Origin of the sequence: Kutzneria sp. 744 (assembly GCF_000568255.1) — a bacterium.
GTDB lineage: Bacteria > Actinomycetota > Actinomycetes > Mycobacteriales > Pseudonocardiaceae > Kutzneria.
The window spans coordinates 4,454,171-4,511,841 of sequence record NZ_KK037166.1 but is presented as its reverse complement, the minus strand read 5'-3'; the positions used below and the strand labels follow the sequence as shown (position 1 = coordinate 4,511,841).

Here is a 57,671-nt window from a genome sequence, read left to right as displayed (position 1 = left end):
CGAACACCTCCAGCGCCTGGTCGAACACGAGCTCCTGCTCGCCGGTGGCCACCATCAGGCAGCCCATTCGGCCCCGAGCGCGGATCGCCTCGGCGACCGGCGCGAGCTTGACGGCCTCCGCTCGGGTGCCACCGACGAGGTGCACCTCGGGAAGGTAGACACCACGGGGCAACAGCGCCGTGCTTGGCACCCAGCCGTTGTTGGATCCGTTGCTCCGGCTGGACTGATCCATGTACTGCCCCCACTGGGTGGTAAACGTTGGTTGAGCCGAATCGGCTTGCCGGTGGACGACTACGAGTGATGGCGAACGTGCTTCATGCGCCGTCGGTGCACCGAACCGGCGCCTTCGGGATGAGCCAGATCCAGCCGCCCGGCGGCGGGCGCACCCGCCGGGAGGCTCACGGTGCGCGCGCCTGCCGACCGTGTGGACCGCCCGGGCCAGTCCCGCACCGCCATCACGATGTCGGGGAACACGCTCAGCACGGTGAGCACCAGCTCGACCGCACATATGCAGTGAGCGCTACAGGCGCACGTCACGGTGCGCCGCCATCGGCGGCGACCGAGCGTATCGCCCCGATCACGCTGATCCAGGAGGGCAGTGGACGCCCCAGGATGGGACTGGTGGACCAGCGGACCTCGCCGCCGGGCAGCCGCGACGGCGGCAGCGGGACGAACTCGTCATGCGGCCAGAGCCGGACGCCGACGCGTCCGATGTCCGCCACCGCCTGCCGGGACAGGTTCTGCGCCGGACCGGTGAGGAACACCCAGTCCGGGAGCTGCTCCGGATCCTTCTTCGGCAGCAGCAGCACCGGTCCGGCGAGCAGACGGGTGCACAGCAGGCGCTGGGCCTGGACACCGAGCTCACCGCGGACGGTGATGGCGTCGACGCCCGCGCGCACGGCGAGCACGAGATCGCCTGTCTCCGGGGACACGCACACCGGCCAGTCGTAGAGCTGCTGGAATGCCTGCGCCCTTGCCGCCATCTGTTCGGGTGGGCGGTCCGCGGGCGCGACGACGTTCGGCACGATCGATCACCTGATTCGTTCTGCCACCGGAAATCGCGGTGGACGGATGGAGGCGCGGTGGGGCCGGGTGGAGAGGGGCGTACGGTTTCCGGCCCCACCGCGGTGTGCCGTGCGACGAGTAGGCGGCCTACCAGCCATGGGGCGGGCCCTGCGGCGCACGGCGTCTTGCGGGCGCCGACCGGGTCGGGCCGGCGCCGGTGGGGTGCGGTGAGGACGGGCACGGGGACGATCCGCCCCCACCGCAGCAGAGGGCCGGGTGGCGGTGGGCGCCGCGGCGGAGAACTGCCGCACCGCCACCCGGCGGGGCTGGCACTGAGTGAGGGCACGACAACGTGTTCCCAGTGCCAGTGACAGGAGCCGACAGCGCATACGGCGCGGAGGGCGTGACCGGTGATCCGCGGCGTCGCCCGGTTGCTTCCTCGAGCAGCCCATCCCGCTGACGGTCGACTCCTGAAATGATGCCCAGTGAATGAACACGGTTCACGTTCGGTCATCTCCTGGGCTGTACGTCTTGTATGGCTAGAGCCTGCCGTGTACGTACAGGCTTGTACATCGGCCATCGAGGTTTTCCGGCCGTTACGCCGAACGGCCTCTCCGCAAGAGAACACCTTCGGCGGAACCCGAGAGTTCGATCCAGCTTGTGTACTGGCCCCGCTCCAGCCCCATACTCCTGATAAGCGGGAGTCCTTGGGGGTCGTGTCGGCAATCTGAGGAGTGTCGATGGCCCTTGACTACAGTCCGACAGTCCGCCGCAGGCGTCTGGCGGCCGAGTTGCGGCGACTACGAGAGTTTTCCGGCATGAAGCTCGAGGACGTCGCCGCGTACCTCGACTGTCGGCATCCGAAAATTTCTCGCATTGAGAAGGGGAGGGGTGCGGTCAGCGTCGGTGACGTGCGTCTTATGCTGGATTTCTACGGTGTCACCGGGGTTGAGGCGGACCGCCTCATCCAGCTCGCCAGAGATTCCGGGAAGAAGAGCTGGTGGCATAGTTACAGTGACGTGCTCCCCGACTGGTTGGCCACCTACGTCGGGTTGGAGGCCGAGGCGGCGGAATGCCGAACATACGAAGGTGAGGTGGTCAACGGGCTGCTGCAAACACATGACTACGCGACCGCTGTCACACTGGCCACAGTGGACACGCCGTCCGCCGACGAGGTCGACAGGCGAGTGGAGCTTCGGCTGAAGCGGCAGCGCCGGCTGCATGACGAGCAGCCGCTCGAGCTGCATGTCGTGCACAGCGAGGCCGCTCTGCGCCGTCCCGTGGGCGGGCGGGCGGTGATGTCCGAGCAGTTGCGTCACCTCGCGCAGCTCGCCGAGTTGCCGAACGTGACGGTGCGGGCGCTGCCGATTTCCGCCGGAGCGCATCCGGCCATGCTCGGCCCTTTCGTCATGCTCCGGTTCCCGGAGGCGAGCGACCGAGATGTCGTCTATCTTGAAACCCAGGTCGGCAGTCTCTACCTGGAGAAGTTCGATGAGATCGCCGACTACTCGCGGGTGTTCGACCATCTGTGCCGCAAGGCGGTCGATCCGCGGGGAACGATCCACCTCATCCACCGAATCGCTAAGGAGCTGTAGTTGCACGATCTCGATCTGGCGGACCTGACCTGGCGCAAGAGCAGCCGGAGCGTCGGGCAAGGCGCGTGCGTTGAGATGGCGATATGCGTGGACCGCACCCTGGTGCGCGACTCCAAGAATCCGAGTGGACCGGTCCTGGTGTTCCGCCAGGGATCGGTGACGACGTTTCTTCGGGCGCTGAAGCAAGTCTGCCCCGAACGCGAGTGACGGTATGCGGCCACGTCGGTGGTTGGCCGCTAGCCGAATGGTCGACGCCCATTCGAGTGACGTGGCCCCGGTCACGTCCTCGTCGACCTAGTGTGAATTGTGCTCGCTGAAAATCTACGTCGCGACATGGATTTATTGGTTCCGATACGGCTGCGCTACCCCGCTGCGATGATCGCGCTGTTGTGCGTCATCATCGTGGCCGGGCTCGGTGCGTGGTTTCACCAAAGAAGTTCGCCCGCCGGCGTGGACAGGTTCGTCGCCCACTGGGTGCATCAGCTCGCCGGACAGCACGTCGGCCTGATGGAACAGGTGATCAGGATCGGTGATCCGCTGTCCGTCGCCGCGCTGGTCGTCGGCCTGGCACTGGGGACCGCCGCGCTGGGCCGTTGGCGGATGGTGCTGTTGGCCGTCGTCGGCCCGACCGCGGCGGTGCTCGTCACCGAACTTCTGCTCAAGCCGATGGTCGGGCGGACCCGTTACGGACAGCTGGCGTTCCCCAGCGGCCACACCACGGGCCCGGCCGCCGTGGCCACGGTCGTCCTCGTGCTGTTTCTCGGCGGCGCATGGCTGACCTCGCCCATGGTCAAGGCGATGCTTACCCTGCTCGGGTTCGGCGTGTCCGTGGCGGTCTCCGTCGCACTCGTGGGTCGGAACTGGCACTACGCCACGGACACGCTGGGCGGGATCTGTGTCGCCGTGGCGTCGGTGCTCGTCGTCGCGCTCGTGATCGACAAGTTCGGGGGCGGACCGTGCGGTCCGCTGGAGCGTGGCGGTCGCGGGTTGTCCCACGCGGCGGCCGTCCGGCCGGTGCGGGGTCTTGTGCCGGCCGAGCGACACGACCTCGGCCAGCACGAGATCGCCCGTGAGGGGCGCCGGGACCGGTGTGAGCCATCTCGCCGGTGACCGGGGTGACGTGTCCGAAACGGTGGCGCACGGGTGGCGTGAAAATTTCCTGCCCGGAGCCGGCTGTCGGCCGGATTAGTTCTCCCTTTTTAAGTTCATCGTTTCGGGGGCCAGCGATATGGCCCCTCCCGTGATGTTGGGGTCGTTGTTACCGTGTTGACCGCAATCTCTTGATAGATACAGACGTGGCGGCGCAACGCCGGGACGCGCAGATTTCGTCGATGTCTTTTAGTGCCCGCGGTCGCGGAGATTCACGAGGGAGTTGGTTCCGTTCATGCTCACACTGTCGCGAACTTCGCTCGTCGCCACCTCGCCGTTTCGGCGCGTCGACGAGCGTGGGAGGAGGCCGCGCCGAGCTGGGGCCGGATGCGCGGATGACCCGCCGGACGAGGTGAACCGTCGCTGCATGGTGTGGTCGTCCGCGTGCGCCCGAGGATCATGGCGGTGATTGCCGTCTGCGTCATCGGCGCCGCTTCGGGGCCAGCGAGGCGCGATTTCCGCGGCGGTGGTCTCCTCGATTCGCGCGGCCGCCGCCACTGTCTCACCCCCGCAACAAACGTTAGAATCTGACGCTGTCGAGGGACAATGCGATTTCCCATCCTGATGCCCGGGATACCGTGGTTCGTCGTTTTGCCGGACGCGCCCACGCGAGCCGAGGCCATTCTCGCACTGCTTCATCACGCGACCCGCTCGGTGGCCTATCCGTCGGGAAGACCGTGGCTGGTGGGCAGCTGGCCGGACGACCAGATCATGCTCCACGTGGCGGGCCGTTCGCGCGTCGCGCTGATCGGGCACACCGCGGTCTCGACGGACCACCTGGCCCGGCTGGTGGAACGGACCAGGGATGTGTCCGCGCTCGACACCGCGTTGGCGGACATGACGGGCAGCTGTCACGTGATCGCCGACCTGGGCGGCCGGCAGCGGGTGCAGGGCACGGCATCCGGCGTTCGGCGGGTGTTCCACGCAGAGCTGGACGGCCAACTGGTCGCGGCCGACCGCGCCGATGTTCTCGGCTGGCTCATCGACGCCGAGCTGAACCAGCACGCGGTTGCGTTGTCGCTGCTCGATCCGACGCGCCCGCACCCACTGGACGACGTGCCGATGTGGCAGGGCGTGACGGCGCTGCCCGCCGACCGTTTCCTGCTCGTCGAGGCCAGTGGACGCGCCAGCACGATCCGGTGGTGGCAGCCGCCGGCCCCGGTGCTGCCGTTGCGCGAGGGCGCCCGGCGCCTGGCGACGGCGCTGTCGGACGCCGTGCGATGCAGGCTCGGGGGCGCGGAAACGGTCAGCTGCGATCTGTCCGGCGGCCTGGACTCGACGGCGGTGACATTCCTGGCCGCACGTGGCCAGGGCAAGCTCATCGCCTACACCGCGAGCGCGCTCGACTCGTCGGACGACGACCTGGTCTGGGCCGACCGGACGATCGTCGAACTGCCGGGCGTGGTGCACGACGTGTTGCCACGCGACCAACTTCCCCTCGTCTACGACGGCGTCGCCGGTGCCGAGGACACGTTGGACGAGCCCTCCGTCGGCGTGATCGACCGGGCGAAGCTGTTGACCGGCTACCGGCGGATGGCCGCCGCTGGATCGCAGATGCACCTGACCGGTCACGGCGGCGACGAGGTTCTCGGAGGCGCGCCCAACCACCTGCACACAATGCTGCGCACCCACCCGCTGCGCGCGGTCGACATGTTCCGTGGATTTCGCGCCCGGACCCGCTGGCCCCTGCTGCCGAGCATGGTCACCGCGCTGCGCGCGCAGCCGTACGCGTCCTGGCTGAGCTCCTCGGGCTCCCAACTGACCGGCAGCGGCTCCCGGCTGCGCCTGATCGATCTGGAGTGGGACATCCCGCCGAGGCTGCCGCCGTGGGTGACGCCGGACGCCCGGGCGCTGATCCGGGAGAGCTTCGCCGCCCTCACGGGCTCGGCCGCTCCGCTGGCAAGCACTCGCGGGCGACACGCGGACCTTTCGGCGATCCGCGGCCGCGCCCGGCTCGTCCGTTCGCTCGCCCAGATGGTCGCTCCCACCGGGATGTCCATGGCCGCTCCGTTCCTCGACGACCGGGTGGTCGAGGCGTGCCAGTCGGTGAGGCCGCACGAGCGGGCCACGCCCTGGCGGCACAAGCCGCTGATCACGGAGGCGATGCGGGGCATCGTCCCGGCGCGGTTACAGGTCAGAAACGCCAAGGTGGACCGCTCCGCGGACGAGGAGGCCGGCATCCGGGCCAACCGCGGCCACCTGCTCGTGCTGTGCGAGGGCTCTCGCCTGGCCGACCTCGGGTTCGTCGACACCGGCCAACTGCGGGCCGCGTGCCGGTATTCGATCCCGCCGGACCGGTTGCACGAGCCGCTGCAGCAGACCGTGGCGTGCGAACTGTGGCTGCGGGCGTCGATCGCGGGCTGACCACGCTTGCCGGTCACCCGAGATCGACGTGAGCGGTGGGGGATCGGCCCGTTCGCGCGGCGTGGCCGATTCGCGTCGCTGGCCAGAGGTCGTCTGGGCGACCGGCCCGCTCAGGTCTGAGATGGCCTGAGGCGGGAGGTCCCGGGCATCCGTCGGGGGATGCCCGGGACCTCCCGGAGCGGGCGATACGCGGATGGACTCTCTGTCGTTGACGTCTTTCGATCGAACTAGGGGACGCAGTGTGCGCAACCAGGGACGTGTCACCGGACCGGCGCCTGCCCGTGGCGTGGCCCGGTGAGGGATGGTTCGTCGTGCTGCCTGACACCGAACGCGCCACCGTCGCGGCGGCCGCGGCCCCGACCCCGGCCACGCGGATCGACCACGTCTCGGGACGGCCGTGGCTGGTGGGTCGGTGGCCGGCCGGCGAGTTCCAGTTCGCTGAGGTCGGCACGACGCGGCTGGCCGTCGTGGGACACTGCCCGGTCGGTGGCGCCGAGCTTTCCCAGTGGGTCTCGCGGATCCGCGATGTCGCCGACGTCGACGCGGTCGCGGCCTCGCTTCCCGGCAGTTTCCACCTCATCGCGTCGGTGCGCGGCCGATTGCGTTTCCAGGGCAGCGTTTCCGGCCTGCGGCGAGTGTTCCACGCCCTGGTCGACGGCGTCACGGTGGCCACGGACCGGGGCGACGTGATGGCCCGGATGACCGGCGCCGCGGTGGACCGCAGGCGTCTGGCCGCGCGGTTGCTCGTGCCGAACGCGCCGTACCCGTTGGCGGACGGCGCGCTGTGGCAGGGAGTTTTCGCAGTCCCGGGGGACAGCTATCTGTGCGTGTCGGACACCGGCGCCGGCGAGGTGGTGCGATGGTGGGAGCCGCCGGAACCGAACCTCGGACTGCAATCGGGTGCGAGCGCGGTGCGGGTGGCGCTGGAGACCGCAGTGTGGGGCCGCGCCTACACGAAGCCAACGCTGAGTTGCGATCTCACCGGCGGCATCGACTCGGCCGCGATCTGCTACCTGGCCGCCGGCAGCGGCAGGCAACTCGCCGTCCTGATCGCCACCGGCGACAATGGTTCGCCCGCGGTGGAGCGCGCGGTGCGGGGACTTCCGCACGCTCGGCGGTTGGCGGTGTCGCCCGGGGAGGTACGGCCGCCATACGCGGACGTGGCCGTGCCCGGACCCACCTGGGACGAGCCGCTCACCGGTATCGAGAACCGGGCGAACATGCTTGCCGCAGCCCGCAAACTGGCGGCGGCGGGCTGCCAGACGCACCTTACCGACAGCGGCGCGTCCGAAGTGCTGCAAGGTGGTTCGGCCTACCTCTACGACCTCGCGCTGACCCGACCGCTGCTGGCGCTTTCCCATGCCCGCGGTCATCGGCAGGCGCAGCGCTGGTCGCGGAGGTCGGTCGCGCGGATCTGGACCGACCGGCGCGACTACGGTGGCTGGCTCGTCGACACGGGGCGTGCCCTCACCGCGTGCCCACCGGAGGGCGATCCCGCGCCGGCAGGCTGGGGATCCCCGTTCCGACTTCCCACATGGGCGACCGCTGACGCCGCGGACGCGGTGCGTGAGCTGATCGGGGAAGTGGCTGCGGACGTGCGTCCGCTGGCACGGACACGCGGCCAGCACGACGCGCTGTGGGCCGTCCGGCAGGTGGCCTACCGCGTGCGAGGCCTCGCCGGCCTGGTCGCGTCGGCCGACGTCGCGATCGCGGCCCCGTTCCTCGACGATCGAGTGGTGGAGGCGTGCCTGGCCGTCCGTCCGCACGAGCGCACGAGCCCCGGACGGGACAGGGCGCTGCTGGTCGAGGCGATGCGAGGCGTCGTCCCGGACGCAATCGTGCGCCGCCCGGTCGAGCCGCCGGCGTCGGCCCCGGAACCCGCCGCACCCGACCAGCGCCGTTCCGACCTCCTCGCGCTGTGCGAGGACTCCGCGCTGGCGCGGCTGGGGCTCGTCGACACCGATCAGCTGCGGTCGGCGTGCGCCCGGTTGCCGGAGTCCGACCCCGAGCGCGTCGCGCTGTCTCGAACGTTCGGCTGCGAACGGTGGCTGCGCGATCTGGCCAAGGCGGATCTGGGCAGCGCGGCGGATGCCGTCGAACCATCGGAAGCGAAGGAATGACCACATCGTGTCGCACCTGAACCTGCTCGCCCCATCGGACCGGCACCGCGCTGACCACGGCGACGATGACGAGCAGGAATCGCAGCCCGAGCGCGAGCCGGTCGACCCGGGCACGCCGGCGCCCTCAGTCATCGGCCGCGACCTGTCCGAGGCTTCCCGCGGTTGCGGTGGACGAGCTGCCGCGGCACCGGCGTCGGGCGTGCGCCGGCAGTGGGTCGCCGCCGGAGGCGCGCCGCTGGCCCGTGCCGCCACGCCGCTCGTCGACGAGCGGACCGCTTGTCTGGACGAATTCGGCGAAATGGTGCTGATGGACGCCATGCGGAAGGTCGCGCGGGAGTGTGCGCTTCTTGTCGCGGCCCACCACATGGCCGCGGTCCGGGCCGCTGACCGCGTCGTGGTGCTTGACGTCCGAAACATACTCGCCGATAGCCGGCGCGAGGATCTGGTGCACACGAATTCTTCCCCACCGGCGTTCACCATGGGTCGGCTCCATTCGCGCGCTGAGCTGCGAGAAACGGAACTCGGATCGAATGACTGTCACGCGATGTACGTCATCAACTACTTTGAGTAGCGATATGGGTTCGTTGTGTCCGTGATGTCCGGTTTATCGAACGCCTGCCGGCAAGAGGCGATGAGCGACTACCTGCCGTCACGTTGAGATGTGCAACTTGCGGCACTCGGGTGATGGTGGCTGCGCGACAGGTTGAACGGTGCCGGGCCACTCGGCGCGATCGACCGGCCGCTGTTATCGGACGGGTGAAGAATACCGTTCTTTGTAGGACACATAACGACTTGTGGCCATAATCGACCAGCGGTGGCGGGCCTGATCATCTTCGGTTACCCGATCCGGCCATCGTCAACGGTTCCGGATCGATGTCGAACGGGGCACGTAGGGGATCGAGGCCGTCCTCCCGCGCTTGGTGGTGGTCGTGGATCGCGCCAGGGGCGACTTGCCCGGTGGCGCCGATCCGAATAGCGAAAGAGGTGCAGAACGGCATGCGACGTGTTCTGGTTCTTGGCGCCGCAGGGTTCCTTGGCCGCCATGTTTTTCGCAGACTTGCGCACGACCGCGACCTCACCGTGATCACCTCGGGCCGGTCGCCGCTGGTCACGTCCCCCTGGCACATCGCGCTCGACCTCGGCGTGTGCGGGCCGGACGCGGTCGCCTCGATGCTCCAGGCGGTGATGCCGGACGTCGTGGTCAACTGCGCCGGCGTCACCAACGGGGATCCGGCGGCGATGGTCGCCGGCAACGTCACGGCAACGTCGTCACTGGTGGAGGCGTTATTAGACAGCCACCTGCCGATTCGCCTGGTGCACCTGGGATGCTCGGCCGAGTACGGCGTGGTCGACGTGGAAAGGCCGATCAACGAGGACGCGCCGGTCCGCCCGGAAGGCACCTACGGCGTCACCAAGCTCGCCGCGACCAGACTGGTCGTGACGGCGCGGACCGCGGGTCTCGAGGCGACGGTGCTCAGGGTGTTCAGTGCCATCGGACCGGGGATGTCGGTGGACAGCGTCGTGGGACCGGTCGTGGCGGAGGTCAGGCGGGCGGCCGGGGCGGACTGCGATGTCGTGCTCGGACCGCTGGACATCGTTCGGGACTTCGTCGACGCCCGCGATGTCGCGGGCGCGGTCGAGGCGGCGGTCACGGCGGTCTCGCTGGACTGGCCGGTGGTGAACGTGGGCAGCGGGCACGGCGTCCCGCTGCGCACGCTCGCCGACACCATGACACGCATAGTCGGACTCCGCGGCGAGATAAGGGAAAGCGAAGCCATCCCCGGCCCGGCTCCGGAGATTCCCTGGCAACAGGCGGATGTCGCCATCGCGGAGCGGTCGCTGGGCTGGCGCCCCCGTATCGGGCTGGCGACCTCCCTGGCCGATTTATGGTGCTCCACCATGTGACCCCGCCACGGGAGACCACTGCGGTCCCGCCTGCGACGCCGTCCTCACCCGCCGCCCCCGGCCAGCCGTTGCGCGCGGGCCACCGACTCGATCCTGCGGCGCAGCAGATCCAGCCGCGTGCTCGAACCGAAGTCCAGGTGCGACATCATCGCCGCGTCGTCGATCGGGGTGTCCGGCCGCGTCGCGAAGTCCTGGATCCAGCACAGGCGCGTCGCCACACCGCCGATCCCGGCACAGCTCCATCGGACCGACAGTTGCTCGAGCGGCCCCGGCCCGATGCGCCGGGCGTGCACCGTCCGGCGCGCGGGGTCGCTCAGCTGCTCGAGGATCCAGGTGAGCACCCTGCCCCGGGCGTCGGGCGGTGCGGTGAGCTGGAATCGGGACGCGGCGCCGTCGCGGTGCAGCAGCCGCACCGACGCGTACTCGCCGAACAGGTCGGGCCAGTGCCCGATGTCGTTGGCAAGCCGCCAGGTGAGGTCCACCGGCGCGCCGATGAGCACCTCGTTCGTGATGTGCACCGCCACCGGTCACACCTCGCCGTCGCAGGCTTCGCACAGACGCGACATGAGCTGGTGGGGTGTCCGGCAGTCCTGCGCCGCCGTCGCACCCAGGTCGACCCGGCGGCGGTGCTCCAGCTCGCGGACGACCGCGAGCATGCCGAGGGAATCCACCCCGATGTCCGCGAACGTCGTCCCACGGTGACTCAACCGGTGGATGCTCACCGTGATGCCGCCGCACTGGAGAATGACCGACGCGAGTTCCTGGTAGGTCTGCTCGGAGATCGAGGACATGGTTCAACGCCTTCGCAGGTGGTTGCGGGCACTGCGGGTGGAGGCGACCCGGTGGTCCGGACGATGTCAGTGATCCGGGCGGCGTAAGACAAGTGCGGAGTTCATGCCGCCGTACCCCCGGGCGAGCACGAGCGCGGTGCGCAGCTCGGCCCGGCGCGGGGCGCCGACGACGAAGTCGAGTTCGTCGATCGGCTCGGCGAGCGCCGGGATCGGCGGAATGATCCCGTGATCGAGGCTGAGGACGGCGGCCGCGGCGTCCAACGCGGAGGAGCTGGCGTACGCCCGACCGAACCCGGCCTTGGGCGCGGTCACCGGAACCTTCGTGCCGAACAGCGACTTGATCACGGTGACCTCGGCGCGGTCGGCCGTGGGGATGGCAGTCGCGTCGGCGAAGACGACGTCGATGTCCTCCGGCCGGCAGCCGGCCGCCGTGATGGCCTTGCGGCACGCCATTGCCAGCCCCTCGCCCGACGGGTCGAAGGCGGCGACCGCGCTGAAGGTCGCGCCGTGCCCGGAGATCACGGCCTTGGGCCGACTGCCCCTCTCGGCGGCGTCGGCCGCCGACTCCACCACGAACATGGCGGCTCCCTCGGCCGGCACGTATCCGCGTGCGTCGTGGGAGAACGGGAGATAGGCGGTGCGGGGATCGGCCGACTCGCTGAGCATTCGGGCGGAGTACTGCGGTGCCAACGCGTAGGGGCACAGTGGCGCCTCGGCCGCGCCCGCGATCATGATCCGGGCGCCGCGTCGGATGGCGCGTCGGGCGTGCGCCAGCGTGTCGAGCCCGCCGGCCTCGTCGGTGACGAGGACCCCGCACGGCCCCTTCATGGTGTCACGGATCGACACCTGCCCGGTCGTCGCCGCGTGGCTCGACGCGAACGACTGGTACGGGCTGACGTGGTCCGGGCCGCAGCGCCACAGCTTGCCGAGCCCTCGCTGCAGGGACTCGGCGCCGCCGACACAGCTGGTGGTGATCACGCCCGCGGCGAAGGGATTGAGCGCGGGTGGCGAGAACATCGCGTCGGCCATGGCGAGGTCGGCGGCAGCGAGACCGAACTGGGTGGCCCGGTCGGTCTGCACCAGGTAGCGGTGCTCGATCAGCTCGTCGGCGTCGAAGCTGACCTCGCCGGCGATGGTGACCGGGTTGTCCTCGGGGTCGAACCGGGTGATCCGCGCCAACAGGTTCCTGCCCGCGGAGATGGCCTGCCAGAACTCCGTGGCGCCGACGCCGCCCGGTGCGACCGGGCCGACTCCGGTGATCACGGCCGCAACGGTCACAGCCGGCTCGTTTCCACGCCGCGCGAATCGGGGCGGCGCAAGGCCATCACGGACTGGAACCCGCCGAACCCGCTGCCCAGCGACAGCGCGACGTTGACGCGGTGCTCGCGGGCGGTGTCGGGAACGTAGTCCAGATCGCACTCGGGGTCCGCCGCCATGAGGTTGGCCGTCGGTGGCACGGCGCCACGTTCGATGGCCAGCGCGGACGCGACCAGCTCGATCGCCCCGCTGGCGCCGAGCGCGTGCCCGATCATCGACTTGATCGAGCTCATGGGCACCGAGTACGCGTACTGCCCGAGAGCCAACTTGACCGCGTTGGTCTCGTGCCGGTCGTTTTGGCGGGTTCCGGTGCCGTTCGCGCTAATGTAGTCGATCTCGGTGGGGCCCAGGCGCGCCTGGTTGAGCACCTGGGTGATGGCCACCGCGAGCACCCTGCCGTCGGTGGTCAACCCGGTCATGTGGTGCGCGCTGCTCAGCGTGGCGTAGCCGGCGACCTCGCACAGCACGGTCGCGCCTCGCCGGATCGCGTGCCGGCGCTCCTCGAGGACCAGGACGGCGGCTCCCTCACCGAGCACGAAGCCGTCGCGGTCCCGGTCGAACGGACGGCAGGAGTGCTCGGGATCGTCGTTGCGCGACGACGTCACCCTGATCGCGTCGAAGCTGCCGACGGTCACGGGCGATATCGGCGCCTCGGCGCCGCCGGCCACCACCACGTCGGCGTCGCCGTCCAGGATGAGCTGGGCGGCGTAGCCGACCGCGTCGATCCCGGCCGTGCAGCCGCTCGACACCGTGTGCACCGGGCCGCGGGCGCCGCACAGTCGGGCGATCTCCGCGCCGAGCATGCTCGGCGTCCACGCCAGATGCAGATGGGGAGAGCCGTACTGGTGGTCCAGTTCCCATTTCGCGCCGCTGTCGCTCATCACCACGTAGTTCTGCTCCAGCAAGGCCGCCGAACCCAGGGCGGTGCCCATCACCACGCCGACCCGCCACTCGTCCTCCTCGACCGCATTCAGCCCGGAATCGCGCAGCGCCTCGGTGGCGGCGGCGGTCGCGAACTGGAGATAGCGGTCGAGCCAGCGGGTATCCCGGGTGGTCGTGCCATGCACGGCCGGGTGCAGGTCGCACTCCGCCGCCATGCGTGACCGGAACGGCGTGGCGTCGAACCGGGTGATCAACCGGGTCATCGGCCGCCCGGCGGTCAACAGTTCCCAGAACGCGGAAACCCCGACGCCACCGGGAGCGGTCACACCCATGCCGGTGATCACCACTCGCCTCATCACGCCGCATCACCTCGTGCGGTGTCCGTAGCGCGCACGGTCAACTCGTCGTCCTGACTCATGTCGGCGTCCGGCTGGTTTCCAGTGCCTGGACCGGCCGGACGAGTTCTCCTGAGGAAGCGACCGCATCCCGGTCGTGATGGCCCAAGTCTGCCTCGGCGCGCCGGCCGGCACAGGTGGCCATCTGGGTGGCCCCCCGGGCCCGCGGCCAGTCATGAGTGAGGCTCGTTATCGCTGCCCTCGTTGCGGTCAGGGCAAGTCCTCGGGTGTCGGCTTCTGGTCGGGGTGCTCGTCCGGTGGTGGGACCAGCCCGCGGAAGGACGCCTGTAGACCGGCCTGGAAACGGGTGCGAACCCCCAGTCGCTCCAGCAGACCGCCGATCCGGCGCTGGAAGGTCCGGTAGGACAGGCCCAGTTGACGGGCGATGATCCGATCCGGCAGGCCCGCGGTCAGCAGGGCGACGAGGCGGGCGTCCTCCTGCGGCAGCCCATTGGCCTCGTCGGCGTTCTTGCCGCCGACCGGAGGAAGCGGCAGGGCAGTGCGCCAGAGGGTCTCGAACAGCGCGTCCAGCGCCTCCAGTAGCGCGGACGGGTGCACGACCAGGACCGACTCGACCGCGTGCGGATCGGATCGCAGCGGCAGCAGCGCGAGCCGCCGGTCGGCCAGGATCAACTTGATGGGCGCCTCCGCCAGCATCCTCGCCTGCTCCCCCTGGGCGATCGCGGGTTCGATCTCGCCCTGGATGTCGCGAGTGGACAGTCCGACCGGATCGTAGAGACCGCGGTAGGGAACGCCCCGACGCAGCATCTCCGCCTCGACGGGAGCCAGCGTCTCCGGGGCAATCACGTAGGGATGCTTGTCGATGAAGCGGACCTCGGTGCTCGTGCTGCGCAGGATCTGCTCGACGCGCTGGGCGACCGCGTGCCGGCCGGAGATCACCTCGATCATGTCGGCGGGGCTGCGGCCGGCGGCGGCGCGGCGGTACCGGGCGGCCAGTTGTTCCATGAACAACCGGGTGCGCTTGATCCTTTCCTGTTGTTCCAGCAGGAGCACCTCGAGCGCGACGTCGGGGGGCGTCGCGGTGAACACCGTTGAGCCCCCCTCGGTGCACATGACCAGTCCATTGGCCTCCAACGTGTTCAACGCGTCCTGGACGCGCGTTCGGTCCAGGGTGGTAGTGCTGCTCATCTCTTCGACCGTCAGCGGTGGGTTGTCGACGAGTGCTTCGTACACCGCCTCGGCGATGGCATCGAGGCCAAGAATCTCGAGCATGCATTGATCCTCGGGGTATGGGTGGCTCGGCAGGGCAGTCACTGGGGGCGAGAATTCGCATCTGTCGTCCTTGCGCCACGGCCTGCTGTTCCCAACTGGTGGGTCATCCGACAAGGTGGGACGTGCCGCACCCCCGGTAGGACGGGCGGCACCGTCCAGGCGGGAGTCGACTCTCCCTGTCGACTCCCGCTGGTGTGGTGATCCCCGGGCAGGACGCGCCCGGTCAGGTCGCGGATGTCTTCGTCAAAGGGCTGTAGACCATGTCGACCCAAGGCAGGTGGATGTTCAGCATGTTAGTCGTGATCCGGTCAAGGTGCCGCTGGACATGCGGACTCGAGTGTTCGGCCGGAGGCTGGATTCGCAGCTTTTGTTCGAAGTAGGAGCCCTTGACGCCGGTCGATGCCGTGATGGCGTACAGCACAGAGTCCGCGGCCGCCGCGACGGGCCCGGTCAGCCAGCCGAACGCCCGGCGGTGCAGCTTCGTGTCCGCGGTTCCGGGATCGACGGCCACGGCGCTGCACGAGCTGTCGGCCAGGATGTCGGCCAGACCGGCGGTGTGCAGTGTGAGCGCCAGCTTGGACTGCGTGTAGGCCGTCACCGGGTGGTAGCGCTGTTCCAGCGACATGTCGTGCCAGCGCAGCTTGACGTTATTCTGCGGACTGCAGACCACGTTGACGATTCGGCTCTGCGCGGGGGTGGTGAGCAGTGGGAACAGGCCGGCGGTGAGCATCACCGGGGCGAGGTAGTTCACCTGGAGCGTCATCTCGTGCCCGTCGCCGGACAGCGTTCTCGGGTAGATGCCGGCGGTGGCCGCGTTGTTCACGAGGATGTCGAGTCTGTCCAGGGTGCCGCACACTCGATTGATCATGTAGCGGATCTCGGCGAAACTGGCGAGGTCGGCCTTGAGCGGGATGATCGTCGTCCCCGGGTTGGCGGGCGCGAGCGACGCCGCCAACTCCATCAGGCTGGTCGGGTGCCGGCCATGTATCAGGAGGGTGTCGACCAGGCCCGCCAGTCGGTGCGCCACGGCGCAGCCGATGCCGTCGGTGGCGCCGGTGACCAGGGCCGCCGCCCATTTTTTGTTCATGTGTCGTTGCCACCTCGGCCTTCCTGTTGGCACCTCCTCGATGGTGATGTCGTGGATTGAATGGTGTGTGCCTCGGGTGTTGTTTCGCTCATGTATCCACTTCGCCTGATCGTGTTTCCGCATGCGCGGGGTTCGCGGCTCGTTGTTCGGCGGGGAGCGGGTTGATCCCCGCTGCGCCCGATAGAAAGACGGTGCTGTGCCGGTAGACCTTGGGGGCCTCGGCGCGGCGAATTCCGGTTCGAAGGTCATCCGATCCCGGAAACGCGAGGCCGCGGGTAGGGGCCGGATGGCGTCAGCCGGTTGCTCCGTCTGGTCGATCAAATCGAGCCTCGTTCATGTTGGCGGTACCCAGGGTGCGGGGCAACGTCCGCGAGGGTGATTGGTCAACTGCTGTTCGGGTCAATTTCCGCGCCAGATCGGCCGGCAAATGCGAAGATTATTCATGTTAATCGTGAAAACTCTTCATGTAGCTGTCGAACTGCGCCGGCCCGTGATGCGTTTGCGGTGCTCCGAGCGTTTCCTGTGTGTCGCCGTCGGGTGGCGGTCTTGCCGGGTTTTACCGCGAGCGGGTGTCCCCCGTGTGGCCGAGGCCGCCGGTTCACCCGCATGGCAGGCGTGTGAAACGAATTCTATCTGCGAGAGTTGCACCCGTTGTGCTTCGTAGAGAAACGAAGGACGCGGTGGGTCGCGGGGGCATGTCCTCGCCTGTCGAGGTCGGGTTGCGGCACAAGTTCCAGTGGAATTGCTCGCGCGGTGGCGCCCGGGTCCTTGTCGGGGAATTCACCGTTGAAGAGAAGGTTCTTGGATGGATATGCGCTACGAGGCTTTCTGCCTTGAGGATCCGCAGTTCTACGAAACCCCGGCGAACTGGGGGGGTGACACCGGCTCGTTCGATGTGCCGGCGCGTTCGTGTCCGCCTGGATGGGAGCGTTCTCAATCCGGTGTCTGGTCCGTCCTGCGCCCCGCCGAGTACGACGGGCCCGAGCAGGGATGGAAGGTGCACGTCTCGGCCGTGCCGAAGAACGCGGCAAGAGTGCTCGCGACGGTGGCCGACTACTGCCTGTCGCGTGGCGTGCCGTTCAAGTTCATCACCAGCGAGAAGGCTCTGGTGGCGCGGAACTCGAAGTACGCGCCGCGCGAGTCGAGCGGCAAGTTCGTCACCATCTACCCGGTCGACGAGCCGGAGCTGGGCCGGATCCTCGTCGATCTCTCGCTGGCGCTCGTCGGGGAACGCGGGCCCTACATCCTGTCCGACCTGCGTTACGGTGAGGGGCCGCTGTACGTGCGTTACGGAGCCTTCGTCGAGCTGTGGACGTCCGACGAGTCGGGTCGGCCGACGCCGGCCCTGCGCAGACCCGATGGAAGGCTGGTCCCCGACCGGCGCGAACCCGTGTTCCGCCCCCCTGACTGGGTGTCCCTGCCCGCGATCCTGTTACCCCAGCTCGATGTGCGCAGGGCAGCGGCGACGGTCGACCACCCGTACCACGTGGAGCAGGCGCTGCACTTCTCCAACGCCGGCGGCGTCTACCTGGCCCGGCCGGCCGACGGCGGCGACCTGGTCGTGCTGAAGGAGGCGCGGCCACTGGCCGCCGTGGAGTGGGACGGCACGGACGCGGTGCACCGGCTCTACCACGAGGGCCGGATGCTCGACCGCCTCGCGGGCGTCGGCGGTGTGCCGGAACTCCGTGACTACCTGGCGATGTGGGAACACGACTTCCTCGTGATGCAGCACATACCGGGGCGGAGCCTGGCACAGTGGCTGGCCGACGAGTATCCGTGCAACCAACGCGAGGCGTCGTCGCACGAGCTGCACTCGTTCACCCGTCGGGCACTGCACGTGTTGGCCAACGTCGAGAGCCTGCTGTCCGACATCCATGACAGGGGCATCGTCTTCGCTGATCTGCATCCGGGCAACGTCCTGGTCAACGTCGACGACTCCGTCTCGCTGGTGGACTTCGAGCTCGCCTTCGATGTCGGCGTCCGGCGGCGCCGGCCGGCGTTCGGGGCGCCCGGGTTCGGCGCCCCGGCCGACCGCACGGGTTTCGCGGTCGACGACTACGCGCTCGCGGCGTTGCGGCTGTGGATGTTCCTGCCGATGACCACCTTGACCGCGCTGGCTCCCGCGAAGCTGCGAGCACACGGCGACTTCGTCCGGGCGACGGGTTTCCGCTGCCCGCGGGATACGTCGAGGACATACTCGCCGAAACTCGACCCGACCAGGCCGCGCTGCTGCCCCCGGGACCGGTCGCGGAACACGTGCGAACCGGACGAACCCGACTGCGCGGTGGCCGAGGCCGTGCACGGCGGCGGCGCACTGCCCGAAATTCTGCTGGGTGGCACTGCGCGACTCCGTCGTCGAGGCGATCAGGGCGAGTGAAAAAACCGGAGCGACAGGACCGGCTGTTCCCCGGCGACATCGAGCAGTTCTCGCTCGGCGGCACGTGCTTCGCGTACGGCGCGGCCGGCGTGTTGCACACGATTGCGGTCAGCGGCGGCGGCCGTCATCCCCAGTACGAGCAGTGGTTGCTGGATGCGGTGCACCGTGAACCGCTTCGGCGTCCGGGCTTCTACGACGGGGCGCACGGTGTTGCCTACGTGCTGGACTTCCTCGGCCACCGGAAGGAGGCGGCGGCACTGGTGGAGGCGGCGGTGCCGCTGGTCCTGGCCAGCCGCGACCACGGACTCGACGGTGGCCTCGCCGGCATCGGCCTCAACCTTCTGCACCTGGGCCGGACCTGGCGGGACGCGGGGCTTGCCGCGGACGCGATGGCCATCGGCGAGCGGCTGGCGGAGCAGCTCACCGAGACGAGGCCCCGCTCGAACGCCGCCGTCGGGCTGCTGCGCGGCTGGACCGGACCGGCGTTGTTCTTCCTACGCCTGTACGAGTACACGCTGGACAGGTCCTGGCTACGACTGGCGGAACAGGCGCTGTGCCGTGATCTCGGCAACTGCGGGTACGGATCCGACGGATCGTCACCTGTGCCGGCGGGCCGGCGCCTGTCGTCGAGCCTCGCCGCCGGCTCGGCCGGGTTCGCGCTCGTCGGCGACATGATCGTGGGTTACCTGCCCGAGGCGGCATGCGCGCCGGACCTGCCGGTGCTGGAACGGTCATGCCAGGCCGAGTTCGTGCCCGAGGCCGGACTGTTCTCGGGACGTGCCGGCATGCTCGGCGCGTTGGCGGTTCTGGCGCGTCGTGGCGCGGACGCCGACACCGAGCGGGCGCTGCGCCGCCATCGGACTCTCCTGGTCTCCCTGCACGCCACCCACTATTTGGGCGCGCTGGCGTTTCCGGGCAGCCATTCGCTGCGCCTGTCGATGGACTTCGCGACGGGCAGCGCGGGAGTGCTGCGCGCGATGACCCTGGCCGGCGGTGGCGAAGGCACGCTGCTGCCCTTCCTGTAGGCGCCTCGCGCCCCACGGCTCGGCGCTGATCGCGCCGGCCCACTGACCTCCAGCGCGAGACGCTGGCGGATTATCCATTCGACGAAGGAGAAATGTCACATGGAGAACGTACTCGGACTGCAGGCGCTCGATGCGGCGCCGGGTTGCTGCGGCGACCCCTGCGACCACGGGTGCGGCCATGGGTGCGACCACATCTGGATCTCAGTGATCCTGGGCGGCGGGGTGTGCCTTTAAGCCGATGACCTCATTCGGACGCTGACGCAGTAGGGGGTGGGAGCGGCGCGCACCGACCGCGTCGTTCCCACCCCGTTGATCACATGAACACTCCCTGGAGGACAACCATGTTCTGCCGACCGCTGCGCGGTCTGCTCGGTCCCGTGGCACTGTCGGCCCGTGGCGTGCCGCTGATCGTCCGCGTCGGCGACGCGCTTCCGGCCATCGCCGCGGCGGTGTCACCCGCGATGCTTGTCTGCGGTCTCGACGCCGCGCTCATCGGTCGTGGCGCCGCGTTTGCGATAGCCTCGGTGCTCGCCGCGGCCGTGCTGTCGCTCGCCGCGGACGCCGTTCGGGACTTCGCGTGCGCCCACCGCGACCGCGACGGCCTGCCGGGGCGGGGCGGCCGCCCGCTTCGGGAAATGCTCGAACTGGGGGTCGCCGAGCAACGGCGACTCATGCCGCCCGACCCGGGGACCGCGGCGCCCATGGGGCAGACGGGCACCGCACTGCTGCTGATCGAACTCCTGCTGGCCGTCGCCGCGTCGATGGGCGCCATGGTCCGGTTGGCGTCCCGCGGCTGGCATCTCGCTCTCATCCTGACCGTCAGCGCGCCACTGTCGGCGCTGGCCGCCACGACGTGTGTGTCCGGCCTGGGCGATCATGGAAACGCGGTGGTGGTGGCGGGAGAACTGTCGGCGTGGTTGCTCGACGGCGTGCGCGGGCTGCGGGTCGCCGGCGTGTCGAACGAGGGGTAAGCGCCGAGGGCACTCACCCATAGCGCTCGACCATCTTCTTGCGGATCCGGTAGAGCGCGGAGTGCGTGCCCTGCGGTGTCGTGCCGAGCTCTTCGGCGATCTCCTTTCGGGTGAATCCGTTCGTCAACATCAGCACCAGTTTCCGGTCCTTCGGTGAAAATGCCTCCAGGCGGGAGGCGAGCCACTGGGCCTCCGCGTGGTCGCACACGACGTCCACGAGATCGTCGGCGGTTTGGGGAATGAGTCGGGGGTGACTCGCCATCTTCTTGACGACCGCATTGTGACGGGCCTCATCGACGCACAGGCGGGTCACTAGTCTGGTGAGAAACTGGGGCACACGTTCCATGTCCAGCCGGTCGAACTCGGCGCCCCGGATGATTGCCTCCTGCACGATGTCCTCGGGTTCGGTCGGCGCGATACATCGTCGCGCCGCCACTCGGACCAGTTGTTGCCTTATTCGAGCGCATACCGTCCAGTATGCGGAGGGCGGAGACTTCGGGGTGGGCATGGTTGCGTCCGCCGGCGGCCTGGGTACTGCTGACGCGTCCTCCCCGAGCGGTCGGCTGAGCGTTGGAGTCGTCACGGAATTAGGCTGCCTGTTTCGCCCTCCGCTAACCAGGGGGCCGCCGCGCGATTCGACATCACCTTCGCGCTCTGAATCGATTCCACATGGGCAAATATCGGATAGTTGCCATGAGATCCCGCTGTTGTCACTGAAATGGTGTAGTGGTCTGGAGGCGTGGCGTCACGGCATTATCCTCAGTTGTTCATCCGTTCGGCGGCTGGCGGTCTGGGATGGTTCGCGGTGGATGGCGTCACGCTGTGATCGGTGGCGCGTGCTTTTTGACATTTGGCGCGGAAGCGCCATGTGGGCCGCATGTGAGCACGCGGTGACCAGATCGTCGACGACCAGGGTTGTTGACGGCCGTTCAGGTGAAGATGTGCGAGAGGCGTGGCTCTCAGCCGAAGAGGTGGTGCTCCGGACGCTCTGGCGCGAATATCTTGGGTGACGCGGATAGATATCGGGGTGACGCGGATATCGGGGTGATGGTAAACAGGTTGGGGAGTTATGGCATGGTATGTCGACTCTTGATTGCGTCAATCGTGCTCATGAGTGGAGTCATGGTGGGGCGGCCGGCTGGTGCGGTTCAGCTCGCGGTCGGACAGAGCTTTACGGAGTATGTGCAGTTGACGGCGGTCACAGGCACTGGCGACCGGGAGCAGAAACGGGCGCGCTCACTCTGGTGCGATCCCGTCGGGGGGGATCATCCGCACGGCGAGGCGGCGTGCCGCGACATCGCCTTCGCGAACGGTGACTTCGCCCGACTTCCCGGCGATTCCAGGAAGGGGGTGTGCGGGGCCGGATCCGAGCTGTACGACCCGGTGACCGTCAGTGCCACCGGGGTGTGGGAGAGGGTGACCGTCGACTACCAGCAGACGTTCGAGAACCAGTGCAAGCTGCGCGTGCGCACCGGTCTTGTCTTCGATCTCTAAACCCTCCCGGATCGGGGACAGAAACCCCGGCAGGCGACGGGGGCGCGGACGGGTGGTGCCTGGCAGGGGTGGCACCACCCGTCACGCTCGTCGCTAGGCCCGACTTGTCATTCGACCAGCTTGTCGGTGAGCGCGTACGCGCGCAGAACGGTCTGGTTCATCCGGTTGCCCGCCAGATCCGACGCCTCCACCCGGAGCGACACGAACCCGGTCGTCCCCAGGGCGCCCCGTGCCGGATCAGCGACGCGAACCTGGTACTGGCCCCCGGAGCCGCCGCTCACCACCGCCTGCTGCCAGGTGGTGCCGTCATTGGTCGAGTACCACAGTCGCAACTGGGTGACCTGGGCCGGTGGCAGGACCGCCGAGTGGTAGCCGACGGTGACCTTTGAAGGGTGTGCGGTTGGCCGGCGGGAGCCTGGTTGAGCAGGTCCAGGCCGAGGGCGTAGTTGACCTGGAGCAGCGGCTGGTAGGCACACGCGGACCAGTCCTGCAGGCAGTGGTAGCCAGGTGGCAGCGGGCCGGCCGGCAGTTGCGGCCGGAAGGCCCACGACGTGGTGGTCTGGGTGGCCGTGCGCTGGACCGCCGTGCTCGGCCACCCGAACGCCGGCTTCGAGGGCAGGCTGTCCACGGTCTGGAGGCGGTAGGTCGCGTTCGTGCTCGGCAGTGCGAACTCGGGCGCGGCGATGGGTAGGCCGCCGATACCCGAGATCTCCTTGTCGTCCTGGAACAGATGCACCACGGGCAGGTACTGCCCACTCTGCCATGGATCGACCGTGTGTCCCGGTGTGGAGTCCATCCACTGCAACGCCGGCACGAACCGCCCCGTGTCGCTGAGGCAGAATGCGCACAGCATCGGTGCCGTGTTGGCGGGGGACGCGCTCTGCTGCGCACCGCCGCCGTGGATCGGCGCCTCGAACCAGTTCTCCACCGGCCGCGGGCCGGCACTGCGGAACACGTCGTTCGACACCAGGCTGAACATCGTCGACCGGTCCGGATTCCCCGCGGCGTCGGGGGCGAACTCCGACACGCCCCGCTTCCAGTACACGTGGTCGTCCGCCGGTCCGACGTACTCGACCAAGGCGGTGGGACCGCGCAGCAGCGTTCCGGTCAGCGCCATGCCGAACGAGCCGTCGGTGGGGAAGGCGAACCACTGCTTCTTGAACACCAGGTTGGGCAGGTCGCCGTGGTACCTGGTCGGTATCTTGACCAGGTCGGCGTGATCGACCTTGCGAACCTGGTCCGCGGAGATGCCGTTGCGGTCGCGGAAGAACAGGTTGTCCATGTAGTCGGGCTGTGCCTTGGCGCGCAGCGACACCGTGCTCCGGCCGCTCCTGGCGAGTTCGGCCAGCCTCCGCCCTTCCTTGCCGCTGAGCGACAGCACGGGGAGCCCGACGCCGGTCAGGCCGGCGATCGGCAACGCGTCCGCGGCGTCGACATACGGCAGGAGGGCGATAGCGCCTTGCTGGCTCGCCGTGCTCGCCGCTTGCTGCACCGCCCGCCAGAGATAGTCGGTCGGGTCCGCCGTCCCGGATGGGACGACGACGCCCACCACGGCGAGCTTGTCCTTGACAGCGGCCGCTTGGAAGTCCGCCGCGTTCGGGGATGCGACGAGCGCAAGCGGGACATCCGTGCCTGTGGGGAGTTTGCCGGCGACGCCGGCCGGGTCGTAGAGCGGATGCAGGGCCACCCGGCTCGGCGCACGCACCTCGAGGTCGACCACCGACTGGCTCAGGGTCAACCGGTCCGCCGCCGAGATCGATCCGTGCCGCGTGGCGGCGGTGGGCGTCACGTAGGTCTGCCATCCCGCCGAGGGAGCGAGGAAGGCGCTGGACGCGGGCAGCGGGTTGCCGGGCAGGTCGCGCTGCACCGAGACGAACTGCTCCCGGAGATCCGTCGGCTGCCCCGTCGAGGCGCCGACGGGCACGGCCTTGCGCGCGTCGAGTGAGATCGTCGTCGGTCCGTCCACAGTGGTCGCCGCGGCCACCAGGAGGTTCGCCCGCCGGACGGTCATGTCCTGCTCCACCGTGACCGTCGATGTCGAGTAACTGCCCGCGGGCACCTGAATGGTGCCGGTGCCGTTCGTCAACGGCACCGTGAGCACCGGCGGGATGAACGGATCGTTGGCCTCGGGATGTGCCCAGTCGTAGTCGTCGCGCGTGATGGTCAGCTGTGCGCCGGCTGGTGTCGCCGGAGCACCGCGTGAGTCGGTCACGGTGGCCGTCAGCGGGAAGGTCCGGGGCGCGGAGTAGAAGCTGATGCCGCTGCGGATCGGCGTGCCGCTCCGTGTGGTCGCGACGATCACGCCGCCGTAGGGGCCGGTGGGGCCGGCGGCGGTGTCCACGGCGAGGTTGACGGTGGTCTGGCCGTTGGCCGGTATGGAGGCGGATGTCCTGTCCAGCCGGGCGGAGCCGGCGGGTGCGCGGTCGCCGTCCCATTCGCTCATGGACACGGCCAAGGACAGCTCGACGGGCTTGTCGGTGAGATTGGTGTACGTCACCGCGCGCGTCGCCTTATTGTCCTGATTGGACAGTCGACCCAGGGAGACCGTGGGCGGGCCGAGCGCCGCGCTGCCCATCGCGGTGGGCACGTCGACGCAGCCGGTGCCCTGCTGGTACCACGGAGCGCCGGAGTCCTTCGCGCCGGAGGTGATCAGCGCCTTCAGCTCGGCGGCGTGCCAATTCGGATGGGACTGCGCGAACAACGCCGCCGTGCCGGCCACGTGCGGGGTGGCCATGGACGTGCCGGACATCTTGGTGTACCGGTCGTCGACCGGATTGCCCAGCGAGGTGCCCCGCGCTCGGGCGGCGATGATGCCGACGCCCGGCGCGGTGATCTCCGGCTTGACCGCGGCGTCCTGCAGGCGAGGTCCGGCACTGGAGAAGCTCGCGATGTGATAGGAGGAGTCGACGGCTCCGACCGCCAGCGCCGAGGCCGCCGACGCGGGCGTCTCCACCTGCATGGCCGCGCCGTCGTTGCCCGCGGCGACCACGAACAGCACTCCGGTCTGGGCGGTGAGGCTGTCCACCAACGAGCTGAGCGGGTCGGTGCCGTCCGTCGCGCCGGCGCCGAGGCTCATGTTGACGATCCGCGCGCCGGCCTGGACCGCCCACTGCATGCCGGCCATCACACTGGATTCCGTGCCGTAGCCGGTGCTGTCGAGCACCTTGCCGTTGAGCAGCTGCACGCCGTCCGCGACACCACGGTACATGCCGCCGGAGGCCGCCCCCGAGCCGGCGAGGATGGAAGCGACATGCGTGCCATGGCCGAAGCCGTCGCCGGTGTCTGGATCCGAGGTGAAGTTGGCGGCGTCGACGACCCTGCCGGCCAGGTCGGGGTGGCCCGTGTCGATGCCGGTGTCGAGCACGGCGACCTTGACGCCGGTGCCGTCCAGTCCGGCCGCCCACGCCGTGGGCGCGCCGATCTGTTGTGTGCCTTGCAGTTGTTGGTCCGAGCTGGCTCGGACCCGGCGGTCGAGCGACACCTTGCTGATGTGGTCGGTGCCGGTGTGGTCGGCCGGCGCGAACCGCGGGTTTGCCTGCGCATCGACGAATGCCTGCCAGAAGCCGGTGAGACCGCCCCGGCCGACCTGGACCGCGGCCGCTCCCGCGCCGGGAAGCGACAGCTCCCTGCCAGCCGCGGGCAGGGCATGCGCCCGGCGGGTCAGGACGTCGCCGGACGGATGGTCGCCGTATCCGAGGATCAACGGCAGCGCCTTGGCGGAGGAGTCGTCGAACCCCTCGGCGACAAGCTCCTTGACATCGAACAGCTCGCGGTCGAGCAGCCCCGAGGCCACGTACGGGGAGGCGTCGGACGGGATTACGTAGTAGCCGTTGTGCCCGGAGCCGATGGAGAACACCGGAGGCGGCCCGGACCTGTGCGCCGGCTCAACCGTGGCCGAGGGCGCGGCGTTGGCGGGCGCGGTGTAGGTCACCACATCGCCGGTCACCAGTGTGACCCGATAGGATGGCGCCGGCCGGCCGCCGGGTGCTTGGATGCCCTGTGACGTGACGGGAGCGGCCGACGTGGTCGCCGGGGCAACCGTTGTCAGTAGGGAGGCGGTCAGCACGCCGAGGACGATCGCCAGCGTGGCGCGCCAGCCGGGCTGTGGCCGACGCCGGCAGTGGTGTTGTTCAGCCGTCATGGTCCCTCGTCTCTACAGGATGAAACGGTGGCCTCATCGGTGGGTCGGACAGTGGTAAACGAGATCGTGACTGTGAAATGACCGTTCCCGGAACGATGTTTGATGGCGTGATCGCGTCAGGGACCATTACCCGCCACTGATTCGTCGCCGTGCCGACGACGCCGGCCAGATCGCTGCTGTCGAGCGTCAAGCCCCATCACCTCGTTCGCTGAATGTTGAATACCGGGTGAACTTGCGTGAACGAACGGAGTGTGAGTGTGGCCCGCGTTACAGGAGGAGGCTACGGGAGAACTACCTACCCGGCTGCGGCGTCCTCTGCACACCCCGGGCGAAAACGAGGAAATGTCAGAATTGTCCGGTGTCGGTGATCCATGCCGTGATGTCGGCCCTGGTGGTGAAGCCCAACTTGGTGAGGATGCTCTCGACGTGTGTCTCGGCCGTGCGTCGCGCGATGAGCAAGGTGGCCGCGATGTCCTTGTTCCGCATACCCTGCGCGATCAGCTCGGCGACCTGTTGTTCCCGTGGGGTCAGCGAGCGTGTTCCCTGCTGGCGTGTCCACTGGGTGTGCGGTCGGTCGGCGGCCGGCATGCCCAGGCCGTAACCAATCGCTTGATCGAGACCGAGTTGGGCGCCCTGGTGGTAGGCGACGGCGAACTGGTGGTCGCCGAGACTCTGACGCGAGCTGTTCTCACATTGGTGGTCGAACGCCGCGTAGTGCTGCGACTCCACCACCGTCAGTTCGGCCGGCAGCCAACGTGAGGAGCTGGCGCCGAGCAGCCGGGCCGCCTTCGTGTGCTGGTTCTGTCCGATCGCTATCCATGCCAACAACTTCAGCGTCAGCGTGACGGCCAGTCGATCGTTGCCCGGGCGGAGCAGTCGCAGCGCGCTCTGGGCCAGGGCGGTGGCACGCCGCAACTCGTCGCACCGCCAGGTGGCGAACGCCGCGACCCACAGCGCGTGCGGCATGGCGTGGCCGGCCTGCCTTGTCATGCACAGCGCGAGCCCCTCCTCGGCCCGACCGACCGCTGTGGAGTCACCGAGCAGTGCTGCGTCAATGGCCAACTGCGACAGGGCGGCGTGCGCCCCGGCGAGGTCGTCGGTGTCGCGGAAGCCGGCGAGTGCCTGCTCGGCGAGGACCACGGCGCCGGCGAGGTCGCCCCGGTGGGCGGTCGCCATCGACAGGCCCAGCCTCGTGTACGCCTGCGAACGCCGATTGTTCAGTCGCCGCGCCAGTTCCTCCGCCTCCACAAGCGACGACCGCGCCTGCGCCACGTCGCCCATCAGCGTCGTGAGAATGGCGCGTGCGGACAGGGCGTCGGCGCGCTCGACGGTGGGGGAGAGGTCGGCTGCGACCGCCCGGTCGAGCCAGTACCGGCCCTCGTGCAGTTCGCCGGTGGCGAGCCAGAAGTGCAGCAGTGTCGAGGTGATCCGAAGCGCGAGCGGGGACTTGCCGCGTTCGGTCAGGCAGAACGCGATCGCGGTCCGCAGGTTGTCACGCTCCTTGCGCAGTCGCTCGCCCCACAGCACCTGGCGCGAACTGAACCAGTCGGCGCCGGCAAGGGTCACCAGGCTCAGGTAGTGGTCGCGGTGCCGGACCCGCGCATCCGTCCGCCGCGTGGACCTGGACCAGTGCTCCAGGCCGTGCTGGCGGATCGGGGCGAGTAGCTGGTAGCGGACCCCCTCGTCCGCGGTGCCGTCCTGGCGGCGGTGCACGATCCCCTTGCCCAGCAGGCTCGTCACGATGCCGGACACCTCGTCGGCGCGGACGTCCTCGCCCCCGCAGACGGCCTCGGCGGCCGCGAGGTCGCAGCTGCCGGTGAAGACCGACAACCGCTTCCACACCTGGCGTTCCGCCGTCAAACACAGGTTGAAGTGCCAGTCGATCACTGGCTGTGGCCGTAACCGGTGCGGCGTCGCCAGGTCGACCGCCTTGGTGCGCTCGCGGAAGTGCGCGTCGAGCAGGTCGACCAGCCGGCGCAACGGCATCGCGCGCAACTGCGCGGCCGCGAGCTCGATGGCCAGGGGAATTCCGTCCACCCGCCGGCAGATCCAGGCGACGTCGGCCCAGTTGCTCTCGTCGACGACGAACCCGGGCCGGGCGGCGGCCGCCCGCGCCGCGAAGAGGCGAACCGCACCGTAGTGGTTCAGCCCCGTCGCTGGCGGCAGCCGGTCCAGGTGCGGCACCGTCAAGGGGGGCACCGGGAAGACCCGCTCACCGTCCAGCCGCAACGCGTTCCTGCTCGTGACGATGACGCGCAGCCGCGGCGCGGCCGCCAGCAATGCTCGGATAAGCGCTGCGCACGCGTCCGTCAGCCCGTCGCAGTGATCCAGCACCAGCAAGAGCATTTTGTCCGCGAAGAACGCGGACAGCGTCTGGACGACGGGTGACGCGCACCGGTGGTCCACGTCGAGATCGACCGCGACGGTTTCGGCGAGCAGGTCGGCATTGTCACATCCGGCGAGCTCGACCAGCCAGACGCCGTCCGGAAACGCCGGTCGCACGTCCATCGCCAGGCGCAACGCCAGCCGGGACTTGCCGATGCCCGAAACACCCGTCATCGTGACCAGACGACTGGTCGACAGCAACTTGCGGGCGGCGGCGAGTTCTCGACGACGGCTCACGAAATTCGTCGCGCTACCGGGCAGCCGGCCCTTCCACTGCGGTGGCATCGGTTCCCTCCCCCAGGACGATGGTTGGTCATCGGCGGCGACGTCTGCGCCGCGTCACGCGTGTGGTCCCGTTCCGCTCAACGCCCACTGGTGATCGCTGTGGGGAGAATCCAGCCACAGCCACTGGAACTCGGCGGTGACCGTGAGCCCGAAGCGCTCGCGCGACGGCCGACCGAGGTCACACCACTCGTGGTAGACGCGTTCGACTTGGTCCCACAGGAGACGGGAACCGTGTTGTTCGACGGTGTTGCTCCTGGTGTTGTGGCACGCCCATGAGCCGTCGGGGTGGAATAGCCAGGTCTGCGGCTCGCGGGACGGCGGCCGAAGATCCAGCCGCGCCACGCCGGGCATCAGCAGCCCGGCGAGCATGATGAAAGACGCGGTCTGACCCGGCAGCTCCAGCACCAGTCCGGGCTCGGTCGGGCGGACCGCGCCGTGCTGGTGGATGGCGCGGCGGAAGCGCTGGCCGGGGTCGATCGGCCGGTACGACCGGGTCGGGGCGAAGCCACCCTGATACGGCAGGAAGAAGCCCCGCGCCGAGTCCTCATCGTCGACGGTGAGGCGGACGAGCGCGTTGACGCCGAGTTCGCGATAGATCTGCGCGAGAATCACGCCTCCCGGGCGGACCTGCCTGAGCCAGTCGGGCGGTATCGCCGGCACGCCACAGGTGGCGATCAGACGGTCGTAGGGGTCGTTGCCCGGGTCGCCGCTGACGTGGTCGGAGATGCCGACGGCCGGGTAGTAGCCGCACTTGTCCAGCCGGCCACGTGCCCTGTCGACCAGCATCGGGTCGACGTCGATCGACGTCACCAGGGGAGAGCCGAGCCGGTGGCAGAGCACGGCCGTCGTGTAGCCGCTGCCGGTCCCGATCTCCAGCACCTGGTGCCCGCAGTGCAGGTCGAGCTGCTCGAGCATCAGCGCGGCCAGGCTCGGCGGCGTGCTCGTGCTGGTGGGCGGGCCCTTGAGCGACCGGCAGCCGTGCGGAAGCTCCCACGCGCAGCTGCGGCCGTCGAGCTGGATGGGCCAGGCGCCGTCGCTGTACACCATGTCCAGCCACGCGGGGTGCCGGAAGTCGACTGTGTCGTACGACGTTCCGTCCAGCGCCGGCCGGAAGAAGTGGCGGAGAAAGGCTTCGCGTGGCACCTGCTCGAACGCCGCGTGCAGCTTCGGGTCCCGCAGCAGTCCTCGTTGGGCGAGGTCGTACGCGAACCGCTTGCGTGGGTCGGCCACGTTGGGAACGGTCATGGTTTTGATGATCCTCGGCTGAATGAAATGCTTTGCGTAGGCGATGACCGGCGTCATGGCGGAGCGTCGACGCGGATGTGTGAGCGGCGTGAGCGCACCGACCCGATGGGGTGAGCGCTGTCCCGGCGAGGAGGTCTCCCGGTTCCCGCGGCAGCATTCACGCTCCTGGACTCCACCATGGTGATTCATCGATCTGCGGTGCGACGTGGTGGTTGTCACCAGCTGAGGCCAGAATGAACTGGCCGGAGACCGTATGCAACAGAACGCGTCGCCGTGCGGTCAGCATCACCCACTCAGCCGCTTATCGCTTTCCGCTGAGCGGCCCAGCGCCGTCGACACCCGTCCGGTGTAGCGTAGGGTCGAGGTGTGGTGAACCCGCTCTTTCGTCCACGGGGCGAGGAAGTGGTCGAGCATCTATTTTGTCTCCGCGCCCTGGGTGTTTTCACCTACCGGAAGTTCAGAAGCTCCCATTGCTGGTCGTCGCCGCCGTCGCAAGTGTGCTGCAGGAGCGGAATCCAGTCCAGACTGCTGCCGTCGACGCACTGCCCGCTGTGGCGAGTCAACAGTTCGACGCAGGTGCCGTCGACGGGCACGAACCTGAACTGCTGGGTGTGGCCTCCGTGGCAGGTGTGCTGCTGAAGGGGCACGGAATCGCCCACCCAGCCGCCCGCGACGTCGACGTACTCTCCACTGCCCTTATCGGCCATCTCGTAGTAGCCGGCCCCGATGTGATTGACACACCATGCGGAGGCGTCGGTGTCGTCGCAATGGTACTGCTGAATGAGAGCGTGATGGTCGGTGAAGCCCAGGGCGACGTTCATACACTTCTGACTCGATCGGAGGATCGGCGTGGGATAGGGGGAATTCGTGTGGTGGGCCGGGGTGACGCTGGTCGAAACCATTGCTTGTGCGGCTGCCCCGAGCATGGCGCCGATCGCGGCCATGAGGGCTGTGGTCGCGGAGAGACCCAGTAGCTTGCGACGCTTCGGCATGACATCTCCGTGTGGTCTGCTATGGTTCGGGCACACCGATACCGGTCCGCACTATCTGTCCCCCGTGTGCGATCACCGGCTATGTGCCAATGCGTATTCATGCGCGATGTTTCGGGCGCGATGTGCGATCCTGAGATCGCGATGTTGGTTGCGCGACCTGGCGGGCCACCTCCTTGTCGTCACCGCTGCGACGCTATCGGACGGGCAGCAGAAAAGAACCGAGTCGGCAAGGCGCGTAGTGGTCCTTGCCGCATACCGGCCAAGGGACGGAGATTCCGACATGCCCTCACGTTCTCGGCAGGATGCTCATCTCGGCCTCCGTCGGCCGGGCCGAGCGGTGACCCCCGACCCGTCGCGATGGAAGCGATCGATGCTCGCTTAAGTGGAGGAGGCATGTGCCATGGGGTGCTACGACCTCACCGGGCGAACCGCGCTGGTGACCGGCGGTGTGCGCGGACTGGGGGCAGGCATGGCCGAAGCGCTCGCCCGCGCCGGGGCCGCGGTGGTCATCGGCGGCGTCCAGGAGGAACTCGACCGCTCGACCGCCGACGCGCTCGCGCGGTCCGGGGCTACCGTGCGGTTCGAGCGGCTCGACGTGACCGACGAGGCGAGCTGGAGAGAGGCGGTGATCAGCACGATCACCGCCATGGGCGGCCTCGACATCGTGGTCAACAACGCCGAGATCGAGGTGTCCGGTCTCGTCGTCGACCTCGATCCGCGAGATGTGCGCCGGATGCTCGACGTGAACGTCCTGGGCACCGCGCTCGGCATCAAACACGCCTTTCGGGCCATGCGCCCGGGCGGGCTGGCCGGCGACGGCGGTGCGGTCGTCAACGTCGCGTCGGTCGCGGCGAGCATCGCCTTTCCCGGCATCGCCGCGTATTCCGCGACGAAGTCGGGTGTCGACCGGCTGACCCGGGTGGCGGCCGCGGAGTCGGGCAGGCTCGGCTACGGCGTGCGCGTGAACTGCGTCCAGCCCGGATTGGTGCCGACGCGCATGAGCGACCGGCTCACTCGGGACGTGGTGGCGTTCGGCCTGTTCGCCAGTGTGCGGGAGGCGGTCGGTGCGGTGGTCGGGCGGACGCCGCTGGGCCGGCTGGGCGAGACGGCCGACGTGGCGGACGCCGTGGTGTTCCTCGCCTCCGACGCCGCCCGTTTCATCACCGGCGCCGCACTGCCGGTTGACGGCGGAATGGGCGTGTGATCCCCTCGCCGGCCGCCGTCACGGGGCGAACCGCATGCCCTGCGTGAGCACGTCTTCGGCGATCTCCGACAGCGGCCGGCTGGTGGCGAAGGCGCGGGCGCGCAGCCTGAGGAACGCCTCGGTCAGACCGGATTCCAGCTGTATCGACACCACGCCGATGGCTCGGTGTATCTCTTCCCATCGCGCGCCGATGCCGCAGGTGAACTCCTCGGCGTGGTCGGGACCGGCCTCGAGCAGGTCGGCCAACAACGACACCGCCACGTCGGCGAACAACAGCGCGTCGGAGATCTCGTCGTCGGACAGCTTGCCCTCGACCGCGCGGTAGACCTCCAGGGCTCCGACCGAGATCGTGTCCTGGACCAACGGGAACGCGAACACCGCGGGCGCCCCGGCCTCGACCGCGGCCGGGGCGAACGCCGGCCAGCGGCGCATGCTCGGGATCCCCGTCAGCTCGGGCGCCAGGATCGGACTGAGCCCGTCGAGGGCGTGGACTGCCGGTCCTTCACCGACCGTGATCTCCACATCCATGATCCGCTCGCTGACCCCGTCGGTGGCATAGATCGGCTCGCCCAACCCTAGATCCCCGATCAGGTACAGCCCGACCCCACCGGCGCGCACCATCGTCGCGCACGCCTCGCAGACATGTCGGACCCCGACCGGCCTGCCCTCGGTGCGGGCGAGCGCCCGGACGGCCTCTTGTACCCTGGCGACGCGATCGTCATCCCTCGCTGTCATCGCGTTCGGGTCCTTCATCGCTGACATTCCATACCCTCCGTCATTCCATGCCCGGCAGCACGGCAGGCCGCGCGGGTGTGGCCAGCCAATGGAAGTGATGCCGCGGTGAACGTCCGTGCGCACCTGGTTGTGTCACAGAGCGTGTCAGGCGGCCGTCGCGCGGAGTGCAGCCTGCCCGACATGGCAGAGCGACAACACGGGAGAACTACCTGTTGTCGCCGAACGGAGAGTTGTCAATACGGAGCGTGGTCGACACCGTCGACGATCCTGCGAGCGGTGACCGACGGGAAGGGCGTGGAACAGCGCCCTAGCCCTGGAGGGAACGGGCCTGGTGTTCGAGGTACCAGGAGATGATCTGAATGCGAGAGTTGAACCCGAGTTTGGCCAGGATGTGCTCGACGTGGCCCTCGGCCGTGCGCTGGCTGATGACGAGCGCACCCGCGATGTCGTCGTTGCTCGCCCCCCGGGCGATGAGCGTGGCCACCTGCTGCTCGCGTCGGGTCAGCGGCGGCGTGACCGCAGCGGGCGGCGCCGCCGCCGCTCCTGGCAGCGTCTCGAGGGCGTAGGCCGCCATCTCGTCGACCGTGAGCCTGCCGCCCTCGCGGAAGGCGGCCTCGTACGTCTTCTCACCGAGCCCGCTGCGGGTGCGCCGCTCGCAGTCCTGGTGGTAGTCGAAGATGGGCTTCAACGGCGCCACCGAGGTTCCCATTGACTGCCAGAGTGCATCGGCGGCGCCGAGCAGGGTCGCGGCCCTGCGCTCCCGATGGGCCGCGGTCGCGATGCAGGCCAGTGCCTCCAGGCAGAATGCCGTGCCCCGGGCGTCGTTCAGCCCGCGCTTGAGCCGCAGGCTCTGGTGTTGCAGTTCGGTCGCCCGCCGCAGGTCGCCCTGCTGCCATGCGGACAATCCGAACGCCCACTGCGCGTGTGACCGATGGAGGCGTTCCCCGGTGGGCTCGGTGATCGCCATGACTTCCTGGTGGCATGTCAGCGCGCGCTGCGCGTCACCGGCCACGGCCACGGCCACCAGAAGCGCGTGCAGGGTGTCGACTCGCAGCTTCAGGTCCGGGGACCCGGCCGCGAGCGCCTGTTCGTAGGCCACGATCGCGGCAGGCACGTCGCCGGCCCACAGCGCGAGATGACCGGTGGCGTAGCCCAGCCGACCGAGGCAGTCGGCGTCGCCCAGCTGTTCCGCGAGCGCCTTGCCCTCGGCCAGCAGTGATCTCCCGGTGTCGAAGTCGCCCTGAACGACGGCCAACTGGCTGTCGACCAGCAGTGCCCGGGCGCGATGCACGTTCGGTTCCGTCGCCTGTGCCAGGGCCTGGTTGAGCCAGCGCCTGCCCTCGCTGAACCTGCCGGGGGACGACCAGTAGAAGCGCCAGAGGCACACCGCCATTCGCAACGCGGATTCCGCCTCACCCGGCTCGGTGAGGCAGAACCGCAGCGCGGACCGGATGTTGGGGTGCACCACGTCCAACCGGGCGAGCCAGTACTCCTGCAGTGGGCTCATCCACTCCCGTTCGGCCTGGAGCAGCAGTTCCTCGAACCAGTCGCGATGCCGTTGGCGCAGCCGCGTCCGTTCGCCGGGGTCGCGCAGTTTCGTCTGCCCGAACACCATGAGCGTGCTGAGTAGCCGGTAGCGCGGGCCCCACTCGTTTTTGTCGGTCACCAGGACCGACTTGTCGACCAGTCCGGTGACCAGCTCAAGCATGTCGTCCTTGCGCAGACCTCCGCCGGCGCAAACCGCTTCCACCGCGTCCAGGTTGAAGCTGCCCGAGAAGACCGACAATCGGGTCCACAGCAGCTGCTCGTCCGGCGAGCAGAGCTCGAAGCTCCGTTCGATGCAGCTGCGCAACGTCCGGTGCCGCAACCCAGTGTTGCCGGTGGCGTGGGCCAGCAGCGTGTAGCGGTCGGTCAGCCGGTCCAGGATCTGTTGCGGCGAGAGCACCCGCAGCCACACCGCGGCTAGTTCTATCGCCAGCGGAATTCCGTCCAGCAGTCGGCAGATGTCGGCCACCGCGACGTAGTTGTCCTCGGTGAGACGGAACTCCGGAACCGTCGCGACAGCGCGATCGACGAACAACGTCACGGCCTCGTACCGGGACACTGCCTGCTTCCGCTGCGGTTGTGTCAGGTCCGGCACGGACAACACCGGCACCGGCCAGACGGACTCGCCGGAGATGCCCAGCCGTTCACGGCTGGTGGCCAGGACACGTAGTTTCGGGCAGTCGGTGAGTAACGCGTATACCATTTGTCCGCATTCGACCAGTAGGTGCTCGCAGCTGTCCAATACCAGCAAGAGACGCCGATCGGCCAGATATTCGGTCAATGCGGACAACGGTGGTTGGTACGATTGGTCCCCCAAGCCCAAGGCGCTCGCCACCGTCTGCACCACCAGTGCGGTGTCGCGCAGATCGGCCAGCTCGACCAGCCACACTCCGTCCGGAAAGGCACGCCGCACACCGGCGGCCGCCCGCGCGGCCAGCCGGGTTTTGCCCACTCCGCCGACCCCGGTCAACGTGACCAACCGCGAGGCGGCCAGCAACTGCTTGACCTGGGCCAGTTCGTGTCGGCGACCGACGAAGCTGGTCACGTCGGCGGGGAGGTTCGTCGGTGACGCGCTTCCTGGACATCGGGCCATAATCACGCCATATTGTCATAATTAGGCCGGATGGGGCGAGGCGTCACGAAAAATCTTGGTATGGCAAGAACTGTTGATCGGTCCACCATGTTCGAGACCTCTGCGGACGACTCGTCCATCAATGCCGTGATGGTGAACAACCCTCCGATGCAAGATCTGGAAAGGCTGACCGCGGACAACATCATCAGGCGGACCAGCATCAAGGTCAACTGTACCCGGGTAGGCTCGCCCCGCTGGACTGGGTCGCCGTCGCGGACGCCGGATTCGACCAGGGCGACGTCATCGAGGCGATGCGCCAGTCGCTGACCGTCGAGGACGGCAGGATGTATGTATGCGGAGCCGTTCTACGGCGAGTCCTCTTTCGTGATGTGCCGCAAGGACGCCCTATCGGCCATGCGGGGGATCTGCCGCGCGGCGAGCCCGGCTGGGGTCGCGGAGAAGTGCCGGGGCGTGCATGTGACGCCATGGGGTATACGCGTCACCGGCGCACATGCGCCATCTGGCAACGGTTTTCGTGTCCTACCTTCGTCTGGAGGAAGCCGCGAGAATGTGAGCCGCGAGCGCGCCCGATCGGTCCGTGAGTGAATCCGGTGAGGCAACGTCCACACAAGACCACGGCCTCGGGGGTTCGATCCTGATCGAACCCCCGAGGCCACGGCGTGAGTACTGCGCGTCACTCTCAACTCAATCGAGAAGTGGACCGGTGATGATCAACCAGCTGGTGGGGCGTAGTCGAGGGTGAAGGCCACGCGATCGCTGTTGCCCCCCAAGCCGAGCCACGACACCTGGAACAGGGGATCGGTGCCGTTGGCGTCGTAGTCGTTCTTGCCGAAGTAGGGGTTCTTCCAGTGGACCTTGGCCAACTTGTAGTTATAGGTCGGGTCCGTGCAGCCTGCTGTGAAATAGGTGACGGTTCCCTCGGTTCCCCTGAGGAGCTGGTTTGATTCGGACCCCCACTCGCCGCGGCCCCGCTGGTTGATGACCAGTGGTGGCTCTGTGATCCATGTGCCACTGTCCAGTCGCGCCTCGGTACGTACGAGTGCGCAGTCCACGTTGTTGGTCAGGGCGACGGTGGTGGAGCGCGCCGCCGCCGGGGTGACCGGCTGCTGTGCCTGCCGCGCGGCCGACGCCTGGGCGGGCACAAGGGCCAGGCTCGCCGTGGCGAGCGTGGCGACGAGCGCGGACCAGATGACGACGGGAAGCGTACGGCGGTGTGCCGGATGCGTTGATTTCATGGTAGGGCTCCTCTGTGGGCGGCTTCGACGGTCGCCCCGTGATCGGCCGTTATCGGTCTTGTCTCTGTGGTGTGACTTGTCTCTTGGTGTGAACGATGCGGAATGCGTTGTCGGGTCGCGCCGTGGTCCAATCACCTCCATTGCCGTCGTCGTGCGCGGCAAATCGCGCCGAATCGAAGGGTCGCGCGGTCGGCCACGTTCGATTCGGAATGCTATTCATGGTGATCGCGACCTCACACTCCTCGCCTCGCGTCGATGATCACAAGAGGCCGCGGGGTGATTTTCTGTCCAATTTTGGCCGATGACGCGATTGGCGTTCTTTAGTTGTCATGACAATAGTATTGTTTGATGCCGGGTCGGGTTCTGGCCCCTTTTGTCGGCGAGAATCGGCCGGTAGGCTGGTCGAGCGGAATGTGTGTGGCATTGAGTTGTGAACATGTCGCAGAAAGAACAAGCCGGGGAAAGCCGTGGCCATGCCGGTGATCATGGGGGCGAGGAACCGGAATCGCCGGGAGCGGTGGTGTCCGTCCGGCCGCCGTTGTCGCCGGCCGCGGGGTGTCCGACGTGCGGATGAACCCTCGTCGACCCGCGTGCGCTGATCGAGAAGAGGCGGGCGTCGATACCGAACAGTGCGACCGTGTCCGAGGCCTTTCGGGGTATTTCCACGATTTCCGAGACGACGCCGTGTGTGAGGATTGCGACACGATTGCAGTCCGAACCCGTTCCGAAGAGTCGGCGGCTGAGAGCGCTCACTCCCTCGCGGATGCGGGTCCTTTCCTTTTGCCCGGTGTCCGGTGGCTCGCTTTTCGTCGGCTCACCGTGCTGAGTGTGGTCGTCGCGTGAGACCTGCCGGGTCTGGTCAAACAACCTTGTGACTCCCTTGTTGACAATCAATGTCGGCGTATTTGTGATGATCAGTTTGCTGACAGGTTTTCGCCGACGGAAAGGGGCCGTCCAGCTGGCCCCTGCGCATCTCTCGCTCCTACCCGGGGTCGGGGGACGCCGACGGACGCCAGGGTGGTGCCGTCGACCAGGCGACCGCGTCGGCGACGGCCGCGGCGCTCGTCGAGCTCGATCTCGGCGGCGCCCATGTTGTCCTCGCGGTGGCTGATCGACGAGGTGCCGGGAATGAGCAGGATCTGCGACGACCGGTGCAGCAGCCAGACGAGGGCGAGCCGCGCCGGCGTCGCGCCGTACTCCACGGACAGCGCGGCGAGGGGACTGCCCTGCCCGCTGAGATCGCCATGGCCGAGGGGAAACCACGGGATGAAGGCGATGTGTCGTGCTCGTCGACGTGGCACAGCACGTCCTCGCTGGTCCGGTCGGCGACGTTGTAGGGGTTCTGCACCGCGACGATGTCGGCGATCTCGCGGGCCTGAACGAGTAGGTCGACGGTGACCGCGGGGTGCCCGGAGATGCCGATGTGGCGGATCTTGCGTTCCTTCTGGAGTCCGACGAGTTCGCCGAGCTGGTCGGCGAGCGGCACGGCAAGGTCGATGCGGTGGAGCTGGTAGAGATCGATGCGGTCCAGCCCGAGGTTGCGCAGGCTCATCTCGACCTGCTGGCGCAGGTACGCCGGCCGAGCGAGGGCGACGATGTGCGGCCCGCCGTCGTCGTGGACCCGGTCCGACGGGTCGGAGCGCAGCAGTCCGCCCTTCGTCCCGATGACGAGGTCCTCGGGGTAAGGGTGGAGGGCCTGGCGGATGATCTGCTCGTTGGTGTCGGGGCCGTACGAGTCGGCGGTGTCGATGAAGGTGACACCGAGATCGACGGCCCTGCGCAGCACGCGGACCGCTTTCCCCGGGTCGGTGGGTGGCCCCCAGAAACCGGACTGGTCAGGTGCAGCGCGCCGTAGCCGAGTCGGTGCACGGGTAGGTCCGCGCCGAGGGTGCGGGTCAGGGCGAGCTCTCGTCGAGCTGCGCTCATCGAGGTGTGCCTCCGTGCGGCGCGATGTCCCTGTGTTCGGTGGGCGGTGCCCCGCCGTGCCGGCAGGCGTGACCGTCATCCACGAGTCAGGTGCCAGGAGCCGAGCTCGGCGAGGATCGCCACCAGGTTCTGCCCGGACGGGGTCAGGTGGTACCGCACCTGGACCGACCCCCGGGCCCCGTTCACGTCCCTGGCCACGATGTGCGCTTCCCTCAGGCGACGGAGAACCCTGCTCAGCTGTTTGTTGTCTATGCGCAGCGCGCGTGACAACTCGCTGTAGCGCATTGGGCCGTGGCCCAGCCCCACCAGGACCGGCAGCGCCGACCTGTGCGCGACGGTTGCGATTACCGCGGCGACTTCGCTCCAATTCGCGAGATGTGCCGCCAGGACCGGAACCGTCGCGTCGTCCTGCCACTCCGAGTCCCAGTGTGACTCGGTGGTGTTGGTCGATTTCACGGCACTTCGGTCCTTTGCTGTCGATGCTGCACGAGATGTCCATGGATTGTCTGTGGCGGTTCCTTGGTCAACAAGAGGCCAAGCGCTTGGCCCTGCGGAGCCTCCTCGTGTCGGGGTCGACACGAGGTGCGGCACCGTGGCCGCGCGGCCCACGCACCGTGGCGGTCACGTCCGTGACCACGGGTTCGCGTCCGGCCGGGCAGGCGTAACGCGGTGGCGACCAGGCGCGTTGGGCGGTGGCGGCCCACGCCCAGGGGCCAGCCAGTTGGCCTCTCTCTGGCCGTGATCTTTTTCGTTACAGTCGAACTCGTTCGCTCAGTGGTCAAACGAAAGGTGTTACGCCCTTGTCTTGACCGCCTCGCATTCCCCGATCGGCGTCGTGTCGCCGTTCATTAGCTTGGGATGGATGGTTGGGGCGACAGCCGATTTGCGGTGTTGTCGGACGAGAGGTGTGCCCGATAGGGTGCCTTTAATTGTTGGTGGACCTGTTCTGGGTGGACGTTGATGGATTGTTCAGTTGAAACCGGGAAAGGGAGGAGTGATTCTCAATGGTAACGGAAAAGGTTCAGTACGCCCTCGGTGACCTGTCGATGGATGTCTTCAAGCTGACGGACCGTGGCCTGACCGTCGAGTCGCTGACGGCCGGTCACGGTATGGCCGAGAACGAAGCGTCCAGCTCGTCGCACTGCTCGGGTAGCTGCAGCTGCGGTGGCGGTAGCTGCAGCTGCGGGGACGGCGGCTGGGACGGCGGCTGGGGCGGTGGCCACGGCGGCCACGGCCACTGGTGACGACTAGTCGCTAAGACCGCTCACTAGACCCGCGGGGTCGACGGCCATGGCGCGTCGTCGGCCCCGCGGCTCCCCCGGATATCAGTGTCATCAGGAGATGGAGGAACACAGCCGTGGTGCTGGCCGCGGGTCCGCTGAACGGAAGGGTCCAGGCGCTGAGGGGGTACCGGCTGGAGACTCCGCTTGTCGCCCGTGTCACGGGACTGCCGGCCTCGGTGCTCCGGGAACTGCGCCTGGAGGAGTCATGGGACCTGCTTGACAAGATCATCGACATCGACCGAGGGCTGGCCGTTGCGGCCGAGGCGCTCGAGCAGGCGCTGTTCGACGCCATCGGGAACCTGTCGGAGTCCCCCGTCAAGCCGCGGGTCGTGGCGTTGCGCCGGGCGATCCATCAGGTGCGGGCGCCGCGCAAGGGCGAGTGGAACGAGCAGGTCGCTGCGGCGCTGCCGACCGACCTCGCCGTGGACGTCGAGCGCTGGTTGGCCCTGCTGCGGGATCGGGACCGGTGCCGCGCGCGGCTGCCGCAAGCGCTTGCCGACGAGGTCGAGCGCAAGGAGGAGCCGCTGCGCCGCGCCTGCGCGCACCCGCTGTTCCAGAACGGGTTGCGCAGGGCCAGCCCGGCGTTGTTCGCGGAGATGCACAAGTGGCTCGCCGACGACGGACGCAGGCTGCGGCGACGCACCCTCGTGGGGGTGGCGCGATACCTGTCCAGGGCGGCGGCCAAGACCAGTCCCTACAGCACGTTCACCACGAGCGTGCTCGGCGGCTGGACCGATCAGGGGCCCGCGGTCGGATTCACCGGGGACCTGGCGGTGCAAGGGGTGCTCGAACTCGACCGCGGGGTGCTGGGACGACTGGTCCGCGAGTTGGTCGGCCGGCCTGCCCTCGGGGCCGGCCTGCCCGTCCGCCTCAACCCGAGCGCGCTCGTCGCCGAGGACTCCGTGAGCTTCATCGGGCCCCGCCCGGACGAGTCGATCATCAGGGTGCCGATGTCGCCTGCGCTCGCCGAGTGCCTGCGGGTCGCACGGCACGAGGGCGACCACCGGACGGTGGCCGAGCTGTGTGCGCTGCTGGCCGCGCGGACCGGTGCCGACCTGGCTCAACTGCGCCCGTTCCTCGACCTGCTGGTGGAGATCGGTCTGCTCGAACGCCGGCTCCCGGTCCTCGACCAGTCCGAGCGGCCATTGGCGGAACTGCTCGCTTGGCTGCGGTCGACGGGTGCCGGCGACACCGCCGGCCCGGAGGTGATCGACCTGATCGACCAGTTGCGGGCCGAGTTGGGCCGCCCGTTCGCCTTGGACGCCTCCCCGACCACACGGGACGTGCTCCCGGAGCAGGTGAGCGCGCTCGCGGCTCGCCTCGACCTGCCGTCAACGACGATCGAGCGGATGCGCAAGGCCGTGGCCCACGAGACGTCGATGTTCCCGCACGCTCGGCTGGAGTGTGCCCTGCCACGGTGGCGGCCGGCGTTGGACGACCTGGATGTCGTGCGGCGCTGGTTAGCGTTGCACGACTGGCTGCTGCCGACCCGGCTGTCCATGGCCAGCTACGTCGGCCGGCGGTTCGGCCCGGGCGCCAGGGTGCCGTTCCTCGTTCTGCACCAGGCGATCCAGGAAGATCTCCGCCGTCCGGACGACGAGTGCGAGCCGTGGCTGGTCGCGGTGCGTCCGCTCATCCAGCTCAGCACACCGCCACCGCCCTCGTACCTGGAACGGTCCGGGGTGCCTCGCATCGCGGAACTGTACCGGCTTCGGGTGCGGTCCCTCGACTTCATCCTGTCGGCGACGGACGACACGGGCGTGGCCCGGGTCGCGCCGGACGGTCTGGCGAGGCTCGTCGACAGTTGGCCGTCGTGGGTAGGCGCGCCGGGCTCGGTCGCCTGCTACGTGCAGCCGTACCTGACCGGCGACGACCTGAGGCTCGCGGTCAACATGGTGGGCGGCGGCTTCGGGCGTGGCCGCAGTCGATGGCTGCGGCTGGCCGCCCAGGCGGGCGCGGCGCAGCCTGCCCCAGCACAGCAAGTCCCTGCGCCGTCGCGGATGCGGGGCATGGATCCGGTGGTCGTCGAGATGTCCGGCGTCTTCGACTACTCGGTCAACCTGCGCGCGCCGCTCGCCCCCTATGAGATCGACTACCCGTTCACCACGAGCGGCCGGCCGGCCGGCGAACGGATCCCGTTGTCCGACCTCACTGTGGTGCACGACGCCGAGGCCGACCTGCTCCGGCTGCGCTCCGACCGGCTCGGCGTCCACGTGCTGCCGGCCCACCTGGGCATGCTCGGGGACACGCTGCTGCCCCCGGCCGCCCGCCTGCTGTTGTCGGCGTTCGGACCGTCGCACCTGGTGCACTCCGCCTTCGCGACCGTATATCCGCTCGGTGACGACAGGGCGGGCGTCAGACCCCGCCATCTCCCCAGGGTCGAGATCGGCCGGGTCACCCTCCAGCGGGCCCGCTGGTTCGTCCCCCTTGCCGAGGTGCCGGCCCGGGCCGCCGGCGAGGACGACGCGGGCTACCTGGTCCGCATGGTCGGCTGGCTGCGCGCGTCCGGCATCCCGCAACGCTGCTATGTGCGCGTCATGGATCCCGACTCGGAGTGGCGCAAGCAGTTCTTCTCCAAGGCACGCAAGCCGATGTTCGTGGACTTCGCGAACTTCTTCCTCGGCGCGGCCTTCGAGCACATGCTGAAGGACCGCAGCGGGCTGGTGATCTTCGAGGAGGCGTTGCCGCCACCCGAAGGCGGGTGCGGGCTCGATCCCGCCGACCCGCGCGTGACGGAGTTCATCATTGAGTTGTCCGCGAGTGAGGTGTGAGTGAGCGGGCATGACTGGGTCAGCGCCCATGTGTTCTACCACGGAGATCTGGACGTTCTGGTCGGGGAGCTGATCTCCCCGCTGACCAAGGAACTGACGCGGCGGAGGCTGGCGAGACAGTTCTTCTTCCTGCGCTACTGGGACGGCGGTCCGCACATCCGGTTGCGTGTCCGCCCCGCGCGGGGCCGGTCCGGCATCGAGGTGCGGGAGCTCGTCGAGCGACGCTGCGAGGAGTACCTGCGACGGCGCCCGGCGCCGGACCGCCTCGACGAGCAGGAGTACGCCCGCGTCGCCGCGCAGATGGCGCAGTTCGAGGCGACGACGCCATTGCCCCGCATGTACCCGAACAACTCAGTGGTGTTCATCCCGTACGTGCGGGAGGGTCACCGGTTCGGCGACGGGAAGTCCATCCTGGCCATCGAACGGCATTTCGGCGAGTCTAGCCAGATCGCGCTGGAGATGCTGGCCGCGCGGCCGACACCCGATCAGCGAGCAACGCTCGCGTTCTGCCTGATCCTGCTGACGTGGTTCCTGTGCGTGCCGTCGGCGGCCGAGCTGCGGGCATATCTGGGTCTGTCCTCCGCGGGTGCCCGGACGCTGCTGCCGGGATGGGACGAGCACGCCGCGGGCGAGATGGAGGAGCGCTACCGCCGGCAGTGCGAGCGGCTGCAGGCGATCGCCGATCGGATGCGGGCCGCGACCACGGTGCTGCACCTGTTGCCGCACAAGGGCACGAACACCCTGTGGGCACGGTCGGTGACGCAGGCCCGGGACGTGGTCACGGACGAGATCGCGCTCGGCAGGTTCGTGTCGCGGCGGCCGAACCGCGCTGCGGCCGTCGACACCCAGGCCGCGGTGCTGCGGGTGCTCGACCAATGCGCACATCTGATGTGCAACCGGATCGGCCTCTCGATCGGCAGCGAAAGCGCGCTGCGGTACCTGGCCGGCCGGACCGTTCACGACCTGACCAAGGAGAGCTGAGCCGTGCGGTGGCGCAGCGTGCACGTCTACTACTACGACGACGACAAGACCGACCTCCTTCTGGACGCGGTGCGGCCGCTGTTGCGGGGGCTGGCCCCCGGCGTACGGACCTACTACGTGCCGCATTGGCTGAAGGGACCGCATCTGCGGCTCAATTTCGAGGCCGACCAACAAGTCCACGACGAGCTAGTGCTTCCGACGGTGCGTGAGGTGGTGGGCGGGTATCTCCGCGGCCGACCGTCCACGGCGGTCATCGACCCGCAGCAGCTGCACGTCCAGCACACACGACTGGCCGAGTTGGAACAGGAGCGTGGCGAACTGCTGCCGCTGCGGCCGGACAACTCCATTCACGAGGCGGACTACGATCAGCGGCTGCACGTGCTCGGCACCGCCGCCGCGGCAGACCTGCTCGCCGACTTCTACGTCGACACCACGCCGCTCGCCTTCGACATGACCGAGGCCGTGCGCGGCGGCAGGCAACTGCTGCGACTGGGCTTCGACCTGATGGTGGCCACCGCGCACGCCCTGTCCGGGGTCGGATTCGCGCGGGGGTTCGTGTCGTTCCGTTCACACGCCGAGGCTTTCCTGTCGTGGATGCCCGAGGGCGTGGGGCTGCGCCCCGCCTGGGAGCGGCACTACGAGCAGCACATGGACGCGCTGACCGGCAGGGTTCAGGCGGTGCTCGCCACCGTCGACGCCGCCGGGCCGTGTCTGCCGTTCGTCCGGCCGTGGGTGGAGGTGATGACACCGTACTGGCGACGCGGGTCGGAGCTCATCGAGTCCCACATGCTCAGGTTGGCGCCTGGCCCACGCCCGGACAGCGCGGAGTACGCTGAGCGCCTGCGCCGCAGTCCGCTGCACCGGGCTCGCAAGGACGTGGTGGTGGACCCGGTCTGGTTCGCCAAATACCGACTGATGCTCAACTACACCTACCTGCACCTGACGAGGCTCGGCCTGTCGCCGGCCGAGCGCTTGCTGCTGTGTCATCTCGCGGCCAACGCGGCGGAGGATCTCTTCGGGCGGCCCGCCGCCGAAGTCGCCTTCCCGGCGCCGGGGGATCCGGCCGACCCCCGTGAGCTCGTTCTGCGTGGTACGTCGTGATCGACGATCCCCCTCACATGGCGGTGTCCGAGACCGTGCGGCTGCTCCCCGGCGTGCACTGCGCCATGGGCGAAGGCGGCGAGGTGTTCCTCGTCGCCCGCCCGCGCAGCGAGTCGCTGGGACGGCTGACCGCGGAACAGCTCACGACGCTGCGCCGGCTGGCGAACGCCTGCACCGTGGACGACCTGCTGGGCGACGGGCTCACCACGCGGCTGCTGGAACGGTTGCGGTCAGGAGGTTGGCTCACGACCACGGTCTGGGGCAACGACAACCTGCCGCTGTACACATTGCGGCCACGCCGTCGGCGTCACGGCGCCGGGCACGATGCGGTGCCGGCCCGCGTCATGCTGTCCCGCTTCGCCGTGCTGCGCCGCGACGGCGCGGAGATGCTCGTCGAGTCGGCCGTGGCCACGTGCGACGTGCACGTCCACGATCCCCGAGTGCTGGAATTCGTGGCCGCGTCGTTGACACCGGTGTCCCGGGGCGACGCCCCCGGCCAGCTCTCCGCGGACGTCGGCCGACGGCTGGTCGTGGACCTCTGGCGTGAGGGCTTCCTCACGGACCAGTCGGACGCCGAGACCGACGAGCTGCGACTGGCTCAGTGGAGCGCGCACGAACTGTGGTTCCACCACCGCAGCAGCAAGATCGACGGTACCGGCGGCACCTACTGGGCGAAGGGGCGATTCGACCCGCTGCCCGGCCGGCACAGGCCCTTCGACGGGCCGACCGTCGCCCTGCCGAAACCGGACCTGGGCCGGCTGCGCGCGACCGACCCCACGCTCACGGCGGTGATCGAGGACCGCCGCTCGGTGCGGGAAGGCGACGAGGACAACCCGCTCACGCTCGACCAACTCGGCGAGTTCCTCTTTCGCTGTGCGAGAGTGCGCGGCGTCGGCGTGTACAGCGGTCAGGAGGTCTCCGACCGGCCCTATCCGGCCGGTGGCGGCCTGCACGAACTCGAGATCTATCCCGTGGTGCGATCGGTGACCGGGCTGCACACCGGGCTTTACCACTACGACGCCCACTCCCACCGGCTCACTCTTGGGTCGGCGCATCCGGCCCCGCTGCGGGCGCTGCTGAAGTGGTCCGGCATGCCGCAGGTGCTGCTCGTGGTCACTGCCCGCTTCGGTCGGTTGATGTGGAAGTACGAGGGCACGGGGTACGCCCTGATGCTCAAGCACGTCGGTGTGCTGTACCAGAACATGTACCTCATCGCGACCGCGATGGCGCTGGCTCCCTGCGCGATCGCGGTGGGAGGCAACGATTTCTTCGCCGAGGCGACCGGCCTGGACCCGATGACCGAAGCGAGTGTCGGCGCGTTCACGTTGGGCAGCAGGCGGCCGGCGTCGTCCACCGTCGCCGGCGCCGATCGGAAAGGCAGGTCCTGATGAAACCCCAACTCGCACGGGACGCGTACTTCGCGCCGGTCCCCGACGGGGTGTACTGGCTCACCAACAAGGGACCGATCACGCTGACCGGCAAGACCATCGCCGCGTGGATCGACCGGCTGGCCCCGTTCCTCGACGGGCAGCGGTCCCTGGACGAACTCGTCGCGTACCTGCCGGTGGACCGAGGCGCCTTCGTCAGCGATGTCGTGCGCATCCTGCACGAGCGCGGGCTTGTCAAGGACGTCGCGGCGCGCGGCCTGCCTCCGGACCAGGTGCTCGCGCCGCACGCGGCGGAGGTGCATTTCATCGACGACTTCGTCGACACTGCCGTCGTGCGGTTCGTCCAGTACCGCAACTGCCCGACGGTGTTGATCGGCGCCGGTCGGAGCCTGGTCGCATGCGCGGCCGCCGGGCCGCGGTCGGGCATGGACAACGTCACGGTGGTGGCGACGGACGACTGCGCGACCGACCTCGACGAGCTCACCGGCGTGCTGGGAGGGTCCCGCCGCCGGGGAGTCGACAGGCTGCTGGTCGGCGAGCCCGAGCCGGACCGATTCGAGCGAATGGTCGCCGAAGCCGCCGTGGTCGTGCATGTCTCGGACCGCGCCTCGCTCACCAGGACCCGGCTGTTGACACGAATCTGCCACCAGAGCGGCACGCGGCTCGTGCAGGTGATCATGACCGGCGCCGAAGCGTGGATCGGGTCGCTGCCGTCGACGGGACAGGTCGGTTGGGACGACGCGCGGTTGCGCCTTGCGCTGCCGGCGCGGGAGAACAGCGCCGAGTCGCCGACGCCGGACGCCGCCGCCGTGCTGGCGGACCATGTGTTCCACCGCGTGTTCCGGGAGGTGGTCGGCCTCACCGCCACCGACGAGGGCCGTCCCCAGCTGGCTCGGTTCGACCTGCGGACCCTGCGCACGACGTACCACCGGGTGGTGCGGCATCCGTTCGCAGGTCCGGCGCGGCCACAGACGGCCGGCGAGTTCCGTCACACCGTCAGCCGGCTCAGCCGCGGGCAGCGGCTGGACGAGGAGACGTTCTCGCGCCGAGCCGCCGAGCTCGTCGACGACCGTCTGGGGCCGTTCCGTGCGATCGGCGAGCGGGACTTCGCCCAGCTTCCGCTGCACGTGTCCGAGGTGACCGTCGCGGACCCGGTCGGTCTGCTCGGCGAGCGGCGCGCACCGGTCCCGGTGATCACCGCCGGTCCGAACTTCGCCGCCGCCCGTCACCGCGCGGCGTTGCGCGCGTTCGCCGTCCACGGGTCGCTGTTCGTCGATCCACGTCGGCTGCTGGCCCCGGTCGGCTCCGATGAGCCGACCGGTGGGGACGATCCCGCCGAGGACCTCGTCGCCCTCACCGAAGGCTCCTTGGCGGGCCGGGTGTGGGGATCGCGGTTGACCGACGGCGAACCGTGCGATGTGCCCGCCGAAACCGTGTTTCCCGCGCTGCGTTCCCGGTCGGCCCTCGCCGCTGTGTCCTCCGGGGCCACCGCGGGGTACGACTGGGCCGAGGCCGTGACCGCCGGCGTCGCCGGGCGCTGCCTCGACCTGACCGTCGCCGAACTCGCAGGAGCCGGCCGGCAGCCACTGTCCGTTGTAGACACTCAGTACGCGGACCTCGACGAGCTCGGCCAGCGCTACCGTCGGCTGCTGGCGGTGATCGACGCACCCGTGAAGGTCTACGACGCCACCGGATCGCTCGGTGTGCCCACGTTCGCGTTCTGCCTCGGCGCCGAGAGCGTGTGCTACACCAGCGCTGCCCGGGTGACCGACGCGCTGCGCGACGGCCTCGAACAGGTCCTGCTGGCCTGCCAGGCACGCATGCACGACCAGAACGCCTACGCGCCGCCGCCGGTGCCACAGCTGCCGCCACGGCTGCGCGGTGACGAGCCGGCCCGACAACGCCTGGACACCGAGCTGCGCATCATGGTCGAGGCGCTGCGCAGCAGCGGCCGGATCCCGGTTGCGGTGCCACTCGACCACGATCCCGAGATGAGTGAGGTCATGCCCTACGCCGTGCAGGTGGTGCTGCGATGAGTCCTCGGGCGAGCATCGGTCTCAGCGGTTCCGGGGCGCTGCACACCGTGATCAGGAGACTCCTGGCCGACAATGCCGAGCTCGTGCCGGTCGCCGTCGAGGACCCTGCCGACGGACTCGACCGGTGCCGAGGACTCGTGCTGGCCAGCGACGCCTGGGACACCCGGGCCCACACCGGCGCCCAGACCGCCTGTGCCGTGGCGGGAATTCCGTGGCTTCCCGTCTTCACCAGGCTCGGGCACGCGGTGATCGGGCCCGTGACGCGCCCCGGCGTGGCGGGCTGCGCGAGCTGCGCCGGCCTGCGCAGCAACAGGGCTCGACAGCGAGGGGCGGAACTCGACGCGGTGTGGGGGCGCAACGCCGACGCCTTCGTGAGCCGCCCGTCCTCCTGGCTCACCGCTCTCGGCTGCCATGCTGTCGCCGCCCTGGTGGTCGAGGAGGTGCGGCGGCTGGTCGATGGCTCCGTCCCACCGCGCACCGACAACGCGGTGCTGCACGTGCACTTGGCGGACATCACCGTCACCACGCACAAGTTCCTGCCCGATCCGCTGTGCCCGGCGTGCGGCTCCCTGCCCGACGACACGGCGGAGCGAGCCGAGATCACCCTGTCTCCGCGACCGAAGCCGGCGCCGGACGCCTACCGGCTGCGGTCGGTCGCCGCCGAGCGGGACGAGCTGATCCGAACGTACGTCGACGCCGAGACGGGTCTCATCCGGACAGTGGACATGGGTGACGAGGCAGGGGTCGCGATCGCGGTGGCGCCGATGGGCCTGCGCGGCGGCGGGAACGGCGTGGAATGGAGCTGGGGGCGCAGTGACAGCTACCAGACCAGCGAACTGACCGCGGTCCTCGAATCGCTCGAGCGCTGGGGCGGAATGCAGCCCGGAGGGAAGCGGACCACGGTGCGCGCCCGGTACCCGCAGGTCCGCGAGGATGCCGTCGACCCGCGCTCGCTCGGGCTGTACCCGCCGGAGCGCTACGGGCCGTCGTTCCCGTTCGTCCGGTTCGGTGACGATCTGGAACTGGACTGGGTGTGGGGCTATTCCTTCGCCCGCCGCCGCCCTGTGCTGGTGCCTGAGAGCTATGCGTACTACGGCATCCACCGGGCCAAGCCGCACGAGCCGAGGATCGCGTTCGAAACCTCCAACGGGTGCGCGCTGGGCGGCTGCCTGGAGGAGGCCATCCTGCACGGGATACTGGAAGTCGCCGAACGCGACGCCTTCCTGATGACCTGGTACGCCCGGCTGGCGGTGCCTCGCATCGACCTGGACTCGGCTCGTGACCGACGGATACCGTTGCTGCGCCAGCGGATCGAGGACGAGACCGGGTGGCGGATCCTCGCCTTCGACACCACCGTCGAGCAGCGGATCCCGTGCGTGTGGTTGCTGGCAGTGAACTCACCGGGTGGTGGCGATGTGGCCAGGACGGTGTCCACCGGCGGGTCGCATCTGGATCCGGAACACGCGCTGCGCAACGCCCTGTTCGAGCTGGGGCCGGTCATGAGCGGCCTCAACCAGACCTATCTCGACAACGCCGATCGGGCGCGGCGGATGGCCGAGGACTCGTCGCTGGTCCACCGGATGGCCGACCACTCGCTGCTGTACGCCAGCCCGGCGGTCTTCGACCGCTTCGAGTTCCTGTTCGCATCGAGGGGCCGGCGCACGCTGGCGGAGATGGCCAGCGCCCGCCCGCCGGCCTACAACTTCGACCTGACCAGCGACCTGATCGGCCTGGTCGGGCGCTACCTCGACACCGGGCTGGACGTCGTCGTCGTGGATCAGACGACGCCGGAACACCGGGTCGGTGGGTTCAGCTGCGTCAAGGTGATCATCCCCGGCACCCTGCCGATGACCTTCGGGCACGAGTTCCGGCGGGTGCACGGTCTGCCCCGGCTGCACCGGATCCCGCACGCGCTCGGCTACCGGGACACTCCGCTGCCGCCGGGAGAGGTCAACCCGCATCCGCACCCGTTCCCGTAGCACCTGCCGTGCCTGGCCGGGTGGAGGGACGCTGGTGCTCCCTCCACACGACGTCTTCGTTCGAGGGCGAACTCGCCACGGCGGGTGGCCGAGGTGAATCAGACCATTCGGCGCAGCCGGAGACGAGACCAGGCGACGGACGTTCCACAAAGGAGCATGACCGCGGTTCGCTATGCAGTCCATCACTACCAGCGTGCGGCCTCCACTGGTGCCGGCTGGTCACTTTCTGGGCAGGATCCCCAGACCGGGTGCCGCCACGGGCTTATGCCCGGGCCGCGGCGCAGGTAAGCCGAATGTGTCCGGTCGGGGAGGCCGGGCGCGGACAATGGGATTGGCCAAGTTCCTGCTCACTGCCTGCGCGCAGGGCCGCCGCGGGTGGCTGCCGGGTTGCCGACCGATCTGGAGATCATGTGGATGACTCGCATCGCAGGTGCTCGCATGGATGGTCTCGGAAGGCCGGATGTGGACGTCGGCGGGTATTCGCCAGCGGGCAAGGCGGCCGGGGCCGCGTTCGCGGCGGCGTCTGGCGCCAGGGTGCGGCACTGTGGTGTTCAAGCGACAGCGGGGAAGCCTGCCGGCCGTGGTGTGCTGGGCAGCACGGTCGGATTCGCCTCGTCGGCGACCCGGAAGTCCTATTTGGACACTCAGTTCAGCTGATCGCGCATCCCCAGCACCTCGACGATGTCCAGGGCGAGTTGCAGCTGTGTCACATCGGCCGGCCTGCCCAGGTTGCGGTCCGTCAGCTCCGCCACCCGACGCAGCCGGTAGCCGACCGTGTTGCGGTGGCAGTGCAACAGCATGGCGGCCGCCGCGGGCGAACCATCGTTGTCCAGCCACGCCTGCAAGGTCGTGAGCAGCGTCTCGCGCTCCCGGTGCGCCAGCGACAGGATCCGGCCGAGCACGGCGCCCGCCAAACGCCGCGCGGCGGCGGGCGCCGAGGCGATCAGTAGCGGCACCAACGCCTGGTCGTGTCGGACCACGTCGGTGCTGCCGGGCCGCCCCGCCGACCGGGCGACGCTCGCCTCGGCGAGGGCGGCCCGGGCGCCGTCCAGATCGTGGAAGATCTCGCTCACGCCGATGCGCGTGGTGGCCCGATCGGCGAGCTCCGCGCACAACTGGCCCAGATCGAACCGCGGGCCCAACACGACCACGCCGTGTTCGGCCGCGTGGCTGCGCTGCCACACCGACATGACGCCACGCGTCAGCAACCGGTCCTCAAGGCCGCACAGCGGCGGCCAGCCGCGCTCGTTCTCGCCGGCGACGACAACGAACGTCCCGTCCAACGGCAGTCGCAGTTCGGCGGCCACCTCCGGCGCGCACCCCGGCCCGCCGTGGAACAACGCGTCGAGCGCCTCGGCGTGGGCCCGGCTGTCCTGTCGCATCCGGTGCGGCTCGAGCCTGTCGTACGCATCGGTCACCGCCTGTGACAACGCCTCCACCGCCGACCAGACCCGGCTGGACGCATCCGCCAGCACGGTCTGCCGGGTCTCCGTGGCCATTACCGCCGTTGACACGAACTGGCCACCGATGCGCAGCGCGTGCAGCGCCGCGGTGACCGGAACTCCTTGGTCGGCACGCAGACGTGCGCCCGCCCGCACCTCCGCGAGCGCGGACGCGCTGTCGTCGGCCAGGAACGAGGCGGCGTTCGCGAGCGCCCCTCGGCACATCGCCGCCACTTCCTCCGCCGTCAGCAGCACACCCGGCCGGTATGCCGATTCCTGCTCGGATATCCGGCCGGCCAGTTCGGGAACGAGCTCGTCGGCGCGCCCGCGGACGAGTTGGACCACGCGTTGCACGGCCGGAGCAACGATCCGGCCTCTGACGGACGTCACCCTCGAAGGATAGCCTTGGATCGTCGTCTTTGTGTCAGGGCACAAAGTCCCGCGTCCGATCTCTGTGCGCGCTCCCCTACCGCCGCCTGAGGGGGTGCGCCAGGCTTGAACGAGTCGTCGCCGGCCCCTGTCTCCGGCCCTCTTCCGGGCACAACGCTCTGCTCGGCATTCCGCCCGGTTGCCGCCGCCAGCATGGAGGACGCTTGCCCGCGCAGCACACCACGGCCCGCGAACATCACGGGGCCAAGGCTGTCAACCTGGAATTGTTGCAGCGTAAAGGATTTGCCGTACCCGCCTGGGGCGTGGTCGACGTGGACGTGTTCCGGCGGTTCGCCGCGGCCCGCCACATCGCCGGCGCCATCGGCGCCGCGCTCCGCGAAACCACCTCCGACAATGCCAGCGCGGTCGCGGATCGAATCCGTTTCCTTGTCACCACGGCGGAATTGACGGACGACGCCCGCGACGCCATCGCACGCGCCTGCCGGGACGCCGGCGGCGACACCTTCGCCGTGCGATCGTCCAGCCCGGACGAGGACGGCCCCGTCCTCTCCTTCGCGGGACAGTTCGACACTTTCCTCAACGTCACCGGGTTCCAGGACGTGTGCGCACGGATGCGCGAATGCTGGGCATCCGCCTTCTCCGAACGGGCGCTGCGCTACCGCATGCGCCACGGCCTCGCCCCGACTTCTGTCGGACTGGCTGTGATCGTGCAGGCGATGGTGCACGCCGACAAGAGCGGCGTGCTGTTCACCGCGGAACCGGTCAGCGGCAACCGGCACGAGTATGTGATCAGCGCGACGCGCGGGCTTGGCGACGCGCTCATGTCGGCCACCGCGCCGGCCGACACCGTGCACATCGACGCGGCGACCGGCGCCGCCCGGCGCGACGGCGACATCTGCCTGACGGACGAGGAAGTCATCGCGCTGTGGGGAATCGGGGGCGACATCCGCGACGCGTTCGACACGCCGCAGGACGTGGAATGGGCGATCGTGGGCGACCGGCTGTGGCTGGTGCAGTGCCGCCCGATCACTACGCCGCTCGACGGCGAATTGCGGATCTGGGACAACGCCAACATCATCGAGAGCTTCAGCGGCCTCACCTCACCGCTGACCTACAGCTTCGCCGCGGACGTGTACGCGCACGTGTATCAGGAGTACGCGCGTGCGTTGCTGCTGCCGCACAGCGTGCGCCGACAGTTGGCGGACTGGCTGCCGGCCATGCTCGGGTACTTCCACGGCCGCGTCTACTACAACCTGCTGCACTGGTACCGGATGGTTCGGCTTGTGCCGGCCTATCGGCTCAACCGCAAGGTGCTCGAGGTGTCCCTCGGCGTGGCGCCGCTCGACGACGAGATCGCCGACGGCCTGCGTCCCTACCGGCGGTCGTCGCCGCTGGTGCCGTTGGTGTCCGGTGCCGCGTTCGCCGTGCGATTCCTGACGATCGGGCGCTCGGTGCGCCGGTTCTGTCGGGAATTCGACGCCGCCGCAACGGCATTCGCCCACGCCGACTACGATGGCATGTCGTGTGACCGGGTGTACCGCCGATTGCGGCTGCTACAGCGGGAACTCATCGAACGCTGGGGCCCGATGATGGTCCTGGACGCCGCGCTGCTGCTGTCGATCGGTGTGCTGCACCTGTTGACCCGCCGGTGGTTGCCGGCCGCACCCGACTGGTTCTTCTGGGCGGCCGCCGGGCCCGGGCCGGAGGTGGAATCCGCCGAACCGGTGACCGCCTTGCGCCGGCTGGCCGCCCAACTGCACGCGGATCCGGAGCTGGTCACGCTGGTCCTACACACGCCGGCCGGCCAGGTGCAGGCGCGGCTGGCTGCCGAGGGGCGGCAGGAGTTCCTCGCGGCGGTCGACGACTACATCGCGCGGTTCGGATTCCGCGGTGTGGACGAGCTGAAGCTGGAGACGCCGGACCTGACCGAGGATCCCTCGGCGCTGTTCGCAATGCTGCGGGAGGAGCCAGCGGCCGAGGAGGCCACACGCGGTGATGTTGACGGCTACCTCGACACGGTCCTGTCCGGACCGCGCCGGATCGTCTACGACGTCGTGCGGCGCAAGGTCTCCGCCGGCATGAGAGACCGGGAGCGGCTGCGTTGGCGGCGGACGCGAGCGTTCGGCGTTGCCCGGCGAATGCTGCGCGCCATCGGCAAGGACCTGGCCAGGCTCGGTGCACTCGACGATTGGCACGACGTGTTCCTGCTGCGGTTGGAGGAGGTCCGTGGGTGCTGCGAGGGGACGATCGCGCACACCGAGCTCAAGCCGGTCGTGCGGCTGCGCCGCGAGCAGCGGCTCCGGGACGAGGGCATCACGGCACCGATGCGCTTCGAGACCCACGGGGTGCCGTACTGGCGCGGCAATCTCGAACGCGCGGGATGGGGCACGCGGACCACGACGCCCGAAACGCCGTCACGGATCCTGCGCGGCATGCCGTCGAGTCCCGGCGTGGTCGAGGGCACGGCCGTGCATGCCGGCGCCGGCATCCTGCTGGCCCATCACACCGATCCCGGTTCGGTCGCAGCCCTGTCCGCTGCCTCCGCACTGCTGGTCGAACGCGGCAGCCCGCTCACGCACGTCGCCGTCGTCGCCCGCGAACTCGGCATCCCGACCGTCGTGCAGATCAGCGACCTGCTCGCGAATGTCCGTGCCGGCGCACGGCTGCGCGTCGACGGCGGCGCCGGGCTGGTGGAGGTGCTCGAGCCGTGACGGCAGGACTCACGGACGTCGATGTCGACCAGTTGCTGGCATTGGCCCTGGCGGAGGTCGACGTGCCCGCAGGCAGCGCGGTCGCGCTGGAGGGCTCGATCGCCGAGGGGTTCGGCACTCCCACCTCGGACGTCGACTTCCTCGTGCTCGTCGACGGCGAGGACCAGCCGACGATGCCGACCGTGCTGTTCGTCGGCGGCCGCCGGGTCGAGGTGCGCATGCGGTCCCTGCGCCAGGTGGCCGAGCAGTTCGACGCGGCGCTCGTCGCGCCCGATGCGGATGTCCTCGACCGATGCCAACGGCTGCTCGGAGCCGTGCCGCTGCGGGGCGAGGCCCTGCTGCACCGCGCCAGGGCGTTGCTGCCGGCCGACGTGTTCGCCACGCAGGTGTCGATGTGGTTCGCTGACCGCGCGCGCCACGCGCTGCGGTACGCGCAGGCGATGGCGGAGTTGGAGCAGCCCGACGAGGCGGCCGACTGGGTGAGGTACAGCCTGCTGTACGGCGCGAAGTCGTGGGCGGCGCACCGCGGCGAGACCTACGTGGAACCGAAGTGGCTGTCGGCTCAGCTCGATCGGATCGAGGCACGGGCGGGCACACCTCAGGACCTGGTGCGCCGCTACCGCGCGGGCGTCACCGGCATGGCGGACTGCCTCGACCTCGCCGAGGACTTCGGCGTCACGGGCTGCCGGCCCGAGCCTGGCGGCGTGCGGCTGCGCCGCATCCCTGGGGTGGGCACCTGGCCGATCGGCGACCGCGTGCACGTCATCCGCGACGGCACAGATGTGTTCGCGCTCGACGAGCGCGCCGGCCGGGCGTGGCGGTCGATCGTGTTCGCCCGCCCGCCCGCCCGCGACGTCGACCGCGGTGTGCTCGCGCTGTTCGTCCGCCTCGGCCTGGTCGGGCTGTCGTGGCGCGACGGAGACGCCATCCGGCTGGCCACCCGGCCGATCACGCCGCCGCCCGGCCAGGCCTGTCCGGCGCTGTCGGTGCTCGGCGGCACGACGATCGGCCCGGTCACGCTCGTGCCGCTGCCGGCCGGCCGGTTCTGCGCCGCCGGCCTGGACCTGGTGTGGTCGAACGTGCTTGCGGAGAACGCCCGCGAGGACCTCGTCGGCGCGCTGGCTGCGGGCCGCGACGAGGTCGCCGAGTTCGCTGCGCGAAGGATGGCGCAGGTGGTGTGCCGCGGGCTGTTCAGCGCCGCCGGGATCCACCCGCTGCCGCCCGACGACGCGCTGACCAGGTTGCTGCCCGAGTTGCCGTTCGTCGACGGCTCGGTGGTGGCGCTGGCCCGGCGGGCGGAACAGCCCCCGGTCTCGCTCGGCTTGCTGGACGGACTCGTTGCCCGGGTGCGCGCGTACGTCGGCGCGGCCGGCTTCCCGTCCTCGTTCGACTCCGCCGCCGAATGGCAGCGCACGCTCGAGCTCGGCCACGACTGGCTGCGGCTGGCCGCCCACCTCGACGCCGACCTGCCCATCCAGGACGCGGCGGACCTGCTGGCCCCGAGGGGGACGGCGTGAACGTCATCGTCACCGGCGCGGCAGGTCTGGTCGGGGCCGAGGTCTGTGCCCGGCTCGCCGCCGCCGGGCACGGCGTCATCGCCATGACGCACCGCCGCACGACTGTGGCCGACCAGTCGACGACACCGTTCACGCGCCTGGCTGTCGACATCACCCGACCCGATCTCGGGCTGACGCCGAGACAGGTCGACCAACTCTGCGGCGGCCGATGCACCGTCGTGCACGCCGCAGCCGTGACTGAGTTCGGCCGCGACGACGGCGTGTACGACGCCGTCAACGTCCGTGGCACGGCGCACGTGCTGGCGCTGGCGCGTCGGGGCGAGATGCCGTTCGTGCATGTCAGCACCGCGTACGTGTGCGGCGAGCACGATGGGTCCTTCGCCAACGGCTACGAGCGCAGCAAGGCCGCCGCCGAGAGCCTGGTCCACGGCAGCGGGCTGGATGTTGTGGTGATCCGGCCGAGCATCGTGGTCGGCACGGAGTCCACCGGCGCGATCCGCGTCTTCCGCAACATCTACGTGATGCTCCGGCTGATCGCCGAGGGCAAGGTCGGCACGCTGCCAGGCCGCTACGACGCGTGCCTCGATCTGGTCGCGGTCGACCGCGTCGCCGACCTCGTCACGGACGCCGCGCACCGGTTCGGCGAGGTCCGTGGGCAGACCCTGCCGGCGATCGCCGGACGCCCCGTCACGCTGCGGGAGTGCTCGGAGGTATTCGCCGAGTACCCCTCGCTCCGCGCGCCTCGGTTCGTTCCGCCCGAGGTCTTCCGGCTGGACACGCTGCCGCCCACGCAGCGTCGCTACCACGACCGGGTCGTCCGGCTGTACGAACCGTACTTTCGTCGCCGGACCACCTTCGACGACAGCGCGACACGGGCCTTCCACCGCCGCCGGCCTGCGCTCACCGGCGTGGCGCACCTGCGGCGGCTGCTGGACTACTGCCTGGCGATCGGTTACCTGCGATGAGCGACGTCTACGTGGACGACTGCGTTGCGCAGTTGGACCGGCTCGGGGTCGATCCGACGGCGTTCGGCCGGACGCACGGCCTGCTGCTGCTCAAGCCGGACGCCGTGGTGGCGCGCCGGCTGCTGCCCGCTATCGACTGGTTGTCGCACCACGGCTTCCGGATCGTGGCCGCGGAGCGGATCGGCCTGGGCCGGCACGCGATCCGCGCCCTGTGGCAGGAACCGTGGCGAGCCGCGACCTGGCAGCGCCGGCGGCTGGCCGACCTGCTCGCGACCGCCACCGATTCGCTGGTGCTCCTGGTGCGCGCCGAAACCGTCGAACCGGTCTGCGTCCGGCTCACCGGCATGAAGGGCGCCGGCGATCCGCGCCGGCGCGAGCGGGGCCAGCTGCGGCACGCGCTCGGCTCGCCCGGCTTCCTGCTCAACATGGCCCACACCGCCGACGAACCGGCCGACGTGTTGCGGGAGTTGGCCATCTACTTCGACACCGACGAGCTGCACTGGGTGCTGCGCGGCGCGCTCGCCGACAACGACCGGTCCGTGCGCGCCAGGCAACTCGCCGCCGAGCTGTACGCGCGATTCCCGCCGCGGTGCCTCGACCTCCCGAGCGGA

The 57,671-nt window shown here is 69.3% G+C and carries 45 protein-coding genes and 1 pseudogene (1 of these 46 cut by a window edge); 23 read left to right on the top strand and 23 right to left on the bottom strand.

The features are described 5' to 3' along the window. The 3 genes in view from wecB to KUTG_RS20270 are tightly spaced (at most 59 nt apart) and all read right to left on the bottom strand, a layout consistent with a single transcriptional unit that may run on beyond the window. Positions 1 to 232: the 5' end (the start) of a non-hydrolyzing UDP-N-acetylglucosamine 2-epimerase gene (gene wecB / locus KUTG_RS20280; protein ID WP_084579562.1), read on the bottom strand. 1,046 nt of this gene lie to the left of the window's left edge; only the first 232 of its 1,278 coding nucleotides appear in the window; it begins with the start codon at positions 230 to 232; the stop codon falls past the left edge of the window. Positions 233 to 291: 59 nt separating this feature from the next. Further along, a complete protein-coding gene (locus KUTG_RS20275) occupies positions 292 to 492 on the bottom strand; it encodes a hypothetical protein (RefSeq protein WP_043718817.1) in 201 nt (66 codons plus the stop codon). Between the two features lie 41 nt (positions 493 to 533). Next, positions 534 to 1,025 carry a hypothetical protein gene (locus KUTG_RS20270; protein ID WP_043718816.1) on the bottom strand — a complete coding sequence of 164 codons (492 nt, stop codon included), beginning with the start codon at positions 1,023 to 1,025 and terminating at the stop codon, positions 534 to 536. Between the two features lie 720 nt (positions 1,026 to 1,745). Here KUTG_RS20270 and KUTG_RS20265 point away from each other — a divergent pair. The 7 genes from KUTG_RS20265 to KUTG_RS20235 all read left to right on the top strand — a co-directional run bounded on the left by KUTG_RS20265 (position 1,746) and on the right by KUTG_RS20235 (position 10,138). Continuing rightward, positions 1,746 to 2,600 (top strand): helix-turn-helix domain-containing protein, encoded by an 855-nt coding sequence (locus tag KUTG_RS20265; protein WP_052396631.1) that lies wholly within the window; start codon positions 1,746 to 1,748, stop codon positions 2,598 to 2,600. Then, positions 2,601 to 2,807, top strand: a complete 207-nt coding sequence (locus tag KUTG_RS20260; RefSeq protein WP_043718814.1) for a DUF397 domain-containing protein — start codon at positions 2,601 to 2,603, stop codon at positions 2,805 to 2,807. Positions 2,808 to 2,975: 168 nt separating this feature from the next. Beyond that, complete coding sequence (locus tag KUTG_RS20255; protein ID WP_043718812.1) at positions 2,976 to 3,710, top strand: phosphatase PAP2 family protein; 735 nt, start codon at positions 2,976 to 2,978, stop codon at positions 3,708 to 3,710. A 750-nt stretch (positions 3,711 to 4,460) separates the two neighbouring features. Beyond that, positions 4,461 to 6,113 carry an asparagine synthase-related protein gene (locus KUTG_RS20250; RefSeq protein ID WP_232241465.1) on the top strand — a complete coding sequence of 551 codons (1,653 nt, stop codon included), beginning with the start codon at positions 4,461 to 4,463 and terminating at the stop codon, positions 6,111 to 6,113. A 311-nt stretch (positions 6,114 to 6,424) separates the two neighbouring features. Continuing rightward, positions 6,425 to 8,233, top strand: a complete 1,809-nt coding sequence (locus KUTG_RS20245) for an asparagine synthase C-terminal domain-containing protein (protein WP_157494667.1) — start codon at positions 6,425 to 6,427, stop codon at positions 8,231 to 8,233. Between the two features lie 7 nt (positions 8,234 to 8,240). Next, positions 8,241 to 8,804, top strand: a complete 564-nt coding sequence (locus KUTG_RS20240) for a hypothetical protein (RefSeq protein WP_043718808.1) — start codon at positions 8,241 to 8,243, stop codon at positions 8,802 to 8,804. Positions 8,805 to 9,229: 425 nt separating this feature from the next. Beyond that, positions 9,230 to 10,138, top strand: coding sequence for an NAD-dependent epimerase/dehydratase family protein (locus KUTG_RS20235; protein WP_043730027.1), 909 nt, complete (start codon positions 9,230 to 9,232; stop codon positions 10,136 to 10,138). A 44-nt stretch (positions 10,139 to 10,182) separates the two neighbouring features. On the opposite strand, the gene KUTG_RS20230 is transcribed toward KUTG_RS20235, so the two are convergent. The 6 genes from KUTG_RS20230 to KUTG_RS20205 all read right to left on the bottom strand — a co-directional run bounded on the left by KUTG_RS20230 (position 10,183) and on the right by KUTG_RS20205 (position 15,843). Then, positions 10,183 to 10,662 carry an SRPBCC family protein gene (locus KUTG_RS20230; RefSeq protein WP_043718806.1) on the bottom strand — a complete coding sequence of 160 codons (480 nt, stop codon included), beginning with the start codon at positions 10,660 to 10,662 and terminating at the stop codon, positions 10,183 to 10,185. Positions 10,663 to 10,665: 3 nt separating this feature from the next. Next, on the bottom strand, positions 10,666 to 10,929 hold the full coding sequence (locus tag KUTG_RS20225) for an acyl carrier protein (RefSeq protein WP_043718805.1): 264 nt from the start codon (positions 10,927 to 10,929) through the stop codon (positions 10,666 to 10,668). Positions 10,930 to 10,995: 66 nt separating this feature from the next. Further along, complete coding sequence (locus tag KUTG_RS20220; RefSeq protein WP_043718804.1) at positions 10,996 to 12,207, bottom strand: beta-ketoacyl synthase N-terminal-like domain-containing protein; 1,212 nt, start codon at positions 12,205 to 12,207, stop codon at positions 10,996 to 10,998. Next, complete coding sequence (locus KUTG_RS20215; protein WP_198047787.1) at positions 12,204 to 13,484, bottom strand: beta-ketoacyl-[acyl-carrier-protein] synthase family protein; 1,281 nt, start codon at positions 13,482 to 13,484, stop codon at positions 12,204 to 12,206. The genes KUTG_RS20220 and KUTG_RS20215 overlap by 4 nt, the downstream gene beginning before the upstream one ends. A gap of 249 nt (positions 13,485 to 13,733) precedes the next feature. Continuing rightward, on the bottom strand, positions 13,734 to 14,756 hold the full coding sequence (locus KUTG_RS20210; protein WP_043718802.1) for a helix-turn-helix domain-containing protein: 1,023 nt from the start codon (positions 14,754 to 14,756) through the stop codon (positions 13,734 to 13,736). Positions 14,757 to 14,979: 223 nt separating this feature from the next. After that, on the bottom strand, positions 14,980 to 15,843 hold the full coding sequence (locus tag KUTG_RS20205) for an SDR family NAD(P)-dependent oxidoreductase (protein ID WP_052395045.1): 864 nt from the start codon (positions 15,841 to 15,843) through the stop codon (positions 14,980 to 14,982). Positions 15,844 to 16,648: 805 nt separating this feature from the next. Between KUTG_RS20205 and lanKC the strand changes: the two genes are divergently transcribed. From lanKC to KUTG_RS20195, 3 genes are all read left to right on the top strand, one after another. Then, positions 16,649 to 18,220 (top strand): class III lanthionine synthetase LanKC, encoded by a 1,572-nt coding sequence (lanKC, locus tag KUTG_RS56475; RefSeq protein ID WP_084579554.1) that lies wholly within the window; start codon positions 16,649 to 16,651, stop codon positions 18,218 to 18,220. Further along, entirely contained in the window at positions 18,217 to 19,245 is a 1,029-nt protein-coding gene (locus tag KUTG_RS56470; protein ID WP_084579552.1) for a lanthionine synthetase C family protein, read from the top strand. The genes lanKC and KUTG_RS56470 overlap by 4 nt, the downstream gene beginning before the upstream one ends. Positions 19,246 to 19,562: 317 nt before the next feature. Continuing rightward, positions 19,563 to 20,216 carry a hypothetical protein gene (locus KUTG_RS20195; protein ID WP_198047239.1) on the top strand — a complete coding sequence of 218 codons (654 nt, stop codon included), beginning with the start codon at positions 19,563 to 19,565 and terminating at the stop codon, positions 20,214 to 20,216. A gap of 13 nt (positions 20,217 to 20,229) precedes the next feature. On the opposite strand, the gene KUTG_RS53640 is transcribed toward KUTG_RS20195, so the two are convergent. After that, positions 20,230 to 20,724: a sigma-70 family RNA polymerase sigma factor gene (locus tag KUTG_RS53640; RefSeq protein ID WP_084579550.1), complete on the bottom strand. Its 495-nt coding sequence runs from the start codon at positions 20,722 to 20,724 to the stop codon at positions 20,230 to 20,232. Between the two features lie 602 nt (positions 20,725 to 21,326). Between KUTG_RS53640 and KUTG_RS20185 the strand changes: the two genes are divergently transcribed. Further along, the gene (locus KUTG_RS20185; protein WP_198047238.1) at positions 21,327 to 21,710 is read left to right on the top strand and encodes an SSI family serine proteinase inhibitor; all 384 of its coding nucleotides are present in this window, start codon (positions 21,327 to 21,329) and stop codon (positions 21,708 to 21,710) included. A gap of 107 nt (positions 21,711 to 21,817) precedes the next feature. Here KUTG_RS20185 and KUTG_RS58750 read toward each other — a convergent pair whose 3' ends face one another. The 5 genes from KUTG_RS58750 to KUTG_RS20165 form a co-directional block, all read right to left on the bottom strand. Then, entirely contained in the window at positions 21,818 to 21,991 is a 174-nt protein-coding gene (locus tag KUTG_RS58750) for a hypothetical protein (protein ID WP_198047237.1), read from the bottom strand. After that, on the bottom strand, positions 21,988 to 25,656 hold the full coding sequence (locus KUTG_RS20180) for a S8 family peptidase (protein ID WP_052395040.1): 3,669 nt from the start codon (positions 25,654 to 25,656) through the stop codon (positions 21,988 to 21,990). The genes KUTG_RS58750 and KUTG_RS20180 overlap by 4 nt, the downstream gene beginning before the upstream one ends. A 540-nt stretch (positions 25,657 to 26,196) precedes the next feature. Beyond that, positions 26,197 to 28,521 (bottom strand): ATP-binding protein, encoded by a 2,325-nt coding sequence (locus KUTG_RS20175; protein WP_043718799.1) that lies wholly within the window; start codon positions 28,519 to 28,521, stop codon positions 26,197 to 26,199. 54 nt (positions 28,522 to 28,575) lie between these two features. Next, a complete protein-coding gene (locus tag KUTG_RS20170) occupies positions 28,576 to 29,766 on the bottom strand; it encodes a methyltransferase domain-containing protein (RefSeq protein WP_043730020.1) in 1,191 nt (396 codons plus the stop codon). Between the two features lie 446 nt (positions 29,767 to 30,212). Next, positions 30,213 to 30,758, bottom strand: a complete 546-nt coding sequence (locus KUTG_RS20165; protein ID WP_084579542.1) for an RICIN domain-containing protein — start codon at positions 30,756 to 30,758, stop codon at positions 30,213 to 30,215. A gap of 400 nt (positions 30,759 to 31,158) precedes the next feature. Here KUTG_RS20165 and KUTG_RS20160 point away from each other — a divergent pair, with 400 nt between their 5' ends. Beyond that, positions 31,159 to 31,962: an SDR family NAD(P)-dependent oxidoreductase gene (locus tag KUTG_RS20160; protein ID WP_043718797.1), complete on the top strand. Its 804-nt coding sequence runs from the start codon at positions 31,159 to 31,161 to the stop codon at positions 31,960 to 31,962. 18 nt (positions 31,963 to 31,980) lie between these two features. On the opposite strand, the gene KUTG_RS20155 is transcribed toward KUTG_RS20160, so the two are convergent. From KUTG_RS20155 to KUTG_RS20135, 7 genes and pseudogenes are all read right to left on the bottom strand, one after another. Beyond that, a complete protein-coding gene (locus tag KUTG_RS20155) occupies positions 31,981 to 32,697 on the bottom strand; it encodes an ANTAR domain-containing protein (RefSeq protein ID WP_157494663.1) in 717 nt (238 codons plus the stop codon). A 307-nt stretch (positions 32,698 to 33,004) separates the two neighbouring features. Beyond that, positions 33,005 to 35,287, bottom strand: coding sequence for an ATP-binding protein (locus KUTG_RS20150; protein WP_052395036.1), 2,283 nt, complete (start codon positions 35,285 to 35,287; stop codon positions 33,005 to 33,007). Between the two features lie 758 nt (positions 35,288 to 36,045). Then, on the bottom strand, positions 36,046 to 36,570 hold the full coding sequence (locus KUTG_RS20145) for an aegerolysin family protein (RefSeq protein WP_043718795.1): 525 nt from the start codon (positions 36,568 to 36,570) through the stop codon (positions 36,046 to 36,048). Positions 36,571 to 37,053: 483 nt separating this feature from the next. Continuing rightward, the gene (locus KUTG_RS58745; protein WP_157494661.1) at positions 37,054 to 37,437 is read right to left on the bottom strand and encodes a hypothetical protein; all 384 of its coding nucleotides are present in this window, start codon (positions 37,435 to 37,437) and stop codon (positions 37,054 to 37,056) included. Positions 37,438 to 37,484: 47 nt separating this feature from the next. Continuing rightward, positions 37,485 to 37,772 (bottom strand): aldo/keto reductase, encoded by a 288-nt coding sequence (locus KUTG_RS66335; protein ID WP_369794488.1) that lies wholly within the window; start codon positions 37,770 to 37,772, stop codon positions 37,485 to 37,487. Positions 37,773 to 37,912: 140 nt separating this feature from the next. After that, positions 37,913 to 38,575, bottom strand: a pseudogene (locus tag KUTG_RS20140) (aldo/keto reductase); the annotation flags it as partial. Beyond that, positions 38,572 to 38,952 carry a winged helix-turn-helix transcriptional regulator gene (locus tag KUTG_RS20135; protein WP_043718793.1) on the bottom strand — a complete coding sequence of 127 codons (381 nt, stop codon included), beginning with the start codon at positions 38,950 to 38,952 and terminating at the stop codon, positions 38,572 to 38,574. The pseudogene KUTG_RS20140 and the gene KUTG_RS20135, both read right to left, overlap by 4 nt. A gap of 548 nt (positions 38,953 to 39,500) precedes the next feature. Between KUTG_RS20135 and KUTG_RS66330 the strand changes: the two genes are divergently transcribed. From KUTG_RS66330 to KUTG_RS20095, 7 genes are all read left to right on the top strand, one after another. Then, entirely contained in the window at positions 39,501 to 39,740 is a 240-nt protein-coding gene (locus KUTG_RS66330; protein ID WP_043718792.1) for a thiomuracin/GE37468 family thiazolyl RiPP peptide, read from the top strand. Positions 39,741 to 39,853: 113 nt separating this feature from the next. After that, the gene (locus KUTG_RS20120; protein WP_052395035.1) at positions 39,854 to 42,550 is read left to right on the top strand and encodes a lantibiotic dehydratase; all 2,697 of its coding nucleotides are present in this window, start codon (positions 39,854 to 39,856) and stop codon (positions 42,548 to 42,550) included. After that, positions 42,551 to 43,531 carry a lantibiotic dehydratase C-terminal domain-containing protein gene (locus KUTG_RS20115; RefSeq protein ID WP_043718787.1) on the top strand — a complete coding sequence of 327 codons (981 nt, stop codon included), beginning with the start codon at positions 42,551 to 42,553 and terminating at the stop codon, positions 43,529 to 43,531. Positions 43,532 to 43,534: 3 nt separating this feature from the next. Further along, complete coding sequence (locus KUTG_RS20110) at positions 43,535 to 44,632, top strand: thiopeptide maturation pyridine synthase (protein WP_052395034.1); 1,098 nt, start codon at positions 43,535 to 43,537, stop codon at positions 44,630 to 44,632. Between the two features lie 17 nt (positions 44,633 to 44,649). After that, positions 44,650 to 46,020: a SagB/ThcOx family dehydrogenase gene (locus tag KUTG_RS20105; RefSeq protein WP_052395033.1), complete on the top strand. Its 1,371-nt coding sequence runs from the start codon at positions 44,650 to 44,652 to the stop codon at positions 46,018 to 46,020. After that, positions 46,020 to 48,056, top strand: a complete 2,037-nt coding sequence (locus KUTG_RS20100; RefSeq protein ID WP_043718786.1) for a YcaO-like family protein — start codon at positions 46,020 to 46,022, stop codon at positions 48,054 to 48,056. Before KUTG_RS20105 ends, KUTG_RS20100 begins: the two co-directional genes overlap by 1 nt. After that, positions 48,053 to 50,035, top strand: coding sequence for a TOMM precursor leader peptide-binding protein (locus tag KUTG_RS20095; protein WP_043718784.1), 1,983 nt, complete (start codon positions 48,053 to 48,055; stop codon positions 50,033 to 50,035). The genes KUTG_RS20100 and KUTG_RS20095 overlap by 4 nt, the downstream gene beginning before the upstream one ends. Before the next feature lie 644 nt (positions 50,036 to 50,679). Here the strand turns inward: KUTG_RS20095 and KUTG_RS20090 are convergent. After that, positions 50,680 to 51,867 (bottom strand): PucR family transcriptional regulator, encoded by a 1,188-nt coding sequence (locus KUTG_RS20090; protein ID WP_157494660.1) that lies wholly within the window; start codon positions 51,865 to 51,867, stop codon positions 50,680 to 50,682. Between the two features lie 203 nt (positions 51,868 to 52,070). Between KUTG_RS20090 and KUTG_RS20085 the strand changes: the two genes are divergently transcribed. The 4 genes from KUTG_RS20085 to KUTG_RS20070 form a co-directional block, all read left to right on the top strand. Next, a complete protein-coding gene (locus tag KUTG_RS20085; protein ID WP_052395031.1) occupies positions 52,071 to 54,578 on the top strand; it encodes a PEP/pyruvate-binding domain-containing protein in 2,508 nt (835 codons plus the stop codon). After that, the gene (locus tag KUTG_RS58740) at positions 54,575 to 56,095 is read left to right on the top strand and encodes a nucleotidyltransferase domain-containing protein (protein ID WP_043718781.1); all 1,521 of its coding nucleotides are present in this window, start codon (positions 54,575 to 54,577) and stop codon (positions 56,093 to 56,095) included. Before KUTG_RS20085 ends, KUTG_RS58740 begins: the two co-directional genes overlap by 4 nt. Further along, complete coding sequence (locus KUTG_RS20075) at positions 56,092 to 57,060, top strand: SDR family oxidoreductase (RefSeq protein ID WP_052395029.1); 969 nt, start codon at positions 56,092 to 56,094, stop codon at positions 57,058 to 57,060. The genes KUTG_RS58740 and KUTG_RS20075 overlap by 4 nt, the downstream gene beginning before the upstream one ends. Further along, on the top strand, positions 57,057 to 57,671 hold a 615-nt coding region (locus tag KUTG_RS20070; protein ID WP_043730010.1), incomplete at its 3' end, for a nucleoside-diphosphate kinase. The genes KUTG_RS20075 and KUTG_RS20070, both read left to right, overlap by 4 nt.

What these genes read in the sequence shown, in the direction of transcription:
- KUTG_RS53640 (WP_084579550.1), bottom strand. Translation starts at nt 20,724, where the DNA reads ATGCCCACCCCGAAGTCTCCGCCCTCCGCATACTGGACGGTATGCGCT.
- KUTG_RS20255 (WP_043718812.1), top strand. Translation starts at nt 2,976, where the DNA reads ATGATCGCGCTGTTGTGCGTCATCATCGTGGCCGGGCTCGGTGCGTGG.
- KUTG_RS20105 (WP_052395033.1), top strand. Translation starts at nt 44,650, where the DNA reads ATGGCGGTGTCCGAGACCGTGCGGCTGCTCCCCGGCGTGCACTGCGCC.
- KUTG_RS20175 (WP_043718799.1), bottom strand. Translation starts at nt 28,521, where the DNA reads ATGCCACCGCAGTGGAAGGGCCGGCTGCCCGGTAGCGCGACGAATTTC.
- KUTG_RS20205 (WP_052395045.1), bottom strand. Translation starts at nt 15,843, where the DNA reads ATGAACAAAAAATGGGCGGCGGCCCTGGTCACCGGCGCCACCGACGGC.
- KUTG_RS20210 (WP_043718802.1), bottom strand. Translation starts at nt 14,756, where the DNA reads ATGCTCGAGATTCTTGGCCTCGATGCCATCGCCGAGGCGGTGTACGAA.
- KUTG_RS20185 (WP_198047238.1), top strand. Translation starts at nt 21,327, where the DNA reads ATGAGTGGAGTCATGGTGGGGCGGCCGGCTGGTGCGGTTCAGCTCGCG.
- KUTG_RS20100 (WP_043718786.1), top strand. Translation starts at nt 46,020, where the DNA reads ATGAAACCCCAACTCGCACGGGACGCGTACTTCGCGCCGGTCCCCGAC.
- KUTG_RS20215 (WP_198047787.1), bottom strand. Translation starts at nt 13,484, where the DNA reads ATGAGGCGAGTGGTGATCACCGGCATGGGTGTGACCGCTCCCGGTGGC.
- KUTG_RS20165 (WP_084579542.1), bottom strand. Translation starts at nt 30,758, where the DNA reads ATGCCGAAGCGTCGCAAGCTACTGGGTCTCTCCGCGACCACAGCCCTC.
- KUTG_RS20235 (WP_043730027.1), top strand. Translation starts at nt 9,230, where the DNA reads ATGCGACGTGTTCTGGTTCTTGGCGCCGCAGGGTTCCTTGGCCGCCAT.
- KUTG_RS20095 (WP_043718784.1), top strand. Translation starts at nt 48,053, where the DNA reads ATGAGTCCTCGGGCGAGCATCGGTCTCAGCGGTTCCGGGGCGCTGCAC.
- KUTG_RS20195 (WP_198047239.1), top strand. Translation starts at nt 19,563, where the DNA reads ATGAACACTCCCTGGAGGACAACCATGTTCTGCCGACCGCTGCGCGGT.
- lanKC (WP_084579554.1), top strand. Translation starts at nt 16,649, where the DNA reads ATGGATATGCGCTACGAGGCTTTCTGCCTTGAGGATCCGCAGTTCTAC.
- KUTG_RS20145 (WP_043718795.1), bottom strand. Translation starts at nt 36,570, where the DNA reads ATGAAATCAACGCATCCGGCACACCGCCGTACGCTTCCCGTCGTCATC.
- KUTG_RS20160 (WP_043718797.1), top strand. Translation starts at nt 31,159, where the DNA reads ATGGGGTGCTACGACCTCACCGGGCGAACCGCGCTGGTGACCGGCGGT.
- KUTG_RS20170 (WP_043730020.1), bottom strand. Translation starts at nt 29,766, where the DNA reads ATGACCGTTCCCAACGTGGCCGACCCACGCAAGCGGTTCGCGTACGAC.
- KUTG_RS20265 (WP_052396631.1), top strand. Translation starts at nt 1,746, where the DNA reads ATGGCCCTTGACTACAGTCCGACAGTCCGCCGCAGGCGTCTGGCGGCC.
- KUTG_RS20250 (WP_232241465.1), top strand. Translation starts at nt 4,461, where the DNA reads ATGCTCCACGTGGCGGGCCGTTCGCGCGTCGCGCTGATCGGGCACACC.
- KUTG_RS20225 (WP_043718805.1), bottom strand. Translation starts at nt 10,929, where the DNA reads ATGTCCTCGATCTCCGAGCAGACCTACCAGGAACTCGCGTCGGTCATT.
- KUTG_RS20155 (WP_157494663.1), bottom strand. Translation starts at nt 32,697, where the DNA reads ATGACAGCGAGGGATGACGATCGCGTCGCCAGGGTACAAGAGGCCGTC.
- KUTG_RS66330 (WP_043718792.1), top strand. Translation starts at nt 39,501, where the DNA reads ATGGTAACGGAAAAGGTTCAGTACGCCCTCGGTGACCTGTCGATGGAT.